The sequence below is a fragment of the Frankia sp. Cppng1_Ct_nod genome (assembly GCF_920656135.1).
GTDB classification, from domain to species: Bacteria; Actinomycetota; Actinomycetes; order Frankiales; family Frankiaceae; genus Protofrankia; species Protofrankia meridionalis.
The window spans coordinates 1-50,015 of the sequence record NZ_CAKKTK010000030.1 but is presented as its reverse complement, the minus strand read 5'-3'; the positions used below and the strand labels follow the sequence as shown (position 1 = coordinate 50,015).

41 protein-coding genes, 1 tRNA gene, 2 pseudogenes and 2 riboswitches are annotated in these 50,015 nt (G+C 68.2%); of the genes and pseudogenes, 23 read left to right on the top strand and 21 right to left on the bottom strand.

Translation table 11 applies throughout. The features are described 5' to 3' along the window. Together NBW77_RS11200 and NBW77_RS11195 are read right to left on the bottom strand one after the other, a co-directional pair. Nucleotides 1-379, bottom strand: a pseudogene (locus tag NBW77_RS11200) (glycine dehydrogenase (aminomethyl-transferring)); the annotation flags it as partial. A gap of 62 nt (nucleotides 380-441) precedes the next feature. Then, nucleotides 442-553: riboswitch (glycine riboswitch) on the bottom strand. Further along, a riboswitch (glycine riboswitch) is annotated at nucleotides 554-651 on the bottom strand. Nucleotides 652-790: 139 nt separating this feature from the next. After that, nucleotides 791-3,088, bottom strand: a complete 2,298-nt coding sequence (locus tag NBW77_RS11195; RefSeq protein ID WP_250279663.1) for a phosphoinositide-specific phospholipase C-related protein — start codon at nucleotides 3,086-3,088, stop codon at nucleotides 791-793. A gap of 526 nt (nucleotides 3,089-3,614) precedes the next feature. Here NBW77_RS11195 and NBW77_RS11190 point away from each other — a divergent pair. Then, the gene (locus NBW77_RS11190; RefSeq protein ID WP_250279664.1) at nucleotides 3,615-5,909 is read left to right on the top strand and encodes a phage holin family protein; all 2,295 of its coding nucleotides are present in this window, start codon (nucleotides 3,615-3,617) and stop codon (nucleotides 5,907-5,909) included. A gap of 8 nt (nucleotides 5,910-5,917) precedes the next feature. Here the strand turns inward: NBW77_RS11190 and NBW77_RS11185 are convergent, their stop codons facing one another. The 4 genes from NBW77_RS11185 to NBW77_RS11170 form a co-directional block, all read right to left on the bottom strand. After that, on the bottom strand, nucleotides 5,918-6,871 hold the full coding sequence (locus tag NBW77_RS11185; protein WP_250279662.1) for an MBL fold metallo-hydrolase: 954 nt from the start codon (nucleotides 6,869-6,871) through the stop codon (nucleotides 5,918-5,920). 23 nt (nucleotides 6,872-6,894) lie between these two features. Then, entirely contained in the window at nucleotides 6,895-8,688 is a 1,794-nt protein-coding gene (locus NBW77_RS11180; protein WP_165485809.1) for an ATP-binding protein, read from the bottom strand. Nucleotides 8,689-8,794: 106 nt separating this feature from the next. Beyond that, a complete protein-coding gene (locus NBW77_RS11175; RefSeq protein ID WP_242605546.1) occupies nucleotides 8,795-9,229 on the bottom strand; it encodes a DUF427 domain-containing protein in 435 nt (144 codons plus the stop codon). 39 nt (nucleotides 9,230-9,268) lie between these two features. Further along, nucleotides 9,269-10,249 carry an LLM class F420-dependent oxidoreductase gene (locus tag NBW77_RS11170; protein ID WP_250279661.1) on the bottom strand — a complete coding sequence of 327 codons (981 nt, stop codon included), beginning with the start codon at nucleotides 10,247-10,249 and terminating at the stop codon, nucleotides 9,269-9,271. 283 nt (nucleotides 10,250-10,532) lie between these two features. On the opposite strand from NBW77_RS11170, the gene NBW77_RS11165 reads away from it, so the two are divergent. Together NBW77_RS11165 and NBW77_RS11160 are read left to right on the top strand one after the other, a co-directional pair. Further along, a complete protein-coding gene (locus tag NBW77_RS11165) occupies nucleotides 10,533-11,588 on the top strand; it encodes a lysylphosphatidylglycerol synthase transmembrane domain-containing protein (protein WP_165485808.1) in 1,056 nt (351 codons plus the stop codon). Between the two features lie 144 nt (nucleotides 11,589-11,732). Continuing rightward, entirely contained in the window at nucleotides 11,733-12,191 is a 459-nt protein-coding gene (locus NBW77_RS11160; protein ID WP_131745222.1) for a peptidoglycan-binding domain-containing protein, read from the top strand. 149 nt (nucleotides 12,192-12,340) lie between these two features. Here the strand turns inward: NBW77_RS11160 and NBW77_RS11155 are convergent, their stop codons facing one another. Continuing rightward, nucleotides 12,341-14,941 carry a type 1 periplasmic-binding domain-containing protein gene (locus NBW77_RS11155; protein ID WP_250279660.1) on the bottom strand — a complete coding sequence of 867 codons (2,601 nt, stop codon included), beginning with the start codon at nucleotides 14,939-14,941 and terminating at the stop codon, nucleotides 12,341-12,343. Nucleotides 14,942-15,047: 106 nt separating this feature from the next. On the opposite strand from NBW77_RS11155, the gene NBW77_RS11150 reads away from it, so the two are divergent. Further along, entirely contained in the window at nucleotides 15,048-15,275 is a 228-nt protein-coding gene (locus NBW77_RS11150) for a hypothetical protein (protein ID WP_131745220.1), read from the top strand. A 123-nt stretch (nucleotides 15,276-15,398) separates the two neighbouring features. After that, nucleotides 15,399-16,187: a PadR family transcriptional regulator gene (locus NBW77_RS11145; RefSeq protein ID WP_250279659.1), complete on the top strand. Its 789-nt coding sequence runs from the start codon at nucleotides 15,399-15,401 to the stop codon at nucleotides 16,185-16,187. Nucleotides 16,188-16,377: 190 nt separating this feature from the next. Here NBW77_RS11145 and NBW77_RS11140 read toward each other — a convergent pair whose 3' ends face one another. Further along, entirely contained in the window at nucleotides 16,378-16,716 is a 339-nt protein-coding gene (locus NBW77_RS11140) for a hypothetical protein (protein WP_131745219.1), read from the bottom strand. Between the two features lie 118 nt (nucleotides 16,717-16,834). Here NBW77_RS11140 and NBW77_RS11135 point away from each other — a divergent pair, with 118 nt between their 5' ends. The 3 genes from NBW77_RS11135 (at nucleotide 16,835) to NBW77_RS11125 (ending at nucleotide 20,899) form a co-directional block, all read left to right on the top strand. Then, nucleotides 16,835-18,721 (top strand): serine/threonine-protein kinase, encoded by a 1,887-nt coding sequence (locus NBW77_RS11135; RefSeq protein ID WP_250279658.1) that lies wholly within the window; start codon nucleotides 16,835-16,837, stop codon nucleotides 18,719-18,721. 366 nt (nucleotides 18,722-19,087) lie between these two features. Next, nucleotides 19,088-19,948, top strand: coding sequence for a crotonase/enoyl-CoA hydratase family protein (locus NBW77_RS11130; protein WP_131745217.1), 861 nt, complete (start codon nucleotides 19,088-19,090; stop codon nucleotides 19,946-19,948). Between the two features lie 123 nt (nucleotides 19,949-20,071). Continuing rightward, nucleotides 20,072-20,899: a FadR/GntR family transcriptional regulator gene (locus NBW77_RS11125; protein WP_131745216.1), complete on the top strand. Its 828-nt coding sequence runs from the start codon at nucleotides 20,072-20,074 to the stop codon at nucleotides 20,897-20,899. 42 nt (nucleotides 20,900-20,941) lie between these two features. Here NBW77_RS11125 and NBW77_RS11120 read toward each other — a convergent pair whose 3' ends face one another. After that, nucleotides 20,942-22,156: an acetyl-CoA C-acetyltransferase gene (locus NBW77_RS11120; protein WP_131745215.1), complete on the bottom strand. Its 1,215-nt coding sequence runs from the start codon at nucleotides 22,154-22,156 to the stop codon at nucleotides 20,942-20,944. Nucleotides 22,157-22,477: 321 nt separating this feature from the next. Here NBW77_RS11120 and NBW77_RS11115 point away from each other — a divergent pair, with 321 nt between their 5' ends. Further along, a complete protein-coding gene (locus tag NBW77_RS11115; protein WP_131745214.1) occupies nucleotides 22,478-23,632 on the top strand; it encodes an acyl-CoA dehydrogenase family protein in 1,155 nt (384 codons plus the stop codon). Nucleotides 23,633-23,711: 79 nt separating this feature from the next. On the opposite strand, the gene NBW77_RS11110 is transcribed toward NBW77_RS11115, so the two are convergent. Next, nucleotides 23,712-24,803: a magnesium transporter CorA family protein gene (locus NBW77_RS11110; protein WP_175324630.1), complete on the bottom strand. Its 1,092-nt coding sequence runs from the start codon at nucleotides 24,801-24,803 to the stop codon at nucleotides 23,712-23,714. A gap of 112 nt (nucleotides 24,804-24,915) precedes the next feature. Here NBW77_RS11110 and NBW77_RS11105 point away from each other — a divergent pair, with 112 nt between their 5' ends. Together NBW77_RS11105 and NBW77_RS11100 are read left to right on the top strand one after the other, a co-directional pair. Beyond that, a complete protein-coding gene (locus NBW77_RS11105) occupies nucleotides 24,916-25,665 on the top strand; it encodes a metallophosphoesterase family protein (RefSeq protein WP_131745213.1) in 750 nt (249 codons plus the stop codon). 181 nt (nucleotides 25,666-25,846) lie between these two features. Beyond that, entirely contained in the window at nucleotides 25,847-26,953 is a 1,107-nt protein-coding gene (locus tag NBW77_RS11100; RefSeq protein WP_242605545.1) for a PSP1 domain-containing protein, read from the top strand. On the opposite strand, the gene NBW77_RS11095 is transcribed toward NBW77_RS11100, so the two are convergent. Then, on the bottom strand, nucleotides 26,935-27,660 hold the full coding sequence (locus NBW77_RS11095; protein ID WP_250279657.1) for a response regulator transcription factor: 726 nt from the start codon (nucleotides 27,658-27,660) through the stop codon (nucleotides 26,935-26,937). The genes NBW77_RS11100 and NBW77_RS11095 overlap by 19 nt on opposite strands. A gap of 304 nt (nucleotides 27,661-27,964) precedes the next feature. On the opposite strand from NBW77_RS11095, the gene NBW77_RS11090 reads away from it, so the two are divergent. Continuing rightward, nucleotides 27,965-28,036 (top strand) — tRNA-Thr (locus NBW77_RS11090). Nucleotides 28,037-28,184: 148 nt separating this feature from the next. Here the strand turns inward: NBW77_RS11090 and NBW77_RS11085 are convergent. Continuing rightward, nucleotides 28,185-28,751: an inorganic diphosphatase gene (locus NBW77_RS11085; protein ID WP_284346917.1), complete on the bottom strand. Its 567-nt coding sequence runs from the start codon at nucleotides 28,749-28,751 to the stop codon at nucleotides 28,185-28,187. A 286-nt stretch (nucleotides 28,752-29,037) separates the two neighbouring features. Between NBW77_RS11085 and dacB the strand changes: the two genes are divergently transcribed. The 5 genes from dacB (at nucleotide 29,038) to folE (ending at nucleotide 36,718) form a co-directional block, all read left to right on the top strand. Further along, entirely contained in the window at nucleotides 29,038-30,423 is a 1,386-nt protein-coding gene (gene dacB / locus NBW77_RS11080) for a D-alanyl-D-alanine carboxypeptidase/D-alanyl-D-alanine endopeptidase (RefSeq protein WP_250279656.1), read from the top strand. A gap of 84 nt (nucleotides 30,424-30,507) precedes the next feature. Then, on the top strand, nucleotides 30,508-31,743 hold the full coding sequence (locus NBW77_RS11075; RefSeq protein WP_250279655.1) for an Rv3626c family coenzyme F420 biosynthesis-associated protein: 1,236 nt from the start codon (nucleotides 30,508-30,510) through the stop codon (nucleotides 31,741-31,743). Nucleotides 31,744-31,776: 33 nt separating this feature from the next. Beyond that, a complete protein-coding gene (gene hpt, locus NBW77_RS11070) occupies nucleotides 31,777-33,606 on the top strand; it encodes a hypoxanthine phosphoribosyltransferase (RefSeq protein ID WP_250279654.1) in 1,830 nt (609 codons plus the stop codon). Between the two features lie 206 nt (nucleotides 33,607-33,812). After that, nucleotides 33,813-35,972, top strand: a complete 2,160-nt coding sequence (gene ftsH / locus NBW77_RS11065; protein ID WP_131745124.1) for an ATP-dependent zinc metalloprotease FtsH — start codon at nucleotides 33,813-33,815, stop codon at nucleotides 35,970-35,972. Next, nucleotides 35,924-36,718 carry a GTP cyclohydrolase I FolE gene (gene folE / locus NBW77_RS11060; RefSeq protein ID WP_242605544.1) on the top strand — a complete coding sequence of 265 codons (795 nt, stop codon included), beginning with the start codon at nucleotides 35,924-35,926 and terminating at the stop codon, nucleotides 36,716-36,718. The genes ftsH and folE overlap by 49 nt, the downstream gene beginning before the upstream one ends. Nucleotides 36,719-36,825: 107 nt before the next feature. Here the strand turns inward: folE and NBW77_RS11055 are convergent. From NBW77_RS11055 to NBW77_RS11040, 4 genes and pseudogenes are all read right to left on the bottom strand, one after another. After that, nucleotides 36,826-37,710 (bottom strand): annotated as a pseudogene (locus NBW77_RS11055) (Crp/Fnr family transcriptional regulator); the annotation flags it as partial. A gap of 17 nt (nucleotides 37,711-37,727) precedes the next feature. After that, a complete protein-coding gene (locus NBW77_RS11050) occupies nucleotides 37,728-38,183 on the bottom strand; it encodes a glutaminase (RefSeq protein ID WP_242605543.1) in 456 nt (151 codons plus the stop codon). Between the two features lie 200 nt (nucleotides 38,184-38,383). Continuing rightward, nucleotides 38,384-39,229 (bottom strand): ATP phosphoribosyltransferase, encoded by an 846-nt coding sequence (gene hisG / locus NBW77_RS11045; RefSeq protein WP_165485805.1) that lies wholly within the window; start codon nucleotides 39,227-39,229, stop codon nucleotides 38,384-38,386. Between the two features lie 51 nt (nucleotides 39,230-39,280). Continuing rightward, complete coding sequence (locus tag NBW77_RS11040) at nucleotides 39,281-39,547, bottom strand: phosphoribosyl-ATP diphosphatase (RefSeq protein WP_250279653.1); 267 nt, start codon at nucleotides 39,545-39,547, stop codon at nucleotides 39,281-39,283. Nucleotides 39,548-39,878: 331 nt separating this feature from the next. Here NBW77_RS11040 and NBW77_RS11035 point away from each other — a divergent pair, with 331 nt between their 5' ends. From NBW77_RS11035 to NBW77_RS11025, 3 genes are read left to right on the top strand one after another with little or no spacing between them, the layout of a single operon-like run. Next, nucleotides 39,879-40,679: a Cof-type HAD-IIB family hydrolase gene (locus tag NBW77_RS11035; protein WP_131745121.1), complete on the top strand. Its 801-nt coding sequence runs from the start codon at nucleotides 39,879-39,881 to the stop codon at nucleotides 40,677-40,679. A gap of 49 nt (nucleotides 40,680-40,728) precedes the next feature. After that, entirely contained in the window at nucleotides 40,729-42,357 is a 1,629-nt protein-coding gene (locus tag NBW77_RS11030) for a TldD/PmbA family protein (RefSeq protein WP_242605541.1), read from the top strand. Continuing rightward, nucleotides 42,354-43,787 carry a TldD/PmbA family protein gene (locus NBW77_RS11025; RefSeq protein WP_250279652.1) on the top strand — a complete coding sequence of 478 codons (1,434 nt, stop codon included), beginning with the start codon at nucleotides 42,354-42,356 and terminating at the stop codon, nucleotides 43,785-43,787. Before NBW77_RS11030 ends, NBW77_RS11025 begins: the two co-directional genes overlap by 4 nt. 17 nt (nucleotides 43,788-43,804) lie before the next feature. Here the strand turns inward: NBW77_RS11025 and NBW77_RS11020 are convergent, their stop codons facing one another. From NBW77_RS11020 to NBW77_RS11010, 3 genes are all read right to left on the bottom strand, one after another. Next, nucleotides 43,805-44,374: a bacterial proteasome activator family protein gene (locus tag NBW77_RS11020; RefSeq protein ID WP_131745119.1), complete on the bottom strand. Its 570-nt coding sequence runs from the start codon at nucleotides 44,372-44,374 to the stop codon at nucleotides 43,805-43,807. Nucleotides 44,375-44,467: 93 nt separating this feature from the next. Beyond that, a complete protein-coding gene (locus NBW77_RS11015) occupies nucleotides 44,468-45,460 on the bottom strand; it encodes an NAD(P)H-quinone oxidoreductase (RefSeq protein WP_131745117.1) in 993 nt (330 codons plus the stop codon). A gap of 101 nt (nucleotides 45,461-45,561) precedes the next feature. Continuing rightward, nucleotides 45,562-46,143 carry a hypothetical protein gene (locus NBW77_RS11010; RefSeq protein ID WP_207386803.1) on the bottom strand — a complete coding sequence of 194 codons (582 nt, stop codon included), beginning with the start codon at nucleotides 46,141-46,143 and terminating at the stop codon, nucleotides 45,562-45,564. Between the two features lie 34 nt (nucleotides 46,144-46,177). Here NBW77_RS11010 and NBW77_RS11005 point away from each other — a divergent pair, with 34 nt between their 5' ends. Then, entirely contained in the window at nucleotides 46,178-46,798 is a 621-nt protein-coding gene (locus NBW77_RS11005; protein ID WP_207386802.1) for a S1C family serine protease, read from the top strand. A 111-nt stretch (nucleotides 46,799-46,909) separates the two neighbouring features. Here the strand turns inward: NBW77_RS11005 and NBW77_RS11000 are convergent, their stop codons facing one another. Next, nucleotides 46,910-47,149, bottom strand: a complete 240-nt coding sequence (locus tag NBW77_RS11000) for an NUDIX hydrolase (RefSeq protein ID WP_131745113.1) — start codon at nucleotides 47,147-47,149, stop codon at nucleotides 46,910-46,912. A gap of 120 nt (nucleotides 47,150-47,269) precedes the next feature. Further along, nucleotides 47,270-47,431: a hypothetical protein gene (locus NBW77_RS10995; RefSeq protein ID WP_242605539.1), complete on the bottom strand. Its 162-nt coding sequence runs from the start codon at nucleotides 47,429-47,431 to the stop codon at nucleotides 47,270-47,272. A 532-nt stretch (nucleotides 47,432-47,963) separates the two neighbouring features. Between NBW77_RS10995 and NBW77_RS10990 the strand changes: the two genes are divergently transcribed. After that, nucleotides 47,964-48,755, top strand: coding sequence for a SigE family RNA polymerase sigma factor (locus tag NBW77_RS10990; protein ID WP_250279651.1), 792 nt, complete (start codon nucleotides 47,964-47,966; stop codon nucleotides 48,753-48,755). A gap of 599 nt (nucleotides 48,756-49,354) precedes the next feature. Beyond that, complete coding sequence (locus NBW77_RS10985; RefSeq protein ID WP_207386800.1) at nucleotides 49,355-49,939, top strand: hypothetical protein; 585 nt, start codon at nucleotides 49,355-49,357, stop codon at nucleotides 49,937-49,939. Nucleotides 49,940-50,015 lie beyond the last annotated feature (76 nt).

Genomic DNA, 50,015 nt, shown 5'->3' with positions numbered 1-50,015 from the left:
GCCGTCGCAGTTCCGCGAGCACCTCCGGTTCGCTCACCACGGGCGGCAGGTCGAGCGCGGTGTCACGGATCGCAGCCGGAACCGCGGCCCCGGTAAGCGCGTCCAGGCTGGCATAACCAAGCCCGTCGAGCATCCGCTGACGCTGACCGGCATCCGGGCCGACGTGCCGGTCGACGAAGGTCGCCAGCTCACCGGTCACCATCGCCGTCGACGCCGTCGACGCCGGCCCGGCGGGACTTTCGGACGACGGCGGGACGGGCGACGGCGGGACGGGCGACGGCGGGACCGGCCGGGGCGTGGCAGGCTGCATGCCAACCGTGGAAGTCCCGTTACCGCTGCTGGTCCGGCCGGTCCTGTCCGCGGGCGGTTCGGGGTTCATGTGCACGGTCGAAGCGCTCCAGAGGTCGGGCAACTCGGCATGCGCGCCGGTCGCGACGGACCTCCCCCTCTGTCCATCTGCCTGAGAGTTTCACCCGTAGTCACCGGCCCACGGGCCGGCACTCCGGGCTTTCACCGTCGGCGGGACGCCGAGGGCGTCCACTTTCCAGAGCTGCCTGACCCGGCGGTTTCTCCAGCCTGAGAGTTTATGGGGAGATCTTGCTCCTTCGGCGCCACGGTCTGGTGTGCCGTGGACTCTCCCGCCCGGGCGTGAGCGGCATCGATGTGCAGTTGTGTACCTGTTCTGATCCTAGGGTTCCCGATGGCCGGCCGCCAAACTCCACGCAGAGCGACACACAGGACCAGACCCTGGCGGCCCCCCCGCCCGCGCCACCATCGGGTGGAGACAGCGCTACCGGGCGGGGCGGCGGTTCAGCTCGGCGACGGTCGGGACGAGGTCACCGATAGTGGCGAAGTCCACCGCCACGAACGTCGGCAGCCGTCCCTGCGCGCTCTGGCACGCCCTGACCTGGTCGAGCAGGGATGCACGCCGGTTCACCACAGCCGCGTCCGCCCGGCTGCTCGCCGTCCGGGTGATCCAGTGGTTGATCAGCATCATCGACGGTTTGCGCCCGCCGCGGCCGAGCAGGCAGGTGAAGCCGTCGGGCGAGGACACATCGAAGGACGTGTCGCCGGCATACCGGAAGAACTGCCGGTAGAAGCTACCCGGGACGTCGGCGCTCTCCGCGAAGACGACCAGGCGCCGGTTCCTCTCGACCATTGAACCGAGCGTCGGCCAGTCGCCGCCGACATCCCTGGGCGGAGTCAGCACATAACGACCCAAACCCGCCCGGTTGAAGGCGTCCATCACCTCGGCCGCGGGAGCACCGTCCTGGATCACCAGGGTGACCACCTCGGTGGGGTTCGCGGCAAGCCAGGCGCGCAGCCGGGTCAGCTCGACCTCCAGGTTCAACGCGCCGAGCTGGCAGATGTCGTGGCACAGCCACAGCCCCGGACGCGCCGAGCGAGCACCGCGCGTGAACGGCTCGAAGACGGCGCGCTGGTCCGGCGGGAGGTTGTTCAGGAACGCGTCGACCTCCTCCGGCTGCGTCCAGTGGTGGACGTCTATCAGCAACGCGCGGATACCCGCGTTCAGCTGGCCGATCATGTCCGGGTCCTGCGCCGCGCCGAGAAACCGGGCGTCGCTGGCCGCCATCGAGTTGTGCGTGGCCGCGTACACCACGTCGTTGTACCTGTGGTCGCAGAGCTGGTCCGAGCCGTTGCAGTACCGGACGGCCGGGGTAACCGGCAGGGGCACGACGGCCCAGAACAGCGCGGTGATCGCCGCCGAGGTCGCCGCCAGCGTCCACCACCGCCGGCGGCGGACCGTCGACCGGACGAGCATCCGCACCACCGAGGTGACCACGACGATGGCGGCAGCCGCGATCAGTGGGATCACCGCGAACGTGAGCCAGTTGTCCTCGACCCGGCCGACCAGCCCGCGGGAGATGTCGTGAAGCATCGCGCGCACGCTCACCGGCAACGACGACGAGGGGCCGGTCAGGGCCTCGAGCGGGTCGCCGATCAGGCTCGCGACCATTCCCCCGACCGCGAGGGCCGAAAGGCCGGCCGCGGCAAGCCCCGCCACGACCAGCCGCGGCCCAGACCCTCCACGCCGGCGGATGACGACGAATCCGGTGGCGAGCGCCGCGAGCATCAGACCCGACAGCCCGCCCGCGGCGAGCAGCACACCCGACGAGCCGAATTCATGGACGGCGTGTACCGCGGACGTACCCGGGGAGTCGGGAAGCCCCCGCAGGGCCGGCCCCAGATCGATGGCCGTACCACCGCCGACCCGACGCCGTAGGTCCGCGATGGAAGTCTCGTCACCCTCGAAGACCAGCGGACCCGCGACGGCCAGCGCCGAGGAGAGATCGCCGGCGCGCATGAGCGTCACCAGTTGCTGGTGCACGGCGCGACGCTCGGGCCCGTCCAGCCCATGTGCCCGGTCGAGAACGACGTCGGCGACCTGGTCGGCCTGAACGGGCGAGAGCCGCACCGCGCCGATCGACGGCACGGATGTCGGCGGGTGTCCCTTCGACAGCTGCTCGAGCGCGTCGAGGAGTCCGACGGTGAACCGGCTGACGTCGTCCACCGGGTAAGTGGTCGCACCGGCCACCTCACCGGCGAGGTAGGTACTGGCGAGCTGGGAGACGTTGGCCAGCACCGGCCGCAGGTCGATGCGCAGGTAGAGAGTGTCGCCGCTGCCGCTCAGGTAGGCCGCGGTCCGATCCGCCAGGCTCGCCGCCACCCCTTTGAGTGACGACGGAGGGATGACCACCCGCAGGTTCGCGGTCAGCACCGACTGATCGACGGGTAGGCCGGCGAAGAGCTGGTCGGAGACTTCGACGATCTGCGGGTCGGGCAGTACCTCGCTGTAGAAGCGCTCGTACACGTTGGCGTCGGACAGCACCTGCTGGTAGTAGCCGGGCTGCTGCACGGTGCTGTAGACGGTGAGCAGGGCGACCATCACCGGCCAGCACAGCGCCGCGACCGCGACAACCGCTATCCGCAGCAGCCAGTCCCCCCTGCGGCGTGGCCGCTCGGCCTGGACGGTCGTGGTGCTCGCCGGCAGGCCGGTGCCCGCACGAGGTGCGCCGGCGTTCGGGACGGGGCCGCGCCGACCCGACTGGACGCGAGCGTCACTCATCGCGTCCTCCCGGTCGTCCGGCTGCACTACTTCCCCGACCTGATCACCTCGCTTCACGGCAACGAGCGCCGGCCATATCTTCCATGGTGCGTGATCGAACGGTCCGCGATGGCCGAAAGACGCCGGACGAGCGAACCCGAAACCTGCAGAAAACCTTCTCTTCCGTGACATTCACGCGAAACGACCTGGGGCGCCCGGCTTCGACAAGCTCGCGGTCAAGGCCGCTGGAGCGACCCACCCAACCTCTCGATCTCGTCGCCGCGTAGCGTGCAACATCGTCGCCGCGATCTCGGCGGCATTCCGGTCACAAGAGGCAAGCAGTTGCTCACCTTCGATTGTCGGCACCGCGGACAACGCGCGCCGGCCAGCCGGGTCGGGCGTCCAAGCGATGAGGCCACGGCGCTCCAGCGTGATCGCCCGACACACCGCCGACGGGCATCGACGATCATGCGGCACCAGACCGGTTGGTTAGTCTGCGCTGGTCATGGTTGCAGGTCACACCGGTGCCGATGGCACCGACCCCGGGATGCAGGTGCCACCCGACCTGTCCGGACGCGAGCGGGGACGGCTCGCCGCGGTCGGCCGGCTCCTGCGTGGACGCCTCCGCCTCGGCGCCGTGGTGCTGCGCGGCATGAAACCGACACCGTCCCTACTGCTGCGAGCTGCCCGGTCCGCCGTGGCAAGCGGGCTCGCGCTCGGGCTGTCCCTGGAGTTCCTGCCCGGCATCGATATCCATGGGTTCGGCGCCCTGATGCGGGTGGTCGTCACCCTCGCGCTGGTCGGCGCTGCGCTGCGGCCGGTTCTCGTCGCCCTGGCGGTTGCCCTCGGCGGCGTCGCCGTCCTGTTCATCGGCCTGTTCGCGCAGGCCCTCGTCATCTACGTGGCGCTGCGCATCGAACCGGACGTGAGCTTGCGCGGGTTCGGCGCGGCCATCGGGGTCGCGTGGGCCACCGCGGTGATCGCCGCGGTTGTCGGCTGGCTCGCCGACGCAGGCAGCGACGAGACGTTCATCGGCGAGGTCATGCGGCAGGTCGCCCGCTACAGCAGCGGCGGCGGCAGCCCGTTCGACGGACCCGGTGTCGTCATCGTGCAGATCGACGGACTGTCCGCGCCGCTACTGCGGTGGGCGGTCACCGCCGGGAACCTGCCCACGCTGAGCCGGTGGGTCCGCTCGGGCTCACACCGCTTCGTCGAGTGGCACACCGGCATGCCGTCGACGACCCCCACCAGCCAGGCCGGCATCCTGCACGGCGTGTCCGGCCACATCCCCGCGTTCCGCTGGTACGAGAAGGACACCGGCCGTCTCATCGTGACCAACCGCCCACGGGACGCCGGCGAGGTCGAACGGCGGTTCAGCGACGGACGCGGCCTGCTCGCCGACGGCGGGGTCAGCATCAGCAACGTCTTCTCCGGGGACGCGCCGCACAGCCTGCTCACCGTCAGCCAGGCCGGGCTGCCCGGCCGCCGGGCCCGCGGGTATGCATCGTTCGCGGCCAGCCCGCAGGGATTCGCCCGATCCCTGGTCCTCACCATCGGCGAAATGATCAAAGAGGTTCACCAGGCCCGAAAACAGCGCCGCGACAAGATCTTTCCCCGCGTTCGCCGTGGCGGCTCCTACATCGCGCTGCGCGGGCTGACCAACGTCCTGCTGCGGGATCTCAACGTCACCCTCATCGCGGAACAGATGGCACGCGGGACACCCGTGGTGTTCTGCGACTTCGTGGACTATGACGAGGTCGCCCACCATGCCGGGCCGAACCGTCGGGAGTCCCTGCAGACCCTGGAGGGTGTCGACCGGGTGCTCGCGATGCTGGAACGGGTGGCCGCCAGCGTCGAACGCCCGTACGAGCTGGTCGTCCTGTCCGATCACGGGCAGAGCCAGGGTGCGACGTTCCGCCAACGCTACGGGCGGTCCTTCGAGGACACCGTCCGTGCCCTGCTGATACCCGACGCCGCCACGACAGCCACGACAGCCACGACAGCCACGACAGCCACGACCGGCACCGCGCCAACCGCCGTCCCAACCGCCGCACCAACCTCGACCGGCACAGCCGAGGACTGGGGCCCGGTGAACACCCTGCTCACCGAGGTCACCGGCGGCGGTACCGGCACCGGACCGGGCCGGCGCATACTGCGGCGCCGCGCCGACGACGGGCAGGTGGTGTTCGGCCCGTCCCGCCTTGAGGTCGTCCTCGACCCACAACGACCGGACCTCGTCGTCGTCGCGTCCGGAAACCTTGCCATGATCTACCTGCCGCAGGTGGCGGGACGCGCCGATCTCGAACAGATGGCGTTCCTGCACCCGGCGCTCGTCCAAGGCCTGGTCAACCATCCCGGTGTCGGATTCGCGGTGGTGCGCTGCCCGGGCCACGGTCCAGTCGCGTTCGGCGCCCAGGGGCGGATGTTCCTAGAAACCGGCATGGTCGAGGGTGACAACCCGCTGCTCGGCTACGGCTCGCGGGCCGCCGCGGACCTGCTCCGCCACCAGCGGATGAACCATGTGGGCGACATCGTCGTGGTGAGCCGGCTGGACCCGGGCACCCGCGAGGTCGCCGCGTTCGAGGAACTGGTCGGCAGCCACGGCGGGATCGGCGGGGACCAGACCCGCGCGGTGCTCCTGCACCCCGCCGCCTGGCCGGCCCCTGTCAGCTCGATCGAGAGCCCGGCCGAGATCCATCACCAGCTCGTCCGCTGGCTGGAACATCTCGGGCTGCGGCGTGACCCCCTGCCCACGGCCCGCATTGCCGGCGACCGTGAGACCACCGGCCGCGCCGACACCGACACCGACACTGTTGAAGAAGGCGCATCCGCCCGGCGGTGATGTTCCGTTTACCGCTGATCCGCGGCAGTGGTCGGGATGGCAGTACCCCGGCCGTCGTCGGAGGACGGGCCGCCCGCGTCCGGCACGGCCAGGGACTGTCCGTGGGCAAGCACCTGCACCCGAACCGCGAGGTTGGCCTCGTCCGCAAGACGGGCGAACTCACGTCCCGGTTCGTGGAATCGGTCAGGTCGGACACGGTCGAAACCGATCGGCCAGAAGGTCCCGTAGTGGATGGGCACGGCCACGGCCGACTGTCCGGGCGCAGGGTCCTCCCGCCCGGTCGGCCCGGTCCCGGTCGACGCAGTACGGGTCGGCCCGGTCCCGGTCGGCAACGTTCGCCGCGCCGCCTCGACCGCCCCGGCCGGGTCGAGATGGCCGGGGCCGAGGTTCGGTCCCCAGCCGCCGACCGGGACCAGCGCCAGATCGATGCCGAGCGGGGCGAGGTCGGCCATGGCGTCGTACAAGGCGGTGTCCCCGGCGAACCATGCCGTGCGGGTACCAGTGATCACGAAACCGAGCGCCGGGCCTCGGTGGCGTGACCAGGGTCCACGGGATCCGTCATGCCGCGCGGAAACGGCCAGCACGTCAAGACCTCCGGCCCCACCGCCGGCCCCACCGCCGATCCCGCTGTCCCCGGCTGGAACCCGGATGCGGTCGCCCGGCACCATCTCTACGCAGCGTTCGGCGAGCTCCGGGTGCCGGCCGCGCAGCAGGGCGGCGGCTCCACGCGGGACAAGCAGCGGTGCGGTCGGCGGCAACAGTCGCAACGACGGGATGTCGAGGTGGTCGGCGTGCAGATGCGAGACGACCGCCGCATCGACCTGGGCCGCATCCCTCGCCGGGCGCATGCCGGCCCGTCGGCGCAGGTGCGCGACCCGCATCCCGAGAACGGGGTCGGTCAGCAGCCGGATGCCGGAGTCCTCGATCAGCACAGTGCTGTGCCCCCACCATGTGACATCCATCCCGCCAGTGTGCCCGCCGGCCGTCAGGAACGAGGATCATCGGCGACCGGGGGTGGCACGGGAGTGCCGGGAAACCGCGGACCGGCGATGTAGAACACTCCCTGGCCGACGGTTTTCACCGATCCGACGGCGAGCAGTCCGTCGTCGCGCAGCTCACTGAGCACCCTCGACGCCTGTATCGACCGGAGACCGAAGCAGTCGATGAGATCACCGGCCCGCACCGAACCCTGTTCGACGACCAGTTCGACCACGAATGGCTTGACCTCCTTCGGGAGGACATCGAAATAGGGCAGACGCGCGGCGAGCAGCTCACGCGCACGGTTACCGAGACGGAAGCCTCCGCCACCCACCTTAACCGGGGTAATCAGCACAGAATTACCGTCGATACTTTCGTGTCGGGCACGCGTCAGCGCCTCGGACGCTTCCTCAGGCGTCTTCTGCAATAGCGGGGCAAGAGTTCCCGCATCCACCCGAGGATGATCCGACAGCCAATAAATGATCAGTACGATGTCCACGTCAGCGCGGGCGTCGTCACTCAGCAGTGAGGTCAGGTCGGTGACCGGCTCCACCGGACTACCACCTATGAGTACACAACGGACAGCGTCGACGGTCTGCGTGATCACCGGAGGTCGGTGCCCGAGCAGAATCATTTCCCGGTACATGCGGTCCACACCGATCGCTTCACGTTCGGCGAGCCGCAGACTCCGCATGACGTTCGCAAGGTGTGGGTTCGTCGGCCGGGAAGTCGTGGTCAGGACATTTGACGTGTCGACACCGTGCGGGAAACGCCCCGGGGATGTGACCACAAGCTGGTCGCCCAGGTGTTCAATGGTGATCGGTTCCGGCCGGGTCCAGTCCCGGTGCATGATTGCGTTGACAAGCGCCTCCCGTGCCGCCGGACGGGGAATCGCCTCGCCGATGCCACGCGCCCCCAGCCGTACCGCGTGAACACGCTGGTTCGCCAGCCTGATGGAAATTTCGACTTCGTTGAACTCCACCAGGAGAGAACGGCCTGGTTCATCCACGCGGACCTGGGCATCAGCCCCCGGCCGGACCCGTCGGATGTAGTCGAGATGCGATCGGCCCCTGTCCGTCACCGTGAACAGCAACGCACCGGCACGGGTCAATGTGCCGGTAATCGGGTCAAGGACACCGAGAGCACGCAACAGATCCTCATCCGACCGGGATGCCAGGGCGACCCGACCCGGTTCCTCGGTGGCCCGCAACACCTGCCGGGCCACCAGAAGGGCCGCGAAATCGACATCTGCGAACCGCATCGTGGTCGGCTCGGCCGACCAGTCGATGTAACGACTGACCAGCGCCGCATGATCCACCCCGAGCATCTCCACGCAGTGTGCGCCAACCCGGTGTTTATACCGGCCGCCGGACACCTTGTGTGCCGTGAGACCCGAGCTGACGACGATGACCAACAGGCGTTCCCCGCCATCCGAGAAGATTGTTTCGATATCGACGGCAAGGTGCGGATCGGTGAGCTCCCAGATGCGGTGCCGCAACCATTCAGGATCCAGACTGGTGCCGACGAACGCGGCCGGACCACCCGCCCTGTCGTCGACACCGACGATCACAACTCCACCGTGGGCGTTCGCGAAACAGCAGGCAGCTTCAGCAAGATCACGAGCGGTCGGTTCGTGTCGGGTGGCGCCGGCCGTCAGCAAGCCGCCCACCACACGCCGGGACTGATCTTCCTTGAAGTCCAGGGTCCCGGTTTCGACGTCGGCCGCACGAACGCCCCCATGGACGGTTACGAGCGCCCTGGAGGCCTCCTCACGCCTGGGGTCATGCCAGACCGAAGTCACGATACGATCACCCCGAGAAGATCTAGTTGATAGTTCACCTCCAGGAAGTATACGGTCCACGGCCGGGTGGCGCTTGATCGGCATATTCACTGTCGGACCAGGACCATCAGGACCACGCGGTGGTCGGACGTGGCTGCGTCACCCCGTCCACAACCATCGCGTCGACCCGTTCGTCGAAGAAGCAGATCAGAGCCTCGATCTTCAGGCATTCCGGGATCGGGGTCGGGTAGCTCCACGCGATATCGACCGGTCTACCGTCCACCGTCACCGACCAGTACCGGGCGACCCCCTTGTACGGGCAGCGCGACGTGGTCGGGCTCGGTGTCAGCAGGTCCATGCGCACGTCCGACCGGGGCAGGTAGTAGCGGGTCGGCAGGCCGGTCTCGAACAGGTAGAGCACACGGCTGGAGTCGGCGACCGTGACACCGCCGAAGGTCACCCGTACGCGTCGCGGGCACGGCTCCACCCGTACCCGGTAGCCGTCGTCGTCCGGTTGCGTATCCGGTTGCCGTACCGTCCGCGGACCGGTCGTCTGGGACATCGCGTTTCCCCTCCCCTTCCGCATCATCGTCCACGGCGCTTACGGACGCGACACGGTGTGCGGGTCGGCGAGGTCGCGCACGAGCGCGGGCGCGAGCTCGGCGAGCTGGTCGAGCCCGAGACGGTCGCCGCCGGCGGTGGGCAGCGGCTGGATGCAGACGTGGTCGGCACCGGCGTCGAGATGCTCACGGACTCGGGCCTGGATGGCATCGACGTCCCCCCAGGCCACGATCGCGTCAGCCAGCCGGTCGCTGCCTCCCCCGGCGAAGTCGTCGTCACCGAATCCGAAGTCGCGCAGGTTGTTCACGTAGTTCGGCAGTGTCAGGTAGGGAACCACGAAGCGGCGCGCCACGGCGCGGGCGCGGGCCGGATCGGTTTCCAGGACGACAGCCTGCTCTGGAGCAAGCAACGGAGCGTTGCCGAGGAGGGCCCGCGCCTTCGCCGTGTGCGCGGGCGGGACGAAGTAGGGGTGGGCACCCGCCGCACGGTCACGGGCGAGCCCGAGCATTTTCGGGCGCAGCGCCGCGAGGACCCGCTGGACCGGCTCGACCGGAGCGGGCGCCTGGCCGACGGTGGCGTCCATCGCGTCGAGGTAGCCCTGCATCGTGGCGAACGGCCGGTCGTAGGTGTGGCCCCTCGCGCCCACGACCGGACCGTGACTGACGCCGATTCCGAGCAGGAACCGGCCGGGATACGCCTCGGCCAACGTGTCGGCGCCCAGTGCCATCGTGACCGCGTCCCGCGCCCAGATGTTCGCGATCCCGCTGGCCACCACGATCCGCCGGGATGCGGCGAGGAGTATCGCCGCATGGGCGAAGGCCTCCTTGTTCTGCGCCTCACCGAACCAGAGAGCCCCGAAGCCGAGGTTCTCGATCGTGGCGACCGCTTCTCGCTCGATGGCTGCCGGTCTGCTACCCAACGCCATCGTCCACACACCGATACGGCCGATACGGTCACGTATCGCGGTCACCGTATCGACGTGGACCGCATCGACCGGCTGGGTACGGGCCTCGGTTGTCACACATCCTCCTGATATTCGGCAGTGATATCCGGTGGCTGCGGAGCCCGCCCGGGTGACGGGCCCCCTATGCCGCCAGAGCTCCGGAGGCCCCGGTTTCCGCAGCTCATCACGTCGAGCGGCGGATCATCCATGGTTTCTGTTGAAAATACGGCGCTTTCTCTTGGTCAAGCCACCGCCGGCCCATGTCCGCAAGGTGGACCGGCCACAGGGCCCTCGGGTCGGTCTTCTGTAGCTTTCCGCGCGTGACAGTGACGGCATCCGGGAGCATGGGTGCGTGATGCCGGTGCGGGTACCAAGATGGCTGCGCCACGGAGCCACACTGATAGTGCTGCTGCTTGTCATCGAGTATGCGGTGTTCCCACAACTCGCGGGTGCACGCAAGGCGTTCGAAACGCTGTCCGGAGTGGAACCGGCCTACCTCGTTGTCGGGCTGCTGCTGGAGGCCGCGTCCCTTCTGGCGTACTCGATGCTGACCCGCAGCGTGCTCTCCCGCGAGGGTAGGCCGTCGCTGTGGGCGCTGACGCGTATCGACCTGACGTCACTGGGTGTCAGCCACATGCTCCCCGGCGGTGCGGCTACCGCGAGCGCGCTGCGCTACCGGTTGCAGCGCGGTGCGGGGATCAGCGCGTCCGAGGCGGTGTCCGCCGCCGCGATCCAGGGCGCCGGATCGGCTGTCGTCCTGAACGTGCTGCTGTGGATCGGTCTGCTGATCTCCATTCCGACCCGCGGTGGCAATCCGATCTACGGAGTCGCGGCTGCGGCCGGAACCCTGCTGATCGCCGCCGTGTTCGTCGGGGTGGTACTACTCACCCGCGGCAGCGAGCGGACCGTTCACATCGTCCGCGCCATCGCCCGCCGCATCCCGGCGGTGCCACCAGACAGTGCCGAACGACTCGTGCGCACCCTTGCCGATCGCCTCCGGGTCCTCGGCGCGGACCGGCCACTGCTTGTCAGGGCAACGCTGTGGGCTGCCGCGAACTGGTTGCTCGATGCCGCGTCGCTGTGGGTGTTCCTCCATGCCTACGGCCACGCCATGGCCCTGGACGGCCTGCTGGTCGCCTACGGGATCGCCAACGTCCTCGCCGCCATTCCGATCACCCCCGGCGGGCTCGGGATCATCGAGGGGGTACTGGTCCCGACACTCGTCGGGTTCAGCACGACCCGGGCCGTCGCGCTGCTCGGGGTGGTGACCTGGCGGCTCGCGAACTTCTGGCTTCCGATCCCGGTCTCGGCGCTGGCCTACCTGTCGCTGCGGACCGGACCGCTGCTGCACCGCAGGCTGCCGCCCCAGCGCCCATGGACGGACCCGGAAAAGATCAATCGAGAGCCGGCAGCCTGACCTGGCCATGTCCGGTCACGACGCTCGGTCCGGTCACGACGCTCACCGAAAACATAGCTGACAGAAATAGAATCATCGCTCATAGTGTTTGCGGGTGGCCACCGCCGGTCGCCGTGCAGACTCACCCATCGAAGGAGGCCAACCATGGCGCTCACCTGGCCCCTGCAGAAAAGCGGCAGCAGCAACGAGCCGGTACAGACCGTCCAGTACCTACTACGTGCGCACGGATACACCGTGGGCATCGACGGCTTCTTCGGACCACGGACCGAGGCCGCGGTCCGCGCCTTCCAGTCCGCCCAGTCCGCCCAGTCCGCCCAGTCCCTCACGGTCGACGGGACCGTGGGCGACCAGACCTGGCCGGCGCTCATCATCACCGTCCGCCACGGGGACAGGAGCGAAAAGGGCGATGCGGTACGAGCCGTCCAGGACCAGGCGAACTTCCGCACCGGGGACGCCGCCCACCCCTTCCCCGTGGACGGGATCTTCGGTTCGCGGACCGACAACTGGGTCCGGGCGTTCCAGCAGGGCGTCGGGATCACCGTCGACGGGATCGTCGGGCCCGTCACCTGGAACCACCTCGTGAAGGAGAAGCTGAACACTTGAGCGGCCCCGGCGGTGTTCCGGGACGGCCGGCGTCGGTGGTGGACTCGCCGACGCCGGCCCGATGCCCGAGACAATTTGAGTGAACAAACACGCCACTCTCATACCGAACGAATAATTATCGTGCCGCCGTTGGTCCACCTTCTGTTGATTTATTTTCTGTTCCACAGACAGTCGTCACCCGCGTAGTCCTTGGGGACGTGACGCTCGTCGTGCTCGACAAGGTACACGCACTTCGGCGTGTCGGTCGAATTTCGGATGTTGTCGACACGCAGTACTGTCAATTTTTTGCCCTCGGCTATCCGGGATACCCGAAAACTCACCCGACCGGTGACACCTTCGTAATCAATCTCCCGGATTTTCGCCGCGACGGCGCTCGGATTCGGTATGAAGGGGACTTTAAGATCCTGGTAGCCACCGGATGAAGCGGCCTTCAGAAGAAGCCCGACCGTGTCGTAGTCCAGGCCGACCCGCTCGCCCGGCCACCGCATTCCGGACAGTTGCCCGAGCTGTCCGTACAACTTGGTGAGGTCCGCGCAGAAGGTCTGGACTATCGCCCCGCCGAAATCCTGACCGCCAGTATACTTTCCCTGGAAGCACCCCTGGCCCGCGAGGACGACCGGGCTGCCCTTGGAGACGTAGTCGACGGTCACGTTCGCGGGTATCGGAGCGTCAGCGGACTGTTCGCTGAACGATATGAATCTCGATACCGAGTCGACGCCCACCACCGGCGTGGTGTTCGTCCGGTCCGGGCACTGGCCGAACATGAAGTTCAGGAACTTTCCGAAATCCTCATGGCGACCCGAATACAAGATCAGATCTCCGGGCTGCCGATCCCCGGATTTTCCACCGCCACACGCGGTGAGACCGTCCTGATCCGCGACGAAATCCCCGGTCCAGGGCCGGTCGATAAAAGCGATACCGACGTTCGACAACTCGGTATTCAGATCGGTCACGAGCGTCGACACATACGCGTCCTGCGAGTCGCTCGGATGGTAGACCCTTATCCTCCGCACATTCCGATACCGGGCGTAGGCGGCGACAAGGTGGGCCTCGACCCGGTTCGGTGGAACCATCTGGAAGTACAGTGGCGAATAATTCTCAAGGCCGTCACCCGACAGCGTCGTCCCTATCACAGGCACACCGATGTTACCCAGTTTCGCGATGGCCTTCTCAGTCTCGACGATGCTGCGGTCCAGCCCGATAACAGCGAGTGCGCTCTTATCTTCGTGGAAGAGTCGAACCAGTTGGTTGTCGACGACCCGATCGGCCTCCTTCATTTTTGCGCCACCATTGGCAACAATAACTCTCAGACGCGGTTCCGTGGTCATCGAGGACGGGGCGCACGTTCCATTCAGCCTGGGCTGGCCGTTATGGTTCACCTGCTGGAGCAGGATCCCTTCGAGCTCCTCGCTCTGTGCCTCACTCCAGTCGCCGCCGTCCGCCGGTGTGGTCAGACCCGCGAAGTAGACCAGGGTGACAAACGGACGCCCGTCGGACCCGGCAAGCCACTCCGCGCACCGGTTCTGCGCGAAAATCGCCCGCTGGTCACGCAGGAGCCTGGCATCCTGCCCGAACGTCCGGCTCGCGCTGTCGCTGTATCCGACACACTCACCATTGATCATTTCGGTGGACACCCCGCCGCCGGGTACCGACCGCGGGCACTCCCCGGTCGGGTTCCTGCCGAACGGGTTCACCCACGCCACCGATGCGGCAACGGCGAGAATCACGACCAACGACAGCAGAACCCCGGAACGCGCCAGCACAGGACCGCGCGGCGGTCTGAACGACGGTGGCACCCGATTGCGCGGCGCACCGACCGGCTCGGCCACGGCGTTCAGCCCCACACCCGTGCCGGGAGAATCGGTGGTCTCGCAGCTGGCCACCACCACCAGGGGATCGCGCATACCGGTCTCGGCACGGACAGCATTGATGAGTCGCAGCAGCCTGGCGCCACTGTTGGCATCCGTCACATTATCGACCAGTACGACGGTGTTCGTCGTCCGGCGCCAGGCACGGGGCCGCCACGGCCGGCGCCGGTATGCCCTGCGCAGATCCTCCAGAAAGGCGTGCACGAGCAGCTTGTCGATGACATCGGGGTCCGGGTGTGCGGCAAGGCGCACGGCAAAGCCCAGAAAATCGTTGCGGTCGTGGGGCCGCAGATAATGCTGGCGGGTGAACCAGCGGGTCTGACTACCCAGACCCGGCAGGCGCCCGCCGACCCACAACCAGAACCGCGCGACCGGCCAGAGCGCGGAACAGAGAGTAAAGACCGACCTTGTGAAAGGATCCGGCGCGATGCCGGCCGCGGCGTCGAAAAGCGGTACGACGACACCGTCGTCAGCGCGTGCCCTAAGCCGCGTTACCAGCTGCTTGCGCGGGTCGGTGTTTCCCAGGTCCTGCGTGGTCAACCATTCCGCGAGCAGATAGTGGTGAAAACGCAGGTGTCCGACACCGAAAGACGAGTTGGAAAGCTTCGCGCACAACTCGTGGAGTAGCGGCAGTCGGGTCGGCCTCTCCGGATCGGTGTAGTCGACCGACGCGTCCACCAGTACGTGCGGTGCCCTGGCCGGAGCAGGCGCGAGCAGGCGGTCCAGGAGATCGGGCAACGGGCTTGCGGCAGAATCCTCACGGGTCAGACAGACAATCGGTGATGCCTGGACGGGACGCCTGCGGCGGATCATCAGAACGCCGATCAACTCGAGCCGGGCGGCCGTCCCGTCAGGAACAGGAACGGGATTGTCCTCAGGCACGGCAGAGCCCCCCACTCGGTCACCAGGAACGTGACGCGTACAAGTCGACCGACCCATCGGCGTTTCGGTCACTCCGCGCCACGAAGTAAGACGAATATAGCGGCTCGTGGATTCCTGCGGACCTGGAGGCTCCCCCGGCATCCGTGTCGCCGCGCTCGGATGCTCGCCGAGCGAATCCGAAACGCTATTTCTGACCGGGGGACCTGTCGGTCAGCGCGCCCCGCGGAACACCGCCCGGCCCGGCCCGGGAACAACACACATCCAGCACATCTCGGCCCGGCTCACCCAGGCCCGGCTCACCCAGGCCCAGCTCGCCCGGGTCGTGGAGCCGTGAGCCGGTGCCAACGGATACCCGACCGTCCCACCGCGCCCGCAAGATCTACGCGTCGACATGTTGTGGTGCGGCGCATCGCGATATATCGTGAGCGTACGCGATACGACGAAAGGATCGATCAAGATGAACGCACAGGCATTTTCCGGATCATGGGCCTCCGGGCCATGGTCGTGGGGACGCGGCAGGCACGGCGAGGACCGGTTCGAGCACATCCGGATGACGGCAACCGAAGGTCGCGGCCGGCGGCGGCACGGTGGCCCAGGCGCGGTCCCGTTCGGTCCGGGATTCCCCGGCCCCGTACCCGGCCCCGTACCCGGCCCCGGCCCCGGTTTCGGTTTCGGTCCGGGATTCCCCGGCCCCGGTTTCGGTCCGGGTGGCCCAGGTTTCCCAGGCGGTCGCGGTCGTGGACGCGGCGCGAAGGTCAGGCGGGGTGACGTCCGTACGGCGATCCTCGCTCTGCTCGCCGAGGCCCCGATGCACGGCTACCAGATGATCAGTGAACTTGCCGAACGCAGCGGTGGCGCGTGGCGACCGAGTCCCGGTTCGGTCTACCCGGTCCTGCAGTTGCTCGCGGATGAGGGGCTCGTCCACGCCGAGGAGAGCGGCGGCAAGCGGGTGTTCCACCTGACCGATGCCGGACGCGCGTACACCGACGCCCGCGCGGGCGAGCCCAAGCCGTGGGAGACCGCGGCGGCTGCCGCCGACGACGGCCTCACCGATCTGCGGTCGTTGGCCTTCGGGGTGGGCGCAGCCGTTATGCAGGTCGCCCATGCGGGCAGTGACGCCCAGGTCAGAGCCGCACAGAAGATCCTTACGGAGACCAGACGGGCGCTTTACCGCATTCTCGCCGAGGACGAGCAGGACGAAACGGATCAGCCGGACGAGCCCACCACCGACAGTCCGGCGGAGTAGCTCCCAGTACTGAGGTTGAACTTGCGATAGCGGTGGGTTGTTACGGTTCATGACCCCGCCCAGCTACAGACTCACTGTCGGCCGCGAAACACCAACCAGGGCCGTGATCTCCTTCTTCTGTCGGTTCTCCGGCCACCACAATATGATCCGGACTCGCGTCGCCACCGTCGCCGGCACATCCTGGCTGCTGTCAGTCAAAGGGGTTGAGCCAGGAGCCGACCGTGCGTGCGCCGTGGGCCACGGCCGTCGCACCCGCGTCAACGGCCTTCCCAGCAAGATCCGGAGCATGCGACACGACTCCGGTGATGTCGTCCCAGTGGTCGTAGACCTCGGCACCGACCCAGGCGGCACCGGTCACCACCGTCGCACCCACGGTCACTGGATTCGGGCAGACCATCATGGCCGTGAAGCTCGCGTTGAAGCCGGTCTCGGCCAGGTCTGCGACGTAACCGGCACCGTTGGCCCGGTAGGCGTCGATCGGGTTACCTTGCGAGGCCACGTTGAGGACCGACAGGCCAGTCGCGGCCACTCCCCCGGCCGGACCGCACATGCCAGGTTCTTGCGGCGTCCAAGAATCGAACCCTCCATCACGGGCCCCCCGAGATGATGAAATAGCTGAAGTTTCTCCGGGGGAAAGGACTCATGCTGTGCGGAAACTGGGTTCCGGCTATGTGCTGCACGAACCGATCGGACGGGGTGCGTTCGGCCAGGTCTGGCGTGGGTCGACCGTGGACGGCGACCGTCCGGTAGCCGTGAAGGTGCTGCGCGGTGAACTCGCCGACGACCCTGAAGTGGTCGCCAGATTCGTGCAGGAACGGTCTGTGCTGCTCGGCTTCGACGATCCGCATCTCGTCACCGTCCGCGATCTCGTCGTCGAAGGAGACACCCTCGCGATCGTCATGGACCTCGTCAACGGCGTGGACCTGCGGGTGTATCTGCGAGAACGAGGAATGCTGGCGACAGCGCCGGCGGTCGGGCTGGTCTGCCATGTGCTGCGTGCACTGACCGTCGTACACGCAGCCGGCGTCGTTCACCGTGACCTCAAACCCGCAAACGTGCTCGTCGATGTCACCGACCCGGACGACCCACAAGCCCGCCTCACCGACTTCGGTGTGGCCAGGCTGGCCCACGGCCCGTCCCTGACCCGACTCACCGGCATGATCGGGACGCCCTTGTACATGGCCCCGGAACTCGCCCACCGCGAGCACGCACAACCTCCCGCCGACGTCTACAGCGCGGGAATCATGCTGTATGAACTACTCACCGGTGAACCGCCGTTTTCCGCACCACATCCGGTCGGGTTGCTCCGCGCGCATATGGAGGACGCGCCGCAGCCCATTGCGGGGCTGCCGCCCGGGTTGTGGGATGTCATCGCCCGGATGCTCGCGAAGGCACCGGCGGACCGTCCCACGGCGAGCGCGGCCGAGCGGGAGCTGACCCTGCTCGCGATGTCCGGGTTCGAACCGGACGGGGACGCGACCACGCTGCTGCGCGGGGACGTCACTGTCGTGACACCAAGGCGGGCGAGCGTCGCCGCCACGCCCGACGCCGTACTGCCGGTCGAGAGCCCGGTACCGGCCGGAAGCCCGATACCGATCAAGAATTCGGCCACCATGCCGGAGCCGGACGATCCCGGCCCCGTGGAGCTGAACGAGGCCCCGACTGCTCTGGCCAGCGCGCAGTTGCCCGCGGCGGCGATGTCACCGTCCTCGTATCCGCAGCCGTTCGCCCCGCAACCGGACGGTCCGCAGCCGTTCGCCCCGCAACCGGACGGTTCGCAGCGACTTGGTGACACCGTCGACCGGAACCGTCCAGGCAGGCACGGACGGGCTCGCACCACGATCATTGCCGGAGCGGCCGCGGTCGTGCTGCTGGGTGTCGGCGTCGGCGCGCTGGTACTGACCGGCAACCGTGGCAACGACACGGCAAGCATCCACGTCGGCTCGGTGCCGACATCGGACAGCCCCACGACAGCGGTGACGCAGGACCTGCCCCCGACCCCGACGACACCGGCCCAGGCGCCGACAGCCGAGCCGTCACCAGTGGACGCCGCCACCTCCACCGCGGGCGGTGACAGCGGTTCAGGTGGCGGCGTCGACTCGGGTACCACGGCTGGTAACGATCGCCAGGCACAGGTCGCAAGGCAGCCCGCCGCCGCCGCACCGGCACCCGTCAGGACAACGCCCGCGCCGACACCGACCCACGACATGCCGAACGGCTTCGCGGGCTCATGGTCCGGGACGGTGAGCCAGTCCGGCTCACCGGACTACACGGTGAAGCTTTCGCTGGCCAACGGCAATATCGGACAGAACGTCGGACGGGCGTCCTATCCGGAACTCGGCTGTGTGGCCGACCTCTATCTCACCGACGTGGCGGGTTCGACGATCCGCGTACAGGGCCAACTCGTCGTCAACTCCTACAACAACTGTGTCGCGGCAACCCTTGACCTTGGGCTGCGGTCAAGTTCCTCCATGAACTACCTGGCCCAGGTACCGGGTATGTCGGGCAGCGCCAGCGCGGTCCTCTACCGCTGAACGCCGATGAGCACCCTCAAATCAGTCATCCTGCCGGCGGTGGAGCATCTCGGCGAGCTTGTGGAGCTTCCCCGGCACCTGTGTGGCCACGGCTACTGCGCGGTAGCCCACGTGCCACACTGTTCGAAACGACATCCATATACTCATCATTAAGCGATCATCACGGCATGGGTCGTCGAGACATCTGAATCCGCGCCCACCGGGCACCACCGGAGTTCGGTGCCGTTCGAAATACCTCAGTGCCGCGCGGACACGCTCCAGTGCCGCGCAGAAACGCAGAGGGGATCCCATGACGACGGATGATCGGCAGCCGAACGCCTCCAGCGGTGCCGGCAGCACGGCCACCCCGACGGTTCGCGATATCCAATGAATCTGGAGTCGTACGTGTTCGCCGAGCCGCCGGCGCAGCCGCTGGTGGCGCTACGCGTCGAGCGCCGGGGCCCGGTCGTCCAGGTCACGCTGGTCGGCCCGGGTAAGGGCAACGCCATGGGGCCGGACTTCTGGCGCGAGGTCCCGCGAACGTTCACCGCGCTGGACACCGACGACAGCGTTCGGGCCGTGGTTGTCACCGGTTCCGGCGACAACTTCTGCTTCGGACTGGACCTGCGGACGATGTTCGAGGAGATCGGCTTCACGGACGCCGGGGACATCGGCCTCGCCCGGGCCCGCACCCACTTCATGCACAGGATCCGTGCCATGCAGGGCGCGCTGGACGCGGTCGCGCGCAGCCGCAAGGCGGTTGTCGCCGCGGTCAGCGGCTGGTGCGTCGGTGGTGGGGTCGACCTGCTGGCCGCGTGCGACGTCCGGTACGCGAGCGTGGACGCGATGTTCAGCGTCCGGGAGGTGCGGGTCGCCATGGTCGCCGACATGGGCAGCCTGCAACGCCTTCCCGCGATCATCGGTGACGGCCACCTTCGGGAACTCGCCCTGACAGGCAAGGACATCGACGCGGCCCGCGCCGAGCGGATCGGCCTCGTCAACGACGTGCTGCCCGACCCCGCCGCCGTGCTCGCCGCCGCCCACACCTTCGCCGACGAGGTCGCGGCCAACCCACCGCTGGTCGTCCAGGGCGTCAAGGACGTCCTGGACGCCACCCGCGCGGCTCGGACCGAGGCCGGACTGCGCTATGTGGCGACGTGGAACGCCGCGTTCCTACCGTCCCACGATCTCACCGAGGCGATGACCGCGTTCGGTGAACGCCGCCCCCCACGGTTCACCGGCCGGTAACCGGGCCACGGGTCATGCCCGGCCCGCCGAAGGCTGCGGGCAAAGACCCGCACGGACGCCCCGGATGCCGCTTTCCAGATGAGCGGTGATGGTTCGTCCGGAAAGAACCGCATAGGGTGGTGAATGCACATAGGGAACAGGGGAGCACTCGACGTGATCACCGGTCGTGAAGATCTCGCGACACCTTTGGAGCGTGGGCCGAAGCTCACCGAACTCGTGGCGACCCGCCTTCGTCGCCTCATCATCACCGGGGAACTACGGACCGGGGACTTTCTGCCGCCCGAGGCAGAGCTCATGTCGCAGTTCGGGGTGTCCCGACCGACGCTGCGCGAGGCGTTACGGGTCCTGGAATCCGAGATGCTCATTCTTCCACGGAGAGGCACCCACACAGGTCCGCGGGTGTGCGCACCAACGGTTGACCAATCGGCCCGTTACACCGCGTTCCTGTTACAGCACCGGGGAGTGCGGCTGAGTGACGTACACCAGGCCCGGAACCTGATCGAGCCGCCGCTGGCCCGCCGCGTTGCCGAACAGGGCGACCCGGACGTCCTGGACATGCTCACGATCGCACTGGACGATGAGGAGTCGGTCCTGCCGGACCCGGCTGCCTTTGGCACGGCGACGGCACGATTCCACCTGGCGATCGCGGACAGCGCCCAGATCGAGTCACTCGCCGTCACATTACGCCAGTACTACTGGATGATCGAGACGCACACCGGCAACGCCGGATGCGCCGCTCGGACAACCGACCCGGCCGCCAGGCCCAAGGCGGAACCCAAGCCCGGCCCCGGGAACTGGCGCACCCACCACGACCATGTACACCTGGTTGCCCTGCTGACCGCCGGGGATCCCGACCCGGTCGAGCACTGGTGGCGCATGCACCTGGAGTCCGCGTGCGCCGCCGCAAGCATCGATGCCGGTGACGCACCCGTCCTCAACGTCTTCGACTAGATGGATCCAGGGCTGGACATCCAGGGCTGGACGGATCCAGGGCTACGGGATGCGCTCGACCACCGCGGTAAGGCCCTGGCCTCCACCGATGCACATCGTCTCCAGGCCATAGCGGACGCCTCGACGGTGCATCTCGTTCAGCAGCGTCGCCAGGATGCGCACACCCGTAGCGCCGACCGGATGCCCGAGCGAGATGCCCGATCCGTTAACGTTCAGCCGGTCGAAGTCGGCCGGAGCCAACGACCACGCGCGCGTCACCGCCAGCACCTGCGCGGCAAACGCCTCGTTCAGCTCAATCAGGTCGATGTCGGCGAGCTTGAGACCGGCCCGCTCCAACGCCCGTTCGGTAGCCGGCACCGGGCCGATGCCCATGGTCCGCGGCGGTACCCCGGCAACCGCCCACGAGACGATCCGCCCCAGCGGACGCAGCCCGAGCTGTTCGGCACGCTCAGGATGGGTGACCAGGCAGACGGCGGCAGCGTCGTTCTGGCCACTGGCATTCCCCGCGGTGACCGTTGCCTCCGGGTCGCTGCGTCCCATCACCGGTCGCAGCGCGGCGAGGCGTTCCAGGCTCGAGTCGGCCCGGGGGTGCTCGTCCCGGTCGATGAGCACTGTCCCCTTCTTGCGGTTGGTGACCGTCACCGGCACGATCTCCTGGTCGAAGTAACCGGCCTGCTGGGCCGCCACCGCCCGCTGGTGCGACCGCAGTGCCAGCTCATCCTGTTCGGCTCGGGAGATGCCGTACTCGCGGCGGAGGTTCTCGGCGGTCTCAAGCATCCCGCCGGGCACCGGGTAGTTCTTCCCACCGGCGGTGACACGGCCGCGGGCGAGACGGTCCACCAGGCTGATGCTCGGCTTCTTCGTTCCCCACCGGACGTCGGTCGAATAGAACTCGGCCTGGCTCATGCTCTCGACGCCGCCGGCGAGCACCAGCTCCGCCACGCCCGTCTGTACCTGCATGGCTGCGAGCAGCACGGCCTGCAGGCCGGAGCCGCACCTGCGGTCGAGCTGCAGGCCCGGGACCTCGATCGGCAGGCCGGCGTCCAGCGCCGCCACCCGTCCGATCGCCGGAGCCTCACCGTTCGGATAGCACTGGCCGAACACGACGTCGTCGATGGCGTCCGCTGACACACCGGTCCGTTCCACCAGGGCACGGATCACGGTGGCGGCAAGCTCCGTCGCGGGGACGTCGGTGAAGACACCCCCGAATCCGCCGACCGGTGTACGTAGCGGCGAACAGATCACGGCGTCACGCATGCGTCATGCTCCTCACAGTCAGCGGGGCACAGTCGGTTCGATAGTCGCAGTCAGGTGGGCGGGGTGCGGCCGGTCGGGCACGGTCAGCGGGCCCCGGCCGGCCGGGCACGAACCGCCCCATGCCTGGATCATCGCTGCTCAAGTGGGCTGGCGCACGGAATCACGCCGGGATGGTTGACTTACGCAACGGTCAGCCCATCGTGTATATCATCGATACGATCGTATTGATGCACCGCCGGTCGGCGCACCGGAGCACTACGCCAGTTGAGATCGTCAGTTGAGATCGTCAGTTGAGATCCTGAACCCTGCGGAGGTGGCGGTATGGACGCGGCGGACTTCTCCGAGATCCTGACGACCGTACGGACGTTCGTGCGCGAGCGCGTCGTACCGGTCGAGAACGAGATCGACGAGAAGGACGAGGTGCCCGCCGACATCCGGGACGCCACCAAGGAGATGGGCCTGTGGGGCTTCGCGATCCCGGAGGAGCACGGCGGTCTCGGGCTGTCCATGAGCGAGGAGGCACGGCTCGTCTTCGAGCTCGGGTACACCACGCCCGCACTGCGGTCGATGTTCGGCACGAACAACGGCATCGCCGGCCATGTGATCATCGAGGGCGGCACGGAGGAACAGAAGCAGCACTGGCTGCCCCGCCTCGCCTCCGGTGAGGTGACGGCGTCCTTCGGGCTCACCGAAGCGGACGCTGGATCCGATCCGTCCACCCTGACCACCAGCGCCTATCGGGACGGCGACGAGTGGGTGATCAGCGGCGCGAAGCGCTACATCACCAACGCCCCGATCGCCGACGCGATCTTCGTCTTCGCCCGGACGAACCCCGACGTCCCGGCGACCCGCGGCATCTCCAACTTCATCGTGCCGAAGGGCACCCCGGGGCTCACCATCGGGCCGCGTGACCACAAGATGGGGCAGGCCGGCGCGTGGAGTTCGGACGTGTACCTCGACGAGGTCCGCGTCCCGCACACGCACCTTGTCGGCGGGGATGCCGGCGAGGGTTACGGCTTCGCGACCGCCATGCGCTGCCTGGCCCACGGCCGCATCCATATATCCGCGCTGTGCGTCGGGCTTGCGCAACGCCTGGTGGACGAGTCGGTGTCCTTCGCGGCGCAGCGCCAGCAGGGCGGCCGACCGATCGGGGAGTACCAGCTCGTCCAGGGCATGATCGCAGACTCGGTGACGGACCTGTACGCCGGCCGAGCGCTGGTGGTGGAGACAGCGCGAGCCTTCGACGCCGGCACCGACACCAAGGTCGGACCATCCGCGGCGAAGTACTTCTGCAGCGAGATGGTCGGCCGGGTCGCCGACCGGGCCGTCCAGATCCACGGTGGCGCCGGCTACATCAGGGGCGTGCCGGTCGAGCGCTTCTACCGGGACGCGCGGCTCTTCCGGCTCTACGAAGGCACCTCGCAGATTCAGCAGCTCATCATCGCCCGACACCTGCTCCGGGCGGCGAGCGGCTGAACGGCCGAGCGGCCGAGCGGCTGAACGGCCGAGCGGCCGCCAACACGGTGGCGCTGTTTCCGACAGCCATCCCCGTTTTCTACAGCCATCCCCGTCGGCGCAGGAGAAGGTACAACCCGCCCGCGCACCCGAGAAGAACAATCAGACTGACGACAAAACCCCATTCCGCGCCGAATCCCGGATACGGAACGTTCTGGCCGTAGAATCCGGTGATAGCGGTTGGTACCGCTATCACCGCGGCCCATCCGGTCAGTTTCTTCATGACGACGTTGAGCCGGTTACCCTGAATGGTCAGGTTGGTCTCCAGGATCGTGGTGACGAGATCGCGCAGACTCTCCGTCCATTCGGTTACGCGCAGCACATGGTCGTAGACGTCCTGGAAGTACGAGGCCATTCCCTCGCCGACAAGCCGTAGATCACGGCGCAGCAGGGTGTTGACGACCTCCCGCATCGGCAGCACCTCGCGCCGCAGCAGAACAAGGCTCTTGCGGAGCTCGAAACTACGCCGTTGCACAAGGGCATCGTGCGGCGTGTCATCGAAAAGCAGGTCCTCCAGCTCCTCGATCGCGGCATCCAGGGACAGCACCGCATCGAAATAGCCGTCGACCAGGTAGTCGATCAGGCCGTGTAGAAGGAATGCGATCCCGTGACCGGCGAGGTCGTCGTTGTCGTCCCAACGGCGGACCACCGCGGCCACGTCGAAATGCTCGTCGCCGCGAACGGTAACCAACGCCCGCGGCGTGACAAACGCGGAAACCTCGTGCGTGGCGAGCCGTCCGGTGCGGACGTCGAGCTCTACGGCATAGGCATTCAGAAAAATGTGGTCGCGATAACGGTCGAGTTTCGGCCGTTCACCGGGACTGACCGCATCCTCCACCGCCAGCGGATCGAGTTTCAGCTCGTCGGAGATGACATGGAGGTCGGCGCGCTCGGGTGCGCACAGGTCGAGCCACACGACCGTGTCCGGCTGCTCGAGATAGTCACTGACCATCGAGATCGGGAAGCCGGAAGCTATGATCATGCCTCCCTGGTACACCCGTGTGTGCGGCGGGCACGACCCGATGGCGCTGTCGGGATGCGCCCCGACGTCGACCGCGCACCCGGCTGCGCCACCGGCCCGGCTGAAGATTTCACCGGAGGATTCACCGGATACCGCATCCCGTTCGCTCATCACTTCGTAGTCTCCACCCCAGTTGGGCCACGCCGACACCCATTCCGACATCCGCACCTGGCGCGCCGGTGGACACCGCACGATCATGGTCGAAAGACAGGAAGGTGGGAACATGGTTGCAGTCGCGGCAGTAGGGGACCTGCACGTCGAAGCGGGAGCAGGGCCGAGACTGCGTCCGCTCTTCCAACGGGCGGCGAACGACGCGGACGTACTACTGCTCGCCGGAGATCTCACCGACCGCGGCCGGCTCGCCCAGGCGGAGGCCGTGTGCGAGGTGTTCGGGGGGCTCGACCTGCCGGTCGTCGCGGTCCTCGGCAACCACGACCACGACCACGATGAGCAGACCAGGATCACCGAGATGCTCACCGATGTGGGGGTCACCGTCCTCGACGGGTCGGTAGCGACCGTGGTCGCCGCAGGGACGACGATCGGGATCGCCGGTGGCAAGGGATTCGCCGGTGGCTTTGCCGGGCGCAGCGCGGAGATCTTCGGCGAGAACGAGATGAAGGCCTTCGCCCGCCACGGGCAACGGACCGCCGAGCTGCTCGGCACTGCCATCAACAGCCTCGACACCGAGTGGAGGATCGCGCTCACGCACTATGCCCCCGTTCCCGACACCCTTGACGGGGAACCACTCGAGCTTTATCCGTTCCTCGGTAACCATCACCTGGCCGCTGCCATCGACTCGTCGGCCGTACCGGTCACGCTGGCCGTTCACGGTCATGCCCACTACGGCCGCGAGTGTGGGGTCACCCCCGGTGGCACGCTGGTGCGCAACGTCGCCGCGCCGGTGATCGCGGCTCCCTACGCGGTCTACCGGCTGTCCGCCGACCCCGGCACGACCGCCGTCCGGCTGCTCTGACCACCCGGTCGGACAGCCAACGTATCGGGATGCGAGCCGTTCATCCACCGGACCGGCACGCGGGTCCGGCGTACTCTGACGGAACGGCCACCGTCTGGTCACGGCAACCACCGTGTCGTCCGGCCAACGACGATCAACAGAAAAATGATCAGCAGGCAGGTCGGAAGGCGGTACGGACGGTATGCCGATGATGTGTGCGGTCACCTTTTCCCCGCGTGGGCGGCTCTATTACGCCGACCCGGGGCCGCATTCGCCGAAGGTCGGTGACAAGGTTCTCATCCCGACCGATGCCGGGCCCGAGGTCGCCGAATGCATGTGGGCTCCGCAGTGGGTCAGCGACGACATAGGTGGTCTGCCGGTCCTCGCCGGGATGGCGCAGCAGGCCGACATCGAACGGTACGCGGTCTCCCGGCGTCGCCGGGCGACCGCGCGGGTCGCCGCCAAGCGGCTGATCCGCGAACACGAGTTGCCCATGAAGGTCGTCGGGGTCGACTACGTCCAAGCCGACAACATGTTCACCATCTACTTCACTGCCGATCATCGGGTCGACTTCCGAGCGCTCGTACGCGATCTCGCCCGGACTCTGGGCGCCCGGATCGACCTGCGTCAGCTCTCCGCCCGCGACAGCGCGCGAATCCAGGGCGGGATCGGTTCCTGCGGGCGCGACCTGTGCTGCGCCACGTTTCTCACCGACTTCGAACCGGTCAGTATCCGGATGGCCAAAGACCAGGACCTTCCGCTGAATCCCATGAAGATCAGCGGTGCCTGCGGCCGGCTGATGTGCTGCCTTCGGTACGAGCATCCGCTCTACGAGCAGTTCAAGGCCGAGACTCCGGCGGTGGGAGCACGGGTGAGCACCCCCGACGGAGACGGACGGGTCGTCTCCCACGACGTACCACGCGACCAGGTCGTCGTCAGGCTGGACGCCGGCGGCGGACGATGCGCGTGCAGTCGGGCGAGTGTCTGCGGGTCACGCAAGGAATACGATGCGACCCACTCCGGTCCTGGCCCGGCCATCGGTGAATCGGGCCGGACCACCGGCCGGTCCGAGCATGCCTCCGACCCGGATGACAGCACGGTCGCAACAGGCATGGCCCGTCCGGGAACGTCCGCTCTGGACCGAGCGGCACCGCAGACAGCGGCACCGGATAACGCCCGGGCCCGCCGGCGTCTGCGGCGCCAGACATCCCGCGACCAGGGCGCGACCCTGACGCATCCTCGTGAGGAGGATACGTCGGAGCCGGACCCTGGCGGTCAGGACCCTGACGGTCAGGGGTCGAAGCGGTAGCCCATACCACGCAAGGTGGTGACAAGCCGACGTTGCGGTGGGCGTCCCTCGACCTTGGTACGGACCCGGCGCACATGTTCGGTGACAGTTGCCGGGTCCTGGAAGCGCGTACCCCAGACCTGCTCCAGCAGCTCCTCGCGGCTGAAAACACGGCGCGGGTGGCGGGCCAGGAAGGCGAGCAGCTCGTATTCACGCGCGGTGAGGTCAATGCGCTCACCCCCAACCGCAACCTCGCGGGCACGCAGGTCTATGGAGACATCTCCATAGACCAGCGGGTCGTTTCCGTCGCCGGTGCGCTGCGGCGGCGGCTCCACCGGACGGCGGCGCAGCCGGGCACGGACCCGCGCGACGAGTTCCCGCAGGGAGTACGGCTTGACCACGTAGTCGTCGGCCCCGAGCTCCAGGCCGACGACACGGTCGACCTCCTCGGCCCGACCGGTCAACATGATCACAGGTACTTCGCTGGTTTGCCGCAGCCGACTCAGGACGGCGAATCCATCCATCCGCGGCATCGCGACATCGAGCACCACAAGATCGATTTCAGTGGTCTGGAAGAGCTTGAGCGCGGCCTCACCGTCCGCCGCCTCCAGGACCCGATACCCGAACCGTTCAAGGCTTCGAGCAAGCGCAACTCGAGAAGCTTCGTCATCCTCGGCGACGAGCAGGGAAGCCCCCCGCGTTGCTGTTGCAGTTGCGTCCCCGGTCATGGTCGAAACCCTACGCACGCTCTCCGGAACCGCTGCGAGCGGGGTAGCGGGACGGGTCAGGATCGGCGATTCCGATACGCATCGGTAATGGAAAAATTACTCGCCGTCAATTAATAGACATCGGAGACACATGGGAGCGCGAGCGGGAACCTATCCTGTAGATCTTGGCGATGACGCCCTCGGGGGCCGATCACGACCCGGGCGTCCCATACCCCACCGGCCCGCCCGTCACCGACCCGAGAAGCCCTCGTCGGTCTGGCATACTCGGGAGCGGCCCAGGTTCTTCGGAGCCGGTCAGCCAGACGCCGGAGTAGCTCAGTGGCAGAGCAATCGCCTCGTAAGCGATAGGTCGCGGGTTCAATCCCCGCCTCCGGCTCAGACCCCCTCACCGCAGAATGATCAAATCGATAGGGATCATGGTCGCGGCAGCAAATCATTGAAGATCCACTACCGCAACCACGATCAGCCATCGACACCCCCGCCGGCACCGGGACCGCCGGCCGACGCCGGGCCTCAGCCGTGCGTCACGCGGACCTGACCTCCGGCTCGGATGGTTGCGCAACGTCCAGGTCGGAGCCGTCACCGAGCTTGCTCTCGGTGGCGAGCGCGTCCTGTTCACGCTGGATCGAGGCAAGGATCTCCCGCTCCGCGTCGGAACGACCGACCCAGGACGCACCTTCCACCGACTTGCCCGGCTCCAGGTCCTTGTAGACCTCGAAGAAGTGCTGGATTTCCAGCCGGTCGAACTCGGGAAGGTGCCTGATGTCACGCAGGTGTTCCTGACGGACGTCCGCGACCGGCACGCACAACACCTTGTCGTCCGGGCCCTTCTCATCGCTCATCTGGAACATGCCGATCGTCCGGCAACGCACCAGACAACCCGGGAACGTCGGCTCCTCCAGCAGGACGAGCGCATCCAGAGGATCACCGTCCCGGCCGAGCGTACCCTCGATGAACCCGTAGTCCGAGGGGTAGTGGGTGGACGTGAACAGCATCCGGTCGAGCCGGATCCGCCCGGTGTGGTGATCCATTTCGTACTTGTTGCGCTGCCCCTTCGGGATCTCAATGGTCACATCGAACTCGAGGTCCACACCTTCCCCTGTCATGTCGGTGGGCGCGTCCCGTCCGGACCGCCCGCTTGTTGTGTCCTTGTTACCAGTGTCGGAGCCCATGGATGCCACCTGGAAGATTCCTCGGGTACCCGCAGGTGACGTCCCACCTGCGGTCGAGTAGACCCACGGTGAAGCCTGCCGACCTGGATCGGCCACCGGGTCTCTCGCCCATGGCCTTCCCCCGCCGGTGCGATACGACCCAGGTCCCCCCACGGTCACGCCGCCGCCGGCCGCTGGACGTAGTCTCCCGCACGTGACCCCTCCGATGCCGGGCCGGGTCGGTGGGCTCACCGCGATCGCCGGGGCGCTGCTCGCCGGCCAGTTGTCGGTTTCACCGGTCGACGGGCCAACCGTGGTCCAGCCCAAGCCGCGGCCGGCGGCTGCACCGTTCGCGGCGCTCGCCCCGACGGCACGGGCCGCCGACCCCGCGACGGTGAGCTCCCGGCTCACCGGACCGCTGGCGAACCCCGCGATCGGCAACCCGTCCGTGCTGATCCTGGACGCGTTGACCGGGTCCGTGCTGCTCGATCGCCGCTCCGCCACCCCGGTGGCACCGGCATCCACGCTCAAGACCGTCGTTGCGGCGGCGGCGCTGACGACCTTCGCGACAACGGACACCCTGACGACCCGGGTCCTCTACACGCCGCCCGCGACCGGCATGACCGGCATGTCGGAGAGCGGCGGGACGCTGTGGTTGGTGGGTGCGGGCGATCCGACGCTCACCGCCGCGACCGGTCCGGCGGGCTATCCGTCCCTCGCCCGTCTGACGGACCTGGCCGCCCAGGTACGCAAGGCCGGGATCACCCGGGTTGACCGACTGATCGGGGACGGGACGCTGTTCACCGGACCGTCCACAGCCGAAGGATGGCGCGACAGCTACGTCACGGATGGCAACGTCACGCCGGTCTCCGCGCTTGAGGTCGATGGCGGGCGTCCCGCGCCGGGCGCGACCGGGCCGCGGACGTCCAATCCGACCGCGGCTGCCACGAACGCCTTCTCGATGGCGCTGCGTCAGGCCGGGGTCCAGGTTGGCTCGGCCGGAACAGGCGCCATGCCCGCCGGGGTCGCCACCGGCGTGTCCACCGACGCCCGACAGGTCGCCGCGGTCCACAGCCCACCGATCCCGCTGTTGGTCGAGCGGATGCTCACCTACTCCGACAACGACCTGGCCGAAAACCTGGGCCGGTTGGTGGCTCGTGCCCGCGGTCTGCCGGCATCTTTCGCCGGCGCCACCCAGGCGGTGCTCGGCGTCCTGCGGGAACTGGGCGTGTCGACCACCGGGGCGACCCTGGCGGACACCAGCGGCCTGTCGACGTCCGACCAGATCGCTCCGGCGACCCTGGTGGCGGTTCTCCGGACCGCCGTGATGCCCGGGCACCCCGCGTTGCGAACGCTGATCACGGGACTTCCGGTAGCCGGCTTCTCGGGGACGTTGGGCGACCGCTACGGCTCGCCCGACACCCGCGCCGGTGCCGGCGATGTGCGGGCGAAGACAGGCAGCCTGCGGACCGTCACAAGCCTCGCAGGTCAGCTCGTGGACGCCGACGGTCGGCTCCTGCTGTTCGGGCTGTTCGCCCCGGTCGAGGAGAGCAGCTCCGCACGCAACGCCCTCGACCAGGTGACCGTGACGCTCGCCTCGTGCGGATGCTGATCTCGGTCGAGATCAGCTGAAAGCAGTCGGCGCGCTGGCGATAAAGCCTGTCATCCGTCGGGGGCGGGACATAGGCTGGCGGATGTGGACGCTGAGCTAGTCGACTGGGACCTCGCAGTAGCCACGGCCCGGCGGCTTGTCCGACCCGGTCCGCCCCTGGCCCGCGCCGAGGCGGACGTGGTGGTGACGGAGCTACGACGGCTGGCCGTGGAGGCGGAGGACCACGTCCAGGCCTACACCCGGCTGGATCCGGCCGGTCCGGCCACGCCGATCGCCGTGGTCGACCGTCCCGAGTGGGTCCGGTCGAATGTCGCGGGTCTACGGGTGGTGACCGTCCCGCTGCTGGACAAACTCGCCGACCGCGACCGGGGCAAGCTGTCGACCGCCGTCGGGCGCAGGGTGACCGGCGTCCAGCTCGGCACCGCGCTGTCCTACCTCGCCGGAAAGGTCCTGGGGCAGTACGAGGTCTTTCTGCCGCCCGAGGAAACCGGCCCGACCGACCCCGCCGACCCCGCCGACCCCGCCGGGACCGCCGGGACCGCGGCCACGGTCCCGGGTTCCGCGGGGCTGTCGCTCGAGGGGGCTCCGGCGTTCGAGAAGGCTCCGCTCGCCGGCGGTTCCACCGACGCCGGGTTGGCCACCCGTCCGGTGGGACGACTCAGCCTGGTCGCGCCGAACATCGCCCAGGCCGAGCAGGCCCTGGCGGTCAACCCGCGTGACTTCCGGCTGTGGGTCTGCCTGCACGAGCAGACCCACCGCATCCAGTTCACCGCCGTCCCGTGGCTTCGGACGCATCTGGAAGGCGAGATCGGGGCGTTCATCGAGGCGACCGACCTCGACCCGGACGTGCTTGCCGAACGGGTGAAGTCGGCCGTCGCGGCCGTGCGCGGCGCCGTGCTCGACCGTGGGCCGAACGCGACGAGCATCGTGGAGGCGCTCCAGACGCCCGCCCAGCGGCAGGTCCTGGACCGTCTGCAGGCACTGATGACCCTGTTGGAGGGCCACGCCGACCATGTCATGGACGCGGTCGGCCCCAAGGTCGTGCCGAGCGTCACCGAGATCCGGGCACGGTTCGAGGGCCGACGTGGGGGCGGTTCACCGATCGACCGGTTCGTCCGCCGACTACTCGGGCTGGACCTCAAACTCCAGCAGTACCGGCAGGGCGGCGCTTTTGTCCGGGCTGTCGTCGCCGAGACCGGGGTGGACGCCTTCAACCTGGTCTGGGAGTCCCCCGAGACGCTGCCGACCCGCGCGGAACTGGTCGATCCGGGTGCCTGGATGCAGCGTGTCCTGGGCTCGCGTCCGCCCATGTCGGCCTAGGCGGCGGAACGCGGCCGCTCAGGAGTAGCCGGCATGGATGAGCGCAGGGCCGCGGTCGAGGTCCGAGTCGCCGTCCGCAGGTCGATTGTCGATCTTGCGCCGGGTAGCCTTGTGCTTGTGGCCTGCTCCGGCGGGCCGGACTCGCTGGCGCTTGCGGCCGCGCTCGCGTTCATAGCGCCCCGCCGGGCACTACGCGCCGGACTGGTCACTGTCGATCACGGTTGGTATGAGGGCTCCACCGCGCACGCGGCCGCGGTTGCCGCGCAGGGGCGGGAACTGGGCCTCGACCCCGTTGATGTGCTGCCCGCCCATTCCCCACGTTCGGAGGGTGCCGCCCGCGACGCCCGCCGGGCCGCCCTGCTTGCCGCGGCACGGCGCCTGCGTGCGAGCGCGGTGCTGCTCGGACACACCCTCGACGACCAGGCGGAGACGGTGCTGCTGCGGCTCGCCCGCGGTTCCGGGGCGCGCTCGCTCGCGGGCATGCCGCGTTCCGACGGGGTGATCCGGCGCCCGCTGCTGGACATCCGCAGGTCGGTGACGCACCGTGCCTGCCTCGCCGAGGGGCTGACCGCGTGGGACGACCCCACGAACGCCGACGAGGCGTTCGCCCGGGCCCGAGTCCGCCACCGTGCCCTGCCCATCCTTGAGGATGCTCTCGGGCCGGGCATCGCCGAGGCCCTTGCCCGCACCGCGGACCTCCTTCGAGCGGACACCGACGCGCTCGACATGGACGCGACCGCTGCCTACGACCGGTTGGCCTACGACCGGCTCACGAAGCCACCTGGCGGACCGCAGGGCGGGCCGGAAACCGTGCCGCAGAGCGGTGTGGACCACTCCCCCGAGCCACCCGTCCGGATCGATCTGGACCTCGATGGTCTCGCCGGTCTCAGTAGGGCGCTTCGCGGGCGGGTGCTGCGGCGGGCGGCGCTGGCGGCCGGTAGTGCGCCGACCGGCCTGCGGGCCGATCATGTCCAGGCCATGGACGAACTGGTGACCAGGTGGCGCGGGCAGAAACCGGTCCCGCTGCCGTCGGGCGTCATGGCGGTGCGTGCGGATGGCAGGATCTCGGTGTTCCAGGCCGCCGGGTCGCAGGCCGCGGGCCGGGGGGATGCGTCCCGTCGACCGCGGTCGGGCAGACCCGGGCCGGGGATCCCGTCAAGCACCCCCACGCGCGCCGCCGCCGGTGGCGGACCGCGTGGACACTCCAGGGAGGCTCAGGTGTCCGTTGTGCGAACGGTGTCCAATGAGAGGGTGTCCAGCGACACGGTGTCGGACGAGAGGACGTCCGGGTCCGAGATCCCCGAGCGGCCCGACGCGCATCCCGACATCGACGAGGTCCTCGTCAGCACCAACGACATCGCCACGAAGATCGGCGAGCTCGCGGCCCGGGTGGATGCCGACTACGCCGGGCGCGAGGTGCTGCTCCTCGGTGTGCTCAAGGGTGCGGTGATGGTGATGGCCGACCTGTCCCGAGCACTGACAGTGCCGGTGACCATGGAGTTCATGGCGGTGTCGTCGTACGGCTCGTCAACGTCCTCCTCGGGTGTGGTGCGCATCCTGAAGGATCTGGACCGCTCCATCGAGGGCCGGGACGTCCTCGTGGTCGAGGACATCATCGACTCCGGCCTGACGCTGTCCTGGCTGCTGCGGTACCTGCGGTCACGTGGACCCGCGTCCCTGGAGGTGCTCGCGCTGCTACGCAAGCCGGAGGCGCTGGCCGTCGACATCGACGTCCGCTATCTCGGTTTCGACATCCCGAGCGCCTTCGTCGTCGGGTACGGCCTCGACTACGCCGAGCGTTACCGCACCCTGCCCTTCGTCGGGACGCTGACCGAGGACGCGATCGAGCGCGGGGCCCGGTAGCGGCACGGGGATCGCCGGTTGCGGATCACTCGATCTTTCGCCCATTCGGGGCACTGAGGTGGAACAGGACGCTTCAGTCGCCCGTTGCTCGGATGTGAGCGCGGTATAGCGCGCGCACCGGCGGTACCCTCGGCACAAGGGAATCCCGATCGAGGGCAGCACACACGTCAGGAGGGTGGAGCGCGCGTGTCCAGCGCTCCAGGCAGATGACTCCAAGAAGAATCTTCCGTGGCTGGGTGCCTCTGCTGCTCCTGGCCCTGTTCGTGATCATTCTCACGACGGGGGTGTTGTCGGGTTCAAGCGAGTACTCCAAGCGTGACCTGAACTTCGTCCAGCAACAGATCGACTCCGGACAGGTCGCCTCCGCCACCATCCAGGACTCGAAGCAACGCATCGAACTCAAGATGAAGGACGGCTCGAAGTACGAGTCGTCCTATGTCACCGACCAGGCGACGACGCTCGCCAACCAGCTCCACACGAAGAACGTTGCCTATGACGTCAAGGTCGATCAGGGCAACCTCTTCCTGTCGCTGCTGCTCAACCTGCTCCCGGTGCTGCTCGTCGTACTCCTGCTGTTCTTCTTCATGAACCAGATGCAGGGCGGCGGCAACCGGGTGATGAACTTCGGCAAGTCCAAGGCCAAGCTCGTCAACAAGGACACGCCGAAGACCACGTTCACCGACGTCGCCGGGGCCGACGAGGCCATCGAGGAGCTTCAGGAGATCAAGGAGTTCCTGGAGAACCCCGGTAAGTTCCAGGCGATGGGGGCAAAGATCCCCAAAGGTGTACTGCTGTACGGACCACCGGGCACCGGCAAGACCCTGCTCGCCCGCGCGGTCGCCGGCGAGGCCGGTGTGCCGTTCTACTCGATCTCCGGTTCGGACTTCGTCGAGATGTTCGTCGGTGTCGGCGCAAGCCGCGTCCGGGACCTGTTCGAGCAGGCCAAGGCCAACGCACCCGCGATCATCTTCGTGGACGAGATCGACGCGGTGGGTCGCCACCGCGGAGCCGGTCTCGGCGGTGGCCACGACGAACGCGAGCAGACCCTCAACCAGCTCCTGGTCGAGATGGACGGGTTCGACGTCAAGGGCGGCGTGATTCTCATCGCCGCCACGAACCGGCCCGACATCCTGGACCCGGCGTTGCTGCGCCCGGGGCGGTTCGACCGACAGATCGTCGTCGACCGGCCCGACCTGCTCGGCCGCGAGGCGATCCTGAAGGTCCATGCCAAGGGCAAGCCGATCGAGGCGGACGTCGACATGCTGGTCATCGCGCGCCGGACCCCCGGGTTCACCGGCGCGGACCTCGCGAACGTCCTCAACGAGGCCGCACTGCTCACCGCCCGGTCGGACCTGAAGTTCATCTCCTCGGCCCTGCTGGAGGAGTCGATCGACCGGGTGATGGCCGGTCCGGAGCGCAAGAACCGCGTGATGAGCGACAAGGAGAAAAAGCGGATCGCCTATCACGAGGGCGGACACGCGCTGGTCGGGCATGCGCTGCCGAACAGCGATCCCGTCCACAAGATCACGATTTTGCCGCGTGGGCGAGCGCTCGGTTACACCATGCAACTACCCCTCGAGGACCGTTACCTGCAGACCCGGTCGGAGATGCTGGACCAGCTAGCGGTGTGCCTGGGCGGGCGGACCGCCGAGGAGCTCGTGTTCCACGAGCCGACCACGGGCGCCAGCGACGACATCGACAAGGCCACGAAGATCTCACGGGCAATGGTCACCCAGTTCGGGATGAGCGACAGGCTCGGGGCGCTGAAGTTCGGCGGCGAGAGCAGCGAGGTGTTCCTCGGGCGTGACATGGGACACCAGCGTGACTACTCCGAGGTGGTCGCCGCGGAGATCGACGCGGAGGTCCGCCAACTGATCGAGTCGGCGCACGACGAGGCGTGGGAGATCCTCGTCCAGTACCGGGATGTTCTCGACAATCTCGTCCTACGCCTCATGGACGTCGAGACCCTCGGCAAGGACGAGGTCCTGGAAATCTTCGCGACCGTGCAGAAACGGCCCAGCCGCGGCTCGTACACGGGTGTCGGCAAGCGCCTCCCGTCCGACCGGCCGCCGGTGATGACCCCGGCCGAACTGGGCCTACGTAAGCCCGGCGACGTTACCGACCTGGTCGGTGGCACCACCGCGGGTCAGGCTGTCCGGGAGAACGGCAACGGGAACGGCTCCCCGGCGGCAACCGGGAATGGCGTTGGGTCCGGTCAGGTTTCATCCGACGACTCCTCCAGGACGCCGCAGGAGGACGCAGGTACCGGCCCGACACCGACAGACCCGACGTCACCCGCACCGCGGATCTCCAATCCGTGGGCGCCACCGACGTTGCCGAACGACGACGACAGGGGACGCCGTTGACGACCGACTACGGTCTCGCAGCCACCGGGTACACGCCGTCGGCTCCTGCGGATGCCGATGGCGGCGTCGGCGTCGGCGTCGGCGATGACGGCGTCGGCGATGACGGCGTCGGCGATGACGGCGTCGCCGGCGCCGAACGGCGTGGGCCGGACCTCGGGCCACGGGCGGTCCGTCCGTTCGACCATGAGCGGGTCGCTCGTGCCATCCGCGAGCTGCTGATCGGTATCGGTGAGGACCCCGACCGGGAAGGCCTGCGCAAGACCCCCGAGCGGGTTGCGCGCGCCTACCAGGAGGCGGTGGAGGGCCTCGGGCGGGATCCGTCCGAGGTGCTGACCACCGTCTTCGACGAGGGCCACGAGGAGATGGTGCTGGTTCGCGACATCGACTTCACGTCGCTGTGCGAACACCACCTGGTCGTGTTCGCAGGGAAGGCCCATGTCGCCTACATCCCCAACGAAAATGGCCAGATCACCGGGTTGTCGAAGCTCGCACGGCTGGTCGACCTGTACTCGCGACGGCCTCAGGTGCAGGAACGGCTGACCACGCAGATCGCCGACGCCCTGGAACAGGCGCTGTCGCCCAGAGGGGTCATGGTGGTACTCGAGGCCGAGCATCTGTGCATGTCCATGCGGGGTGTGCGCAAACCAGGTGCGCGCACGGTCACCTCGGCGGTGCGCGGGCAGTTCCTCAGTACCGCGACCCGTAATGAGGGCATGTCGCTGATCCTCAGCAACCGCTGGGGATGACCTGCGGTCGTTCTCAGTCCCGTCAGTCCTGCATCGACACGTGGGTTTTCGCGGCGCAGATTCTCGAACGCGCCGACCGACAGCACATCGCACTCGGCATCCTCGGCGACGACGATCCGGCTGGAACGTAACCCACCGTCAACAAGGGCAAGCTCGCCAAAGGCGGTTCCGGCCGGCACGGTGTTGAGTCGGAACCATCGTGGGGCCTTCCCTGCCCGTGCCTCGACGTTGACCAGACCGCGGGTCACGAAATAGATGGAGTCCGCCGGGTCACCCTCATCGAAGATCACAAATCCGCGCGGGTAGGTCCGGCTCTCAGTGAGCGTTCTGACGACCGTGACCTCGTCACGGCTCAGTCCGGCGAGCAGTTCCTGCGCTCCGAACGGGACCCGGACGGTGGGCGGCAAGGTGGTGAGGTCCGCCCGCATCAGCCCGGCCACCGCCGGCAGCTGGCGCGGGTCGGCGAACAGGGTCGTGATCCCGCGCTCCGCAAGCTCCGCCAACAGCACCGCGAGCAGACTGATCGCCGCCTCGTCGATCACACCGATCCGGCGCAGGTCGAACACGATCCAGGAAACACCCTCAAGCTGGTTGCATACCGTACGCACGACCCTCTCCGTGCTCGAGAAATCGAGATCGCCCTGCAGCTCGTGAACGACGATCGTCGCACCCGACTGGTCCAGCACCACACGGTCACGTTTCGGTCGGATGCGTTTGGAGCTGACGGTGTCACCGCGGTAGGTGTTACGTACCGGATGCGCGGCCTGACCGCCCGATCGCAGCAGATGCAACGCGAACCGGTCGGACATCTCCCGGCAGGCGAGGACACTGCGGACGCTGTTGCCCTTGTCGTCGAGCGGCGGGCTGTACAGACCGATACCCAGATGACCCGGAAGCACCGCGCAGACACCACCGGCCACCCCACTTTTGGCCGGCAGACCGACCTGTAACATCCACTTGCCGGCATGGTCGTACATGCCGCAGGTTCCCATCACCGCAAGAACGGTCCCTACCTGGGCCTCGGACAGGACCCGCTGTCCGGGTCAGTGGGTTGACCCCGCCAAGCGCCAGTGTCGCCGCCATGACGGCCGGTGCCAGGCTCGAGCGTGATGGCGTTGAAGGCGTCCCCGGTGGGTTCGACGCCGACGCGGCCGATGACGTCGTCCAACCCGCGGTCACGCAGGGCGAGAGCATAGACGAACGGCTTGGAGACCGACTGAATCGTGAACGGCACCCGACTGTCACCCACGGTGTAGCTGTGACCGTCCATGGTTGTCATGGCGATACCGAAGGCGTCCGGATCGGCGTGGGCCAGCTCCGGGATGTAACTGGCAACGGTCCCATCGCGGCTATGGCGGAACCGACCGTGGATCTCGCCGAGCAACCGTTCGATCGGACCACCCCGTGGTGTCCCGTCACCGGAGTGAGCGGGGCCGTGGTCTGACGGAGTCGAGGAGCTGGTCATGACCGGCTATGCGGCATGGACGACGATCCCGGCGACCGGATACTCGACGCGCGTCTGGCTCTCCCTTCGGGCCGGCCTGCCGGAAAACACTCCCGACGTCCTCCGGATGCGGCCGAGAGCGAGCCCATCATGCCATCTAGATCATGCACCGTTGACGTTCCGCGGATAACGTCAGGGGCGCACGCGAACCCAGAAATGATCTAAAGGCGGCAGGCCTGGATCGACGAGACGATGATGCCCCGGGCGCCGATCTCCCACAGGTCATCCATCACCCGGTTCAACTCGGTGTGCAGCACCATGGTACGCACCGCCACCCAGTCCTCACGTTGCAGCGGCGATATGGTCGGCGATTCATAGCCGGGGGTTATCTCGCACGCCTTCTGAAGCACCGTGTTCGGAACGTCATAGTCCATCATGACATAACGCCTGGCGACCAGAACGCCCTGAATCCGGCGCAGAAGCCGCTCATGGGCCGGCGCGGGATCCAGCCCCTTCTTCGCGATGACAACCGCTTCGGAGCGCAACACCGGATCGCCCAGCAGCACCAGCCCATGGGCGCGCAGAGTACGTCCGGTCTCCACCACGTCCGCCACCGCGTCCGCCACCCCGAGCCGGACGGCCGTCTCCACCGCGCCGTCCAGCTTGACTATGTGCGCGTCGATCCCGCGCGCAGCAAGGTCGGCGGCGACCAGGCCGGGGAACGAGGTGGCGATCCGCATCCCCGCCAGGCCACCGGTGTCATTCAGAGTGCCTTCGGGCACGGCATAACGAAAGGTCGAGAATCCGAACCCGAGCGGTAGCAACTCGTCGGCGGCGACACCGCTGTCGATCAGCAGATCACGGCCGGTGATACCGATGTCGAGACGACCCGCCCCGACGTAGACGGCGATGTCACGGGGCCGGAGGAAGAAGAACTCGATGTCGTTCTCGGTATCGGTGATGACGAGCTCCGCCGATTCCCGATGCGCCTGGTAACCGGCGTCGACGAGCAACTGACCGGATGCCGTGGCAAGCGCCCCCTTGTTGGGCACCGCAAGTCGAAGCATCATCGCCCCCGTGTCACAGCTTGACACCGAATGCACACAGAATAGCTGTCATCACAACTTCGAGTATACGTCCTCGGGGGTGAGACCCGTCGAAATCATGACCAGCTGACTCCAGTACAACAGTTGCGACAGCTCCTCGGCGACGCGTTCCCGGCCTTCGTGCTCGGCCGCCATCCAGGTTTCCGCCGCTTCCTCGACCAGTTTCTTCCCGACATGGTGGATACCCTGGTCAAGAGCGGTTACAGTACCCGATCCCGGGGTCCGCTCACGCCATTTCGTACTCAGTTCCACGAAAAGTTCATCAAACGTCTTCATCATCGTTCGCCCCGCGTCCTCCCTGCATCCTCACCAGTACCAACCAGGTTTCCTGCGGGCCGCCAGCGACGCGTGAAGAACAATGCTTGCGCCGCGTTCGACCGCTCGACGTTCGACCGCTCGACGTTCGACCGCTCGACGCACCGGACGCCGGAAGACCGCCTTTCCCCGCCCAGGACGCCGCCCGGTCACGCGCATGCTACCGGTCGTCGTGCCGCCGGCAACGCCAGGAGATCAGCAGAACGGCCGCGCGTCCGCTGCTCCCCGAACCCGACAGGACCAACCTTTCCGATCATCGACCGCACGGCCATCCCCGCTGGTTTACTGAACTGCTGTGTTCCGTCCCGCGCTTGTCGCCACCGACCTTGACGGGACGCTGATCCGGACGGACGGCACGGTCTCGGACCGCACCCGGGCCGCGCTGCGGCGGGCCGAGGGTGCCGGATCCCTCGTGGTGTTCGTCACCGGCCGCCCGACCCGGGTGATGGCGGACGTCGTGACCCAGACCGGCGCTTCGGGCCTCGCGATCTGCGCGAACGGTGCACTCGTCTACGACCTGGACAGCCATACCACCGTCAGACATCACACCCTGGACACGGCGACCGCGCTGCGCCTGATCGTCGAGATCCGGGCGGCGGTGCCGGACGTCTGCTTCGCGGTGGAGAGCGGTGTGCGGTTCGGACGGGAGCCGGCCTTCACCACGATGTGGCCTGATCCCCACGAAGTCATCGGTCACATGGCCGAACTGCTCGTGGCAATGCCGGCGACAAAGCTGCTGGTCCGGCGGGAACCACACGGCAGCGACCTTGCCGACGCCCATGCCACGATCATGCGGATCGCCGGGTCGGCCGCCATGGTCACCACATCAAGTTATGATCTTGTGGAGATCGCCAGGGCGGGTGTCTCCAAGGGCGTCGCGCTGGCGGAGATCGCGGCCTACTACGGCCTGGCCGCGCAGAACGCGATCGCCTTCGGCGACATGCCGAACGACCTGCCGATGTTCGCCTGGGCCGGGCATGCCGTCGCGGTCGCCAACGCCCACCCGGACGTGCTGGCCGCCGCCGACGAGATCACCGCCTCGAACGATGCCGACGGAGTGGCCCACGTCCTCGAACGCCTCTTCCCCTTCCCCTGACCGGACGCTCCGAAAGGCAGATCATTTCCGCGAAGGCCAGGATGGGGCTATGGCCACATCTGCCACGACCAGCTCCGCGGGAGGCGCCCGTGTCGGCGGCACCCACGGCGACCCAGGGCACCCGGGCTCGGGCACGTCCGGCCCGCCACACCACGATGTGGACGCCGAGTTCCTGGCGCTGCCCCGCGCCGCGCTCGCGGACGCCGTGCTGCAGACCGCCCGCGACCTCGGCGCCACCCATGCCGACATCCGCATCGAGCGGACCCGCGACGCGTCCCTGTCCTTCCGGGACGGCGGTCTGGAAAGCCGCGGCGACGACGAGTCGGTCGGCTTCGCCGTGCGGGTCGTCCACGACGGGACGTGGGGGTTTGCCGCTGGCGTGGACCTCACGGTCGACGAGGCCGTGCGGGTGACCCGCGAGGCGATCGAGATCGCGCGGGTGGCCCGTCCGCTGAACAGCGAACCGGTGGAGCTGGCCGGCGAGCCGGTGCACACGGACGCGGTGTGGGTGTCGGCCTATGCGGTCGACCCATTCACCGTCGAGGCGAGCGAGAAGATCGAGCGCGTCGGTGGGTTGTGCCGCGCCCTGCTGGCCGCCTCGGACGTCGACCACGTCGACGGCAGGCTCGGCCAGGTGATGGAGAACAAGTTCTACGCGGACCTCGCCGGGACGACCACCACCCAGCAGCGGGTCCGGGTGATCTGTCAGATCGAGGCGACCCGCGTGGAGCGTGCCGTCGGCGGGTTCGAGACCATGCGCACGATCTCGCCCCCGGTCGGCCGTGGCTGGGAGTGGCTGGTCTCGGGTCCGGCCGCGGGCTGCTGGGACTGGGACGCCGAGATCGAGCTGATCCCATCCCTGCTGGCGGAGAAGGCCAAGGCATCCTCGGTGGAACCGGGCCGCTACGACCTGGTGATCGACCCGTCGAACCTGTGGCTGACCATCCACGAGTCGGTCGGGCACGCCACCGAACTCGACCGGGCGCTGGGTTATGAAGCCGCCTACGCCGGGACGTCGTTCGCGACCCTCGACAGGATCGGTACGCTGCGCTACGGCTCCGCGGCCATGCACGTCACCGGAGACCGCACCGCCCCGCACGGTCTCGCGACGATCGGTTACGACGACGAGGGTGTGCAGGCCGGACGGTGGGACATCGTCCGCGGCGGCACCCTGGTCGGCTACCAGCTCGACCGCCGGATGGCCGCGCAGAACGCGGCCGCGCTGGGAGTGGCCCGTTCCAACGGCTGCGCGTTCGCGGACTCCCCCGGCCATGTCCCGATCCAACGGATGGCTAACGTGTCCTTGCAGCCGGCGCCGGGTGGGCCGACCACCGAGGAGCTGATCTCCCGGGTGGAGCGTGGGATCTACGTGGTCGGTGACAAGAGCTGGTCGATCGACATGCAGCGGTACAACTTCCAGTTCACCGGCCAGCGGTTCTACGAGATCCGGGGCGGCCGGATCGTCGGGCAGTTGCGTGACGTCGCCTACCAGGCGACCACCACCGACTTCTGGGGGTTGTTGGACGCCGTCGGCGGTGAGTCGACCTACGTCCTCGGCGGGGCCTTCAACTGTGGCAAGGGCCAGCCGGGCCAGGTCGCCGCGGTCAGCCACGGCTGCCCGTCCGCACTGTTCCGGGACATCAACATTCTCAACACCCAGCGAGAGGCAGGCCGGTGAGCGTGCAGTCCCACGAAATCGTCGAACGGGCGCTGGCAGCGTCGGAGGCCGACGGATGTGTGGTGATCGCCGGTGAGTCGAGCGCGGTGAACCTGCGCTGGGCCAACAACACCCTCACCACCAACGGCGCGACCCGCGACCGGTCCGTCACCGTGATCAGCGTGGTGGGAAAGGCCTTCGGGGTGCGCTCGGCCAGTAGCGTCACGGACGGCGACGACCTGGAGAAACTGCTGCGACTGTCCGAGGCCGATGCCCGCGAGGCCGAGGACGCCGAGGACTACGCCGAACTGCTCGGCCCCGGTGCCGACATCGGCGAATCGCACTCGTACGGCGAGACCGCGGTTGCCGCCGCCGAAGCCGTGGCGGAGGCGACCTTCACAGACCCCGCGCAACGCACCGGCACCGGCGTCTTCGCCGACTTCGCCCGCGATCTCGGCGACGCGTTCGGCGCGGCGCGCGCGGACGGACGCCGCCTGTTCGGTTTCGCCCATCACGAACTGACCACGACCTGGCTCGGCACGTCCGCGGGGCTTCGGCTGCGGCACAGCCAGCCGACCGGCACGGTGGAGTGGAACGCCAAGACCGCCACGCCGGCAGCCTCGGTATGGCACGGCCAGTCCACCCACGACTTCACCGACGTGTCCGTCCCCGACACGGACGCGCTGCTGCGCCGGCGCCTCGCCTGGAGCGGGCGGTCGGTGGAGTTGCCCGCCGGCCGCTACGAGACGCTGTTGCCACCGTCCGCCGTGGCCGACCTGCTGACCTACGCCTACTGGTCGGCCGCCGGCCGCGACGCCGCCGAGGGACGCACCGTTTTCAGCAGGGCCGGCGGCGGGACCAGGGTCGGGGATGCGCTCGGCCCGGCCGGGCTGCACCTGTACAGCGACCCGCTCGACCCGGAGCTTCCGGCGACCCCGTTCGTGATCGCGGGTTCGTCCTCGGCGGCGTCCAGTGTGTTCGACAACGGGCTGCCACTGCGACGCACCGACTGGATCAGGGATGGCAAGCTGGCCGCGCTCGTCCAGACCCGCACCTCGGCACGTAACACCGGCTCGGCCGTGACGCCCATCATCGACAACCTGACCCTCGACGGCGGCGGCACCGCATCCCTCGACGAGATGATCGCCCAGACGTCACGCGGGCTGTTGCTGACCTGCCTGTGGTACATCCGCGAGGTCGACCCGCAGATCCTCCTGCTGACCGGGCTCACCCGCGACGGCGTCTACCTGGTCGAGAACGGCGAGGTCGTGGGTGCGGTCAACAACTTCCGCTTCAACGAGAGTCCGGTGGACCTGCTGGGCCGGCTCACCGAGGTCGGGGCCACGGCCCGGACGCTGCCGCGCGAGTGGGCGGACTGGTTCACCCTCGCGCGGATGCCGGCCGTTCGCGTCCCCGACTTCAACATGAGCTCGGTGAGCCCCGCCAGCTGACCGCGGCAGGCCCGCGATTACAGATAGGCGCCGCGACCGAACTGCTCCCCCGTCTGGGAACCGCTCGGCAGGGCACGTCGGCGCATCTCCTCCAGCTGCGCACGCGCAGCCATCTGCTGGGCGAACAGCGCCGTCTGGATGCCGTGGAAGAGTCCTTCCAGCCAGCCGACGAGCTGGGCCTGGGCGATCCGCAGCTCGGCGTCGCTCGGGGTCTGCGTCTCGTCGAACGGGAGGGTGAGCCGGCCCAGTTCGTCGGACAGCTCCGGGGCGAGCCCGTCAGAGAGCTCCCTGATCGAGTTGCGGTGGATCTCGCGGAGGCGGACTCTGCTCGCGTCGTCCAGGGGAGCCGCCCGCACCTCCTCAAGGAGCTGTTTGATCATGGTGCCGATCCGCATCACCTTGTCCGGCTGGGAGACCATCCCCGAGAGCGTGTTCAGCTGGTCGCCCTCGTCGTCCCCGGTGAGAGACGCGTCCGAGCCGTCACCGACCTCACCATGCACGACCCGCGGGCGAGTACTCGACGGATCGGCGTCCACAGCACCATCCGGTCCAACGATCACGACCCGCGGGTCCGCTTGATCTGCCATGTGCCCATCCTGCCCGGTCGACCGGACGGGTGCTCAGACGGGATGGGAATATCATTCGACCCGGTTACTGTCGGCGACGAACAGTCCGGACGGTCAGGCGTTCACCGCAAGCACGACCTTGCCCACATGTCCAAGATCCTCGATGTGGCGGTGCGCCTCGGCGACCTTCTCGATCGGCACCACCCGGTCGATGACCGGCCGGATCGCCCCGGCCTCGACCGCCGGCCACAGCTGCTCGCGGACGCCCGCGACGATCGCGGTCTTCTGCGCGTCCGGCCGGGCCCGCAACGACGCCGCATGGACGACACCACGCTTTGTGAGCAGTGCTCCGAGGTTCAGCTCGCCCTTGCGTCCGCTCTGAAGCCCGATGACGACGATCCGGCCCTCGACGGCCAGCGCGTCGACGTTACGAGCCAGGTAGGACCCGCCCATGTTGTCGAGGATCACGTCCGCCCCACGGCCGTCGGTGGCCTCCCGCACCCGGGCAACGAAATCCTCCTCCCGGTAGGAGATGGCAAGATCGGCACCGAGCTCGCGGACCCGCGCCAGCTTCGCGGGGCTGCCCGCGGTGGTCACGATCATCACCGACCCCCGCAGCGCCCGCACCGCCTGGATCGCGAACGTTCCGATCCCGGACGCCCCGCCATGCACGAGGAACACCTCGCCGTCGCCCAGGCCGGCCAGCCCGAACACCGTCGAGTAAACGGTGGCCGCCACCTCCGGCAGACCGGCCGCGTCGACCAGTGAGACGCCGGCCGGCACCGGCAGTACGTGGGACGCGGGCACGTTGACCCTGGCCGCGTAGCCGCCGCCGGACAGCAGCGCGCAGACCTCGTCCCCGGGCCGCCAGGCGGTGACGGCGTCTCCGACCTCGGCGATCCTGCCGGAACACTCCAGCCCGAGCACATCCGAAGCCCCCGGCGGGGGTGGGTAGAAGCCCTGGCGTTGCAGTAGATCGGCACGGTTCACCGCGGAGGCGACCACGTCGATGGCGACCTCATCCGGGCCGGGGGAGGCAAGGTCGTCCACCTCGGCCCACGACATGACCTCGGGACCACCGGACGACGTCACTGTCACAGCGCGCACGCGGTCACGTTATACGGAAAGGAGATACCGGAAGTAGCGGTGCGCGAACCGCGACACGCGGTCCACGGAGCCGGCGTTCTCACGCAGTCATCGGTTCAGTTTCACGAATGGCTCAGGTCACCGGGACACAGTGACCACATGGACGACACACAACCCCAGGACAGGTCGGTCGCCACGCTCCCACCGCCGTTCACCCGCATCGCAAGGCCGAACCAGCAGGCCGGTCCCGGCCAACCGGTGACCGCGGCTCGCACGCCCACCGCGAACGCGCAGGTCACGCGAACGCCCGCCGCCGACCCGTGGTGGGCGGCCGGCTGGCAGTTGAGCGCCGCCGTTCCCGAGGCACCGGCGCGACCGGCCGAGGCCTGCGACCGAGCCCCCTCCTGGGAGCGGTGGCCCGACCCGTCCACAGATTCCCGCTCCCCCTCGGGTGCGGCATCGCCCTTCATGTCCCCGCCGGCGGACTTCCCGCCTGCGCACACGGCGGTCGGGCCCGCCGTCCCACTGCCGAGACGCCGGCGCCTGGCACTCGCTCTGGCAGCGCTCAGCCTGGCCGCGTCCGCGGTCGGCGCCGCGGTCGGCGCCGCCGTGACGACCGCTTCCCACCGGTCCACGGCCGCGAGCACCGCGACGGCAACGTCCGCCGGGTCGGGGTCGTCCGCCACGAACACCGTGCCGAACACGGTCGCAGCGGCGGCAGCGAGGATCGAGCCCAGTGTGGTGACTCTGGAGGTTGTCGGGTCGGGCGGGTCGGCGGTCGGATCGGGGGTTGTGATCCGCGGCGATGGTTACATCCTGACGAACAATCATGTCATCGCAAGCGGTGGCACGGTCACCGTCAGGATGCAGGACGGTACCCGCTACGTCGGGACGGTCATCGGACAGAACGCCACCGCCGACCTCGCGATCGTCAGAATCGCCGCGACGGGGCTCATCCCCGCGACGTTCGCGGACTCCGCCGGCGTCGGCGTAGGCGATCAGGTCGTTGCGGTGGGCAGCCCGCTCGGGTTGTCCGAGACCGTCACGTCCGGCGTGGTCTCCGCCGTGGACCGGCAGATCGACATCAGCGCCCGCGAGGCCGGGACGACCGGTTCTGTCAGCTACCGGGCAATCCAGACCGACGCCGCGCTCAACCCGGGGAACTCCGGAGGCGCCCTGGTCAACTCGGCCGGGGAGCTGATCGGCATCACCTCGTCCATCGCGACGACGGACGGTTCCACGAGCGCCTTCCCCGGCCGGCAGCAGACCACATCCGGCAGCATCGGCGTCGGCTTCGCGATCCCCAGCAACCAGGCCCGTCAGGTCGCCGAGCAGATCATCGCCGCGACGAACGGATAGCCGCGGACGCATCGGGCGTGTTAAGCCCTACGGGGAAGAAATGTCAGGCCCGGCATATCCCTGAAGCTGGCCCGACCAGCCGTCGAGGGGCGTCCTCCAGGAGGAGACGCGTCACAGGTGCGTCGGCAGCAGCTCCTCTGACGGCGGGGGATTTCCGTGCTCGAGGTACGCCTGCCTGCCTCGGGCGCGGGCGGCCAGCGCCGCCATGATCCGGCGACTGAGACGAGGTGGGAGGTGCGACGGGAAATCCTCGGCGGCCACGAACTCCCAACCGGTCAGCTCCTCGGCCTGCACGGAGATTCGCGCTGTCCAGACCGGGGACAGGACCCCTGTCGTCGAAGAAGAGGACACCTGCGGCGACGCGGGGCGTGGCTATCGGAGGCGGCAACTCACCCATACCCGACTCACCCATACCGGTAGACCACCGGGCTCCGATCGGAGCGAATCGTCCGGCGCGTAACCTCCAAAATCCTATCCTCCTGGTTGTAGCACCGCCGCCTGGTTGTAGCACCGCCGCCAGACGAGGAGCACGTGCTGATCGGGAACTAGACCGAGGCGCGCCCGCTCGTCGTCCAGGGACGCTCTCTCGCTGACCGTGTCCTCCCACCTGAGCAGATGTCCTGCCTCAGTCATCCGGAAGTACATCCCACCAGGGCCGGTATCCATCTCTCCCAGACCGACGATCAGACGTAGCGACGATCTGTCAGATCGGGCGCGCTACGCCGGTTCAGGTTCGGGCTGCGGCTCCCCGGGCCCGGCCGGATCGGGTTCGGTGTACGGGGACGGCTCGTGCGGAGCCGGCGGAAGATCCGGGGTGCCGGGGAGCAGCGGGCCCGGGTCGTCCGGGATCGGGATCTCCGGATCGAGCGGGGACGGACCGGGCTGGTGGGAACGAACAGCTTCTTGCGGCGCGGGCATAGGCGCGGGCGTACCCTGACGGGCCCCCTCCGGAAACATCACCGTCGAAGCTCGGCGGGAGGACGCCGACAGGCCTCCCGCCGTCCTGTTTTTCCCGTCCCGTGATGGGATGACCGAATTGTGTCGACCCGGCGGAGACCGCGCCCTCCCGCTCGGACATACTTCGAGTGCAGCGCCAACAGTGCCATCGGGCGAGACCCACCGGGTGGCGTATCGGCCATCTGACGAGCCGCGGGGAGCACGCCGGTTGGAACGGGACGGGTACGCTGATCGTGATGATTCCATCACGGATCGCGACTCTGCGCGCAAGGTCGACTCTGCGCGCAAGGTCGACTCTGCGCGCAAGGTCGAATCTGCGCGCAAGGTCGAAGCCGATGGCCCCTTCCTTCACGGTCAGGGTCCGGCCGCCGAATTCAACGCGTTCTTCGAACAACACCACCGCCAGCTCGCACGGCTCGCCTACCTGCTGACCAATGACCGTGATGCGGCGGACGACGTCACAGCCGACGCGTTCACCGCCGCCTGGCGGCACTGGGACAGGGTCCGCCAGGCCGACAACCCGCTCGCGTACCTGCGACGTACCGTCGCGAACATGGCGACCAGCCGCATCCGAAGGATCATGCGCGAACGGCGTGGCCTCGGCGTGCTCGGCAACATGGCCGAAACCTGCAGTATCGACACGGATGTGCCGGCGGTAGTGGATGTCCGTGCGGCACTGATGGCGCTTCCGGCACGCAAGCGCGAATGCGTGGTGCTGCGTTACGCGTTCGACCTCTCGGAGGACGAGACCGCTCGCACTCTGGGGATTTCGGTCGGTACGGTCAAGAGCCAGACCTCGAAGGGGGCCGGGGCGCTCGAGCGCCTGCTCCTCGCGGGCACGGCCGACATCGACCATACGGCGCCCGCGGTGACGCCGCCCGCACCGGCTACACCAGCTAGATCGAGGACGAATTCCGGGGAGACCAGACGAAAGAGTGTTGCGCGCCCAAGACGGGAGGTTGATCCGCGGGCGCGACTGCGGGGCGGCGAGGCAACATGACCGGACCTTGTCGTAATCGCGGCCACAGCCGTCGCCGTCGCCCTGCGGAGCGTCCCCGCAGGGAGCCCGAGTCATGGCTACCCTCTGCGCTCACGAACGCGTCGTCCACCCACGAACCGGACACCGCCCGGATCCGTGAACGTATCGATGGGCCGACCACCCCCGCCCGGATGTCGGACTCCCGGCGCCCAGGCGCCCACGGCCGACCACGCAACCCGAACCCGCTGGTCAGCACCGGACGGTCCAGGCCGTCACAGGAACGTTCGTCCCGGCTCCGCCACCGACCCACCGTGCTCGCTTTCGGTGCCGCCACCGGGGCGGTCTGCGTCGCGGCCGTCACGGTTGTCGGCTTTTGGATGGTATCGCCGGACGCCGACAACCGACCCATCACGGTCGCGGCAGCTCCGCTGCCGTCAACGAGCACCTTGAGCAGCTCCCCGACCCCGACGTCCATGCCAACACCGTCGACATCACCCTCGCCCACAGGCTGGTCGGGACCGACCGACCCGGCTTCGGCCGCATCCGGCCCGGCGACCACCGCAACGCCCGGGACCCGCACCCAGACGCCGACCACCGGTCAGTGGCAGCTTCGGCTGAGCATGAGCGCCATTCCCGCCGGCCGGGTCGTACTTCCACAGCAGGCGACCAGGGACTGGGTGCTCTACGGTCGTGGCACGGACGGAACCCTGCCCGAGCAGGCGCGAGCGAACACGCGAAGCACGTACATCGGTCAGCTTGACGTGACGGGGGGCAACCCGACCGTCGTGACCGGGATGAACGGCCGTTTCGACTGGAACGGAGGCAGGCCGCAGGCGACCGGGAAGGACTACATCGAGCGGATCGCGGTGCAGACCCCCGGCGAGCTACGGCTGACCATCCCGCCAACCGGGATCTCCGGCCATCTGGACCTGTATCTCGGTACTCTCGGCGTTCGTGGCCAGGTCCGCGTGGACGTCGGTGGGAAGACCGCCGCGGCCATGACACTCCAGCCGCCCCAACCAGGCCGCTGGGTGGACGCAGTCGTACGGATCAGCTTCCAGGGAACCCTCAACCAGGGCAGCCTGACGATCCGCATGTCGACCTCGGACGGAGCCGGACAGCCCGGCTCCAACGGCCAGCAGGGCGGCGCCGGGTCATCGGGGCAGCTCTCGCTCGCCGCGGCCGTCCTGTCCGATGGCTTCTGATCGGCACGCAGTCCGAAGAAATGTTCCGAAGGCGGCAACCACCCCGGGCTTCGAAGCGACTGGACATGTGAACGTA

Excerpts from the sequence above, each read along its gene's own strand:
- NBW77_RS11195 (WP_250279663.1), bottom strand. The coding sequence starts at position 3,088 with ATGAGTGACGCTCGCGTCCAGTCGGGTCGGCGCGGCCCCGTCCCGAAC.
- NBW77_RS11190 (WP_250279664.1), top strand. The coding sequence starts at position 3,615 with ATGCAGGTGCCACCCGACCTGTCCGGACGCGAGCGGGGACGGCTCGCC.
- NBW77_RS11185 (WP_250279662.1), bottom strand. The coding sequence starts at position 6,871 with ATGGATGTCACATGGTGGGGGCACAGCACTGTGCTGATCGAGGACTCC.
- NBW77_RS11175 (WP_242605546.1), bottom strand. The coding sequence starts at position 9,229 with ATGTCCCAGACGACCGGTCCGCGGACGGTACGGCAACCGGATACGCAA.
- NBW77_RS11160 (WP_131745222.1), top strand. The coding sequence starts at position 11,733 with ATGGCGCTCACCTGGCCCCTGCAGAAAAGCGGCAGCAGCAACGAGCCG.
- NBW77_RS11145 (WP_250279659.1), top strand. The coding sequence starts at position 15,399 with ATGAACGCACAGGCATTTTCCGGATCATGGGCCTCCGGGCCATGGTCG.
- NBW77_RS11130 (WP_131745217.1), top strand. The coding sequence starts at position 19,088 with ATGAATCTGGAGTCGTACGTGTTCGCCGAGCCGCCGGCGCAGCCGCTG.
- NBW77_RS11125 (WP_131745216.1), top strand. The coding sequence starts at position 20,072 with ATGCACATAGGGAACAGGGGAGCACTCGACGTGATCACCGGTCGTGAA.
- NBW77_RS11120 (WP_131745215.1), bottom strand. The coding sequence starts at position 22,156 with ATGCGTGACGCCGTGATCTGTTCGCCGCTACGTACACCGGTCGGCGGA.
- NBW77_RS11115 (WP_131745214.1), top strand. The coding sequence starts at position 22,478 with ATGGACGCGGCGGACTTCTCCGAGATCCTGACGACCGTACGGACGTTC.
- NBW77_RS11110 (WP_175324630.1), bottom strand. The coding sequence starts at position 24,803 with ATGAGCGAACGGGATGCGGTATCCGGTGAATCCTCCGGTGAAATCTTC.
- NBW77_RS11105 (WP_131745213.1), top strand. The coding sequence starts at position 24,916 with ATGGTTGCAGTCGCGGCAGTAGGGGACCTGCACGTCGAAGCGGGAGCA.
- NBW77_RS11100 (WP_242605545.1), top strand. The coding sequence starts at position 25,847 with ATGCCGATGATGTGTGCGGTCACCTTTTCCCCGCGTGGGCGGCTCTAT.
- NBW77_RS11095 (WP_250279657.1), bottom strand. The coding sequence starts at position 27,660 with ATGACCGGGGACGCAACTGCAACAGCAACGCGGGGGGCTTCCCTGCTC.
- dacB (WP_250279656.1), top strand. The coding sequence starts at position 29,038 with ATGCCGGGCCGGGTCGGTGGGCTCACCGCGATCGCCGGGGCGCTGCTC.
- hpt (WP_250279654.1), top strand. The coding sequence starts at position 31,777 with ATGGATGAGCGCAGGGCCGCGGTCGAGGTCCGAGTCGCCGTCCGCAGG.
- ftsH (WP_131745124.1), top strand. The coding sequence starts at position 33,813 with ATGACTCCAAGAAGAATCTTCCGTGGCTGGGTGCCTCTGCTGCTCCTG.
- NBW77_RS11050 (WP_242605543.1), bottom strand. The coding sequence starts at position 38,183 with ATGACCAGCTCCTCGACTCCGTCAGACCACGGCCCCGCTCACTCCGGT.
- hisG (WP_165485805.1), bottom strand. The coding sequence starts at position 39,229 with ATGCTTCGACTTGCGGTGCCCAACAAGGGGGCGCTTGCCACGGCATCC.
- NBW77_RS11040 (WP_250279653.1), bottom strand. The coding sequence starts at position 39,547 with ATGATGAAGACGTTTGATGAACTTTTCGTGGAACTGAGTACGAAATGG.
- NBW77_RS11030 (WP_242605541.1), top strand. The coding sequence starts at position 40,729 with ATGGCCACATCTGCCACGACCAGCTCCGCGGGAGGCGCCCGTGTCGGC.
- NBW77_RS11020 (WP_131745119.1), bottom strand. The coding sequence starts at position 44,374 with ATGGCAGATCAAGCGGACCCGCGGGTCGTGATCGTTGGACCGGATGGT.
- NBW77_RS10995 (WP_242605539.1), bottom strand. The coding sequence starts at position 47,431 with ATGACTGAGGCAGGACATCTGCTCAGGTGGGAGGACACGGTCAGCGAG.
- NBW77_RS10985 (WP_207386800.1), top strand. The coding sequence starts at position 49,355 with ATGAGCGCCATTCCCGCCGGCCGGGTCGTACTTCCACAGCAGGCGACC.